58 protein-coding genes and 1 pseudogene (1 of these 59 running past the window's edge) are annotated in these 53,369 nt (G+C 74.6%); 30 read left to right on the plus strand and 29 right to left on the minus strand.

Annotated features, from left to right (window positions below):
* Positions 1–45: 45 nt before the first annotated feature.
* A complete protein-coding gene (locus tag ACTMTB_RS21355; protein ID WP_154938322.1) occupies positions 46–633 on the minus strand; it encodes a general stress protein in 588 nt (195 codons plus the stop codon).
* Between the two features lie 108 nt (positions 634–741).
* Here ACTMTB_RS21355 and ACTMTB_RS21360 point away from each other — a divergent pair, with 108 nt between their 5' ends.
* Genes ACTMTB_RS21360 through ACTMTB_RS21370 form a run of 3 tightly spaced genes read left to right on the plus strand, consistent with a single transcriptional unit; the run spans position 742 to position 3,917 of the window.
* Positions 742–2,589, plus strand: a complete 1,848-nt coding sequence (locus ACTMTB_RS21360) for a glycoside hydrolase family 15 protein (RefSeq protein ID WP_441148045.1) — start codon at positions 742–744, stop codon at positions 2,587–2,589.
* A complete protein-coding gene (locus ACTMTB_RS21365; RefSeq protein WP_280837238.1) occupies positions 2,589–3,368 on the plus strand; it encodes a glucose 1-dehydrogenase in 780 nt (259 codons plus the stop codon). The genes ACTMTB_RS21360 and ACTMTB_RS21365 overlap by 1 nt, the downstream gene beginning before the upstream one ends.
* Before the next feature lie 48 nt (positions 3,369–3,416).
* Entirely contained in the window at positions 3,417–3,917 is a 501-nt protein-coding gene (locus tag ACTMTB_RS21370) for a metallophosphoesterase family protein (RefSeq protein WP_441148046.1), read from the plus strand.
* 3 nt (positions 3,918–3,920) lie between these two features.
* Here the strand turns inward: ACTMTB_RS21370 and ACTMTB_RS21375 are convergent, their stop codons facing one another.
* Complete coding sequence (locus ACTMTB_RS21375) at positions 3,921–4,136, minus strand: DUF3072 domain-containing protein (protein ID WP_210777358.1); 216 nt, start codon at positions 4,134–4,136, stop codon at positions 3,921–3,923.
* Positions 4,137–4,235: 99 nt separating this feature from the next.
* On the opposite strand from ACTMTB_RS21375, the gene ACTMTB_RS21380 reads away from it, so the two are divergent.
* Both ACTMTB_RS21380 and ACTMTB_RS21385 read left to right on the plus strand, forming a co-directional pair.
* The gene (locus tag ACTMTB_RS21380; protein ID WP_441148134.1) at positions 4,236–5,183 is read left to right on the plus strand and encodes an NAD(P)/FAD-dependent oxidoreductase; all 948 of its coding nucleotides are present in this window, start codon (positions 4,236–4,238) and stop codon (positions 5,181–5,183) included.
* 99 nt (positions 5,184–5,282) lie between these two features.
* On the plus strand, positions 5,283–6,275 hold the full coding sequence (locus ACTMTB_RS21385) for an anti-sigma factor RsbA family regulatory protein (RefSeq protein WP_441148047.1): 993 nt from the start codon (positions 5,283–5,285) through the stop codon (positions 6,273–6,275).
* On the opposite strand, the gene ACTMTB_RS21390 is transcribed toward ACTMTB_RS21385, so the two are convergent.
* The 5 genes and pseudogenes from ACTMTB_RS21390 to ACTMTB_RS21410 all read right to left on the minus strand — a co-directional run bounded on the left by ACTMTB_RS21390 (position 6,234) and on the right by ACTMTB_RS21410 (position 12,105).
* Positions 6,234–7,520 carry a cation:proton antiporter gene (locus ACTMTB_RS21390; RefSeq protein ID WP_280837235.1) on the minus strand — a complete coding sequence of 429 codons (1,287 nt, stop codon included), beginning with the start codon at positions 7,518–7,520 and terminating at the stop codon, positions 6,234–6,236. The genes ACTMTB_RS21385 and ACTMTB_RS21390 overlap by 42 nt on opposite strands.
* A gap of 69 nt (positions 7,521–7,589) precedes the next feature.
* Positions 7,590–8,303, minus strand: a complete 714-nt coding sequence (locus ACTMTB_RS21395) for an HAD family hydrolase (RefSeq protein WP_441148048.1) — start codon at positions 8,301–8,303, stop codon at positions 7,590–7,592.
* Positions 8,300–9,706, minus strand: a complete 1,407-nt coding sequence (gene tnpB, locus ACTMTB_RS21400) for an IS607 family element RNA-guided endonuclease TnpB (RefSeq protein ID WP_441148135.1) — start codon at positions 9,704–9,706, stop codon at positions 8,300–8,302. The genes ACTMTB_RS21395 and tnpB overlap by 4 nt, the downstream gene beginning before the upstream one ends.
* 2 nt (positions 9,707–9,708) lie before the next feature.
* A pseudogene (locus tag ACTMTB_RS21405) lies at positions 9,709–9,885 on the minus strand (IS607 family transposase); the annotation flags it as partial.
* 93 nt (positions 9,886–9,978) lie between these two features.
* The gene (locus ACTMTB_RS21410; protein ID WP_441148049.1) at positions 9,979–12,105 is read right to left on the minus strand and encodes an ATP-binding SpoIIE family protein phosphatase; all 2,127 of its coding nucleotides are present in this window, start codon (positions 12,103–12,105) and stop codon (positions 9,979–9,981) included.
* 202 nt (positions 12,106–12,307) lie between these two features.
* Between ACTMTB_RS21410 and ACTMTB_RS21415 the strand changes: the two genes are divergently transcribed.
* Positions 12,308–13,183, plus strand: coding sequence for a mechanosensitive ion channel family protein (locus tag ACTMTB_RS21415; RefSeq protein WP_350796623.1), 876 nt, complete (start codon positions 12,308–12,310; stop codon positions 13,181–13,183).
* Between the two features lie 68 nt (positions 13,184–13,251).
* On the opposite strand, the gene ACTMTB_RS21420 is transcribed toward ACTMTB_RS21415, so the two are convergent.
* Positions 13,252–13,620, minus strand: a complete 369-nt coding sequence (locus ACTMTB_RS21420; RefSeq protein WP_280837231.1) for a DUF6401 family natural product biosynthesis protein — start codon at positions 13,618–13,620, stop codon at positions 13,252–13,254.
* A gap of 165 nt (positions 13,621–13,785) precedes the next feature.
* Between ACTMTB_RS21420 and ACTMTB_RS21425 the strand changes: the two genes are divergently transcribed.
* Positions 13,786–14,247: a hypothetical protein gene (locus tag ACTMTB_RS21425; protein WP_441148050.1), complete on the plus strand. Its 462-nt coding sequence runs from the start codon at positions 13,786–13,788 to the stop codon at positions 14,245–14,247.
* A gap of 142 nt (positions 14,248–14,389) precedes the next feature.
* Here the strand turns inward: ACTMTB_RS21425 and ACTMTB_RS21430 are convergent, their stop codons facing one another.
* Entirely contained in the window at positions 14,390–14,599 is a 210-nt protein-coding gene (locus ACTMTB_RS21430; RefSeq protein ID WP_280837228.1) for a hypothetical protein, read from the minus strand.
* Between the two features lie 162 nt (positions 14,600–14,761).
* Between ACTMTB_RS21430 and ACTMTB_RS21435 the strand changes: the two genes are divergently transcribed.
* Entirely contained in the window at positions 14,762–15,601 is an 840-nt protein-coding gene (locus ACTMTB_RS21435; protein WP_441148051.1) for an MFS transporter, read from the plus strand.
* Between the two features lie 94 nt (positions 15,602–15,695).
* Here ACTMTB_RS21435 and ACTMTB_RS21440 read toward each other — a convergent pair whose 3' ends face one another.
* The 4 genes from ACTMTB_RS21440 to ACTMTB_RS21455 all read right to left on the minus strand — a co-directional run bounded on the left by ACTMTB_RS21440 (position 15,696) and on the right by ACTMTB_RS21455 (position 18,069).
* On the minus strand, positions 15,696–15,956 hold the full coding sequence (locus ACTMTB_RS21440; RefSeq protein ID WP_441148052.1) for a hypothetical protein: 261 nt from the start codon (positions 15,954–15,956) through the stop codon (positions 15,696–15,698).
* 140 nt (positions 15,957–16,096) lie between these two features.
* Positions 16,097–16,558 carry an SRPBCC family protein gene (locus tag ACTMTB_RS21445; RefSeq protein ID WP_154938296.1) on the minus strand — a complete coding sequence of 154 codons (462 nt, stop codon included), beginning with the start codon at positions 16,556–16,558 and terminating at the stop codon, positions 16,097–16,099.
* A 52-nt stretch (positions 16,559–16,610) separates the two neighbouring features.
* Positions 16,611–17,027, minus strand: coding sequence for a DUF2795 domain-containing protein (locus ACTMTB_RS21450; RefSeq protein WP_210777383.1), 417 nt, complete (start codon positions 17,025–17,027; stop codon positions 16,611–16,613).
* Positions 17,028–17,085: 58 nt separating this feature from the next.
* On the minus strand, positions 17,086–18,069 hold the full coding sequence (locus tag ACTMTB_RS21455; RefSeq protein WP_441148053.1) for a YihY/virulence factor BrkB family protein: 984 nt from the start codon (positions 18,067–18,069) through the stop codon (positions 17,086–17,088).
* Between the two features lie 146 nt (positions 18,070–18,215).
* Here ACTMTB_RS21455 and ACTMTB_RS21460 point away from each other — a divergent pair, with 146 nt between their 5' ends.
* Complete coding sequence (locus ACTMTB_RS21460; RefSeq protein WP_441148054.1) at positions 18,216–18,638, plus strand: ChaB family protein; 423 nt, start codon at positions 18,216–18,218, stop codon at positions 18,636–18,638.
* A 60-nt stretch (positions 18,639–18,698) separates the two neighbouring features.
* On the opposite strand, the gene ACTMTB_RS21465 is transcribed toward ACTMTB_RS21460, so the two are convergent.
* Entirely contained in the window at positions 18,699–20,132 is a 1,434-nt protein-coding gene (locus ACTMTB_RS21465; RefSeq protein WP_441148055.1) for an aldehyde dehydrogenase family protein, read from the minus strand.
* A gap of 72 nt (positions 20,133–20,204) precedes the next feature.
* Here ACTMTB_RS21465 and ACTMTB_RS21470 point away from each other — a divergent pair, with 72 nt between their 5' ends.
* Positions 20,205–21,809 carry a phytoene desaturase family protein gene (locus ACTMTB_RS21470; RefSeq protein ID WP_441148056.1) on the plus strand — a complete coding sequence of 535 codons (1,605 nt, stop codon included), beginning with the start codon at positions 20,205–20,207 and terminating at the stop codon, positions 21,807–21,809.
* Positions 21,810–21,941: 132 nt separating this feature from the next.
* On the opposite strand, the gene ACTMTB_RS21475 is transcribed toward ACTMTB_RS21470, so the two are convergent.
* Positions 21,942–22,709 carry a polyprenol monophosphomannose synthase gene (locus ACTMTB_RS21475; RefSeq protein WP_441148057.1) on the minus strand — a complete coding sequence of 256 codons (768 nt, stop codon included), beginning with the start codon at positions 22,707–22,709 and terminating at the stop codon, positions 21,942–21,944.
* A gap of 82 nt (positions 22,710–22,791) precedes the next feature.
* Positions 22,792–23,232: an SRPBCC family protein gene (locus ACTMTB_RS21480; protein ID WP_441148058.1), complete on the minus strand. Its 441-nt coding sequence runs from the start codon at positions 23,230–23,232 to the stop codon at positions 22,792–22,794.
* 208 nt (positions 23,233–23,440) lie between these two features.
* On the opposite strand from ACTMTB_RS21480, the gene ACTMTB_RS21485 reads away from it, so the two are divergent.
* From ACTMTB_RS21485 to ACTMTB_RS21520, 8 genes are read left to right on the plus strand one after another with little or no spacing between them, the layout of a single operon-like run.
* Complete coding sequence (locus ACTMTB_RS21485; protein WP_441148059.1) at positions 23,441–25,141, plus strand: HAD-IIIA family hydrolase; 1,701 nt, start codon at positions 23,441–23,443, stop codon at positions 25,139–25,141.
* On the plus strand, positions 25,138–26,112 hold the full coding sequence (locus tag ACTMTB_RS21490; protein ID WP_441148060.1) for a glycosyltransferase: 975 nt from the start codon (positions 25,138–25,140) through the stop codon (positions 26,110–26,112). The genes ACTMTB_RS21485 and ACTMTB_RS21490 overlap by 4 nt, the downstream gene beginning before the upstream one ends.
* Positions 26,097–27,314, plus strand: coding sequence for a glycosyltransferase (locus ACTMTB_RS21495; protein WP_441148061.1), 1,218 nt, complete (start codon positions 26,097–26,099; stop codon positions 27,312–27,314). Before ACTMTB_RS21490 ends, ACTMTB_RS21495 begins: the two co-directional genes overlap by 16 nt.
* Positions 27,314–28,006: a D-sedoheptulose-7-phosphate isomerase gene (locus ACTMTB_RS21500; RefSeq protein WP_441148062.1), complete on the plus strand. Its 693-nt coding sequence runs from the start codon at positions 27,314–27,316 to the stop codon at positions 28,004–28,006. Before ACTMTB_RS21495 ends, ACTMTB_RS21500 begins: the two co-directional genes overlap by 1 nt.
* An 11-nt stretch (positions 28,007–28,017) precedes the next feature.
* Positions 28,018–29,514: a PfkB family carbohydrate kinase gene (locus ACTMTB_RS21505; protein ID WP_441148063.1), complete on the plus strand. Its 1,497-nt coding sequence runs from the start codon at positions 28,018–28,020 to the stop codon at positions 29,512–29,514.
* The gene (locus tag ACTMTB_RS21510) at positions 29,511–30,209 is read left to right on the plus strand and encodes an SDR family oxidoreductase (protein ID WP_441148064.1); all 699 of its coding nucleotides are present in this window, start codon (positions 29,511–29,513) and stop codon (positions 30,207–30,209) included. The genes ACTMTB_RS21505 and ACTMTB_RS21510 overlap by 4 nt, the downstream gene beginning before the upstream one ends.
* Positions 30,206–31,147, plus strand: a complete 942-nt coding sequence (locus ACTMTB_RS21515; protein ID WP_441148065.1) for a glycosyltransferase family 9 protein — start codon at positions 30,206–30,208, stop codon at positions 31,145–31,147. The genes ACTMTB_RS21510 and ACTMTB_RS21515 overlap by 4 nt, the downstream gene beginning before the upstream one ends.
* On the plus strand, positions 31,131–32,114 hold the full coding sequence (locus ACTMTB_RS21520) for a DNA topoisomerase IB (RefSeq protein ID WP_441148066.1): 984 nt from the start codon (positions 31,131–31,133) through the stop codon (positions 32,112–32,114). Before ACTMTB_RS21515 ends, ACTMTB_RS21520 begins: the two co-directional genes overlap by 17 nt.
* A gap of 175 nt (positions 32,115–32,289) precedes the next feature.
* On the opposite strand, the gene ACTMTB_RS21525 is transcribed toward ACTMTB_RS21520, so the two are convergent.
* The 5 genes from ACTMTB_RS21525 to ACTMTB_RS21545 form a co-directional block, all read right to left on the minus strand.
* Positions 32,290–33,339: a helix-turn-helix domain-containing protein gene (locus tag ACTMTB_RS21525; protein WP_441148067.1), complete on the minus strand. Its 1,050-nt coding sequence runs from the start codon at positions 33,337–33,339 to the stop codon at positions 32,290–32,292.
* Between the two features lie 109 nt (positions 33,340–33,448).
* Positions 33,449–33,952 (minus strand): hypothetical protein, encoded by a 504-nt coding sequence (locus ACTMTB_RS21530; RefSeq protein WP_441148068.1) that lies wholly within the window; start codon positions 33,950–33,952, stop codon positions 33,449–33,451.
* Between the two features lie 50 nt (positions 33,953–34,002).
* A complete protein-coding gene (locus tag ACTMTB_RS21535; RefSeq protein WP_441148069.1) occupies positions 34,003–35,634 on the minus strand; it encodes a RecQ family ATP-dependent DNA helicase in 1,632 nt (543 codons plus the stop codon).
* A 263-nt stretch (positions 35,635–35,897) separates the two neighbouring features.
* Positions 35,898–36,848, minus strand: a complete 951-nt coding sequence (locus ACTMTB_RS21540; protein ID WP_441148070.1) for a TIGR03557 family F420-dependent LLM class oxidoreductase — start codon at positions 36,846–36,848, stop codon at positions 35,898–35,900.
* Between the two features lie 78 nt (positions 36,849–36,926).
* Positions 36,927–37,052 carry a hypothetical protein gene (locus tag ACTMTB_RS21545; RefSeq protein ID WP_255541416.1) on the minus strand — a complete coding sequence of 42 codons (126 nt, stop codon included), beginning with the start codon at positions 37,050–37,052 and terminating at the stop codon, positions 36,927–36,929.
* A 141-nt stretch (positions 37,053–37,193) separates the two neighbouring features.
* Here ACTMTB_RS21545 and ACTMTB_RS21550 point away from each other — a divergent pair, with 141 nt between their 5' ends.
* Positions 37,194–38,678: a glycoside hydrolase family 3 protein gene (locus ACTMTB_RS21550; protein ID WP_441148071.1), complete on the plus strand. Its 1,485-nt coding sequence runs from the start codon at positions 37,194–37,196 to the stop codon at positions 38,676–38,678.
* Between the two features lie 60 nt (positions 38,679–38,738).
* Here the strand turns inward: ACTMTB_RS21550 and ACTMTB_RS21555 are convergent, their stop codons facing one another.
* Positions 38,739–39,026, minus strand: a complete 288-nt coding sequence (locus ACTMTB_RS21555) for a GNAT family N-acetyltransferase (protein WP_441148072.1) — start codon at positions 39,024–39,026, stop codon at positions 38,739–38,741.
* Positions 39,023–40,249 (minus strand): cysteine desulfurase-like protein, encoded by a 1,227-nt coding sequence (locus ACTMTB_RS21560; RefSeq protein ID WP_441148073.1) that lies wholly within the window; start codon positions 40,247–40,249, stop codon positions 39,023–39,025. Before ACTMTB_RS21560 ends, ACTMTB_RS21555 begins: the two co-directional genes overlap by 4 nt.
* Positions 40,250–40,333: 84 nt before the next feature.
* Here ACTMTB_RS21560 and ACTMTB_RS21565 point away from each other — a divergent pair, with 84 nt between their 5' ends.
* The 7 genes from ACTMTB_RS21565 to ACTMTB_RS21595 all read left to right on the plus strand — a co-directional run bounded on the left by ACTMTB_RS21565 (position 40,334) and on the right by ACTMTB_RS21595 (position 44,565).
* Positions 40,334–40,699, plus strand: coding sequence for a hypothetical protein (locus tag ACTMTB_RS21565; protein WP_441148074.1), 366 nt, complete (start codon positions 40,334–40,336; stop codon positions 40,697–40,699).
* Positions 40,700–40,760: 61 nt separating this feature from the next.
* Positions 40,761–41,582: a DUF1206 domain-containing protein gene (locus tag ACTMTB_RS21570; RefSeq protein ID WP_441148075.1), complete on the plus strand. Its 822-nt coding sequence runs from the start codon at positions 40,761–40,763 to the stop codon at positions 41,580–41,582.
* A gap of 68 nt (positions 41,583–41,650) precedes the next feature.
* Positions 41,651–42,847, plus strand: a complete 1,197-nt coding sequence (locus tag ACTMTB_RS21575; protein WP_441148076.1) for a mechanosensitive ion channel family protein — start codon at positions 41,651–41,653, stop codon at positions 42,845–42,847.
* A gap of 184 nt (positions 42,848–43,031) precedes the next feature.
* The gene (locus ACTMTB_RS21580; RefSeq protein WP_357616012.1) at positions 43,032–43,466 is read left to right on the plus strand and encodes a phage holin family protein; all 435 of its coding nucleotides are present in this window, start codon (positions 43,032–43,034) and stop codon (positions 43,464–43,466) included.
* Complete coding sequence (locus tag ACTMTB_RS21585) at positions 43,463–43,804, plus strand: DUF3618 domain-containing protein (protein WP_441148077.1); 342 nt, start codon at positions 43,463–43,465, stop codon at positions 43,802–43,804. The genes ACTMTB_RS21580 and ACTMTB_RS21585 overlap by 4 nt, the downstream gene beginning before the upstream one ends.
* Positions 43,801–44,073 carry a DUF4235 domain-containing protein gene (locus ACTMTB_RS21590; RefSeq protein WP_179804235.1) on the plus strand — a complete coding sequence of 91 codons (273 nt, stop codon included), beginning with the start codon at positions 43,801–43,803 and terminating at the stop codon, positions 44,071–44,073. The genes ACTMTB_RS21585 and ACTMTB_RS21590 overlap by 4 nt, the downstream gene beginning before the upstream one ends.
* Before the next feature lie 288 nt (positions 44,074–44,361).
* Positions 44,362–44,565, plus strand: a complete 204-nt coding sequence (locus tag ACTMTB_RS21595) for a cold-shock protein (RefSeq protein WP_007075740.1) — start codon at positions 44,362–44,364, stop codon at positions 44,563–44,565.
* 149 nt (positions 44,566–44,714) lie between these two features.
* Here ACTMTB_RS21595 and ACTMTB_RS21600 read toward each other — a convergent pair whose 3' ends face one another.
* Positions 44,715–44,909, minus strand: coding sequence for a hypothetical protein (locus ACTMTB_RS21600; protein ID WP_441148078.1), 195 nt, complete (start codon positions 44,907–44,909; stop codon positions 44,715–44,717).
* 88 nt (positions 44,910–44,997) lie between these two features.
* Entirely contained in the window at positions 44,998–45,981 is a 984-nt protein-coding gene (locus ACTMTB_RS21605) for an aldo/keto reductase (protein WP_441148079.1), read from the minus strand.
* Positions 45,982–46,066: 85 nt separating this feature from the next.
* On the opposite strand from ACTMTB_RS21605, the gene ACTMTB_RS21610 reads away from it, so the two are divergent.
* Positions 46,067–46,861, plus strand: coding sequence for a trans-aconitate 2-methyltransferase (locus ACTMTB_RS21610; protein WP_441148080.1), 795 nt, complete (start codon positions 46,067–46,069; stop codon positions 46,859–46,861).
* Positions 46,858–47,883 (plus strand): adenosine deaminase, encoded by a 1,026-nt coding sequence (locus ACTMTB_RS21615; protein WP_441148081.1) that lies wholly within the window; start codon positions 46,858–46,860, stop codon positions 47,881–47,883. The genes ACTMTB_RS21610 and ACTMTB_RS21615 overlap by 4 nt, the downstream gene beginning before the upstream one ends.
* A gap of 81 nt (positions 47,884–47,964) precedes the next feature.
* Here the strand turns inward: ACTMTB_RS21615 and ACTMTB_RS21620 are convergent, their stop codons facing one another.
* The 3 genes from ACTMTB_RS21620 to ACTMTB_RS21630 all read right to left on the minus strand — a co-directional run bounded on the left by ACTMTB_RS21620 (position 47,965) and on the right by ACTMTB_RS21630 (position 50,565).
* Positions 47,965–48,159, minus strand: coding sequence for a hypothetical protein (locus tag ACTMTB_RS21620; RefSeq protein WP_441148082.1), 195 nt, complete (start codon positions 48,157–48,159; stop codon positions 47,965–47,967).
* Between the two features lie 283 nt (positions 48,160–48,442).
* Positions 48,443–49,846: a HAMP domain-containing sensor histidine kinase gene (locus tag ACTMTB_RS21625; RefSeq protein WP_441148083.1), complete on the minus strand. Its 1,404-nt coding sequence runs from the start codon at positions 49,844–49,846 to the stop codon at positions 48,443–48,445.
* 29 nt (positions 49,847–49,875) lie between these two features.
* Positions 49,876–50,565, minus strand: coding sequence for a response regulator transcription factor (locus tag ACTMTB_RS21630; protein ID WP_357616037.1), 690 nt, complete (start codon positions 50,563–50,565; stop codon positions 49,876–49,878).
* A gap of 73 nt (positions 50,566–50,638) precedes the next feature.
* On the opposite strand from ACTMTB_RS21630, the gene ACTMTB_RS21635 reads away from it, so the two are divergent.
* Complete coding sequence (locus tag ACTMTB_RS21635) at positions 50,639–51,556, plus strand: ADP-ribosylglycohydrolase family protein (protein WP_441148084.1); 918 nt, start codon at positions 50,639–50,641, stop codon at positions 51,554–51,556.
* 2 nt (positions 51,557–51,558) lie between these two features.
* On the opposite strand, the gene ACTMTB_RS21640 is transcribed toward ACTMTB_RS21635, so the two are convergent.
* Positions 51,559–52,419: a DUF1775 domain-containing protein gene (locus ACTMTB_RS21640; RefSeq protein WP_441148085.1), complete on the minus strand. Its 861-nt coding sequence runs from the start codon at positions 52,417–52,419 to the stop codon at positions 51,559–51,561.
* 210 nt (positions 52,420–52,629) lie between these two features.
* Between ACTMTB_RS21640 and thrS the strand changes: the two genes are divergently transcribed.
* Positions 52,630–53,369, plus strand: the beginning of a protein-coding gene (gene thrS, locus ACTMTB_RS21645) for a threonine--tRNA ligase (protein WP_441148086.1). 1,267 nt of this gene lie beyond the right edge of the window; only the first 740 of its 2,007 coding nucleotides appear in the window; the start codon lies at positions 52,630–52,632; the stop codon falls past the right edge of the window.

The following is a 53,369-nucleotide window of genomic DNA, read 5'->3' on the forward strand; positions in this document are numbered from 1 at the left end:
CGCGACGCCCCGGCGCGCGATGCGCCGGGGCGTCGGGGTACGTGCTCAGCGGGCCGTCGCGCCGGTCGGGGTGAGGTGCATCCGTCCCAGCAGCTGACGCGCCTGGTCGGCGAGGTTCGCGTCCACGGTGACCGCGTACTGGCCGGCGCGCAGCGAACTGGCCGAGGTGAAGTCGCGCTGACCGCCGGACATGGCGTGCGCGACCGCGCCGAAGACGGCACCCCAGATCGCGCCGATGACCAGCCCGACCAGGATCACCGCCAGCCAGTTGCCGACCGTGAAGATGCCGAACAGCAGCCCGATGAAGAGCCCGAACCAGGCTCCGGTGCCCGCGCCGAGCAACGCGGCCCGCCCGGTCGTCAACCGGCCGAGCACGGTCTCCACCAGGGTCAGGTTCGTCCCCACGATCGCGGTGTGTTCCACCGGGAACCGGTTGTCGGCCAGGTAGTCCACCACCCGCTGTGCGGACGGATAGTCCGGGTACGAGCCGATCGTCACGGTGGGCGGCCCGGTCTGCGGGCCGTGCCCGTCACCGCTGGGCGCGGCCGGCCGGCCGGCCGGACCGGACGGGAGGTTCTCGTCGCCCGGCATCCCGGGACGCCAGGCCGCGGTCGGGTTCGAGGGTCTGGTCATCGCTGCCTCCTTCGTCGGCCACCCGTCTTCCCGACGGTCCCCACCGGTAACGCCCAACCGCCGCCGACGTCGAGGAATGCTGCTTCGCCGGCCCGGGTAGGCACCGGCGTGCAGAGCGGACGGATCAGTGAGCACGGGTTCCTGGCCGACGGCAGCAGCGCCGTGCTGGTGGATCGTGCCGGCTCGGTGAACTGGTGGTGCCCCGCCCGGTTCGACGCGCCGTCGGCGTTCGGGCGGCTGCTCGACGACCGGGCGGGGCACTGGTCGATCCAGCCCGAGGGCGGGTACACCAGCGAACGCTCCTACCTGGACGACACGCTGGTGCTGCGTACCGTCTTCACCACCACGACCGGCGCGGTGGCCGTCACCGACGCCCTGGCGCTGGAGCCCGGGGCGCGCGGGCACGACATCGGCCGGCGCTCCCCGCGGGTGCTCGCCCGGGTGGTCGAGGGACTCGCCGGCGAGGTGCCAATGCTGGTGGACTACCAGCCCCGGTTCGAGTACGGGAGGGTCAGCGCCTATCTGACGAACTCCGATGGGGTGATCGACGCGGCCGGCGGCGGCTGCCGACTGCGACTGCGCGCCGACGTCGCGCTGGACTGCGGAGAGGACGGGGCCACCGCCCGGATCACCGTCCGCGCCGGCGAGACCTACCGCTTCACCCTCGGGCACGCCCCGGCCTACGGCGACGCGCAGCCGGCCACGCCCGACGCCGACCAGGTGGTCGCCGATGCCGTCGCCGGCTGGCGGTCCTGGGCGGCTCTGCACGACGACTACCAGGGCCGCTACCGCGACGCGGTGCGGCGCAGCGCGATGGTGGTGCAGGGCATGACCTACGGGCCCAGCGGAGCGGTGGTGGCCGCGGCGACCACGTCGCTGCCCGAGCAACTGGGCGGTGACCGCAACTACGACTACCGCTTCGTCTGGGTGCGCGACTTCAGCCTCACCCTTCAGGCGCTCTGGCTGGCGGCCTGCCCGGACGAGGCGAACCGGCAGTTCTCCTGGGTGGGCCGGGCGATGGGCCGGATCGGCGACGAGCCGGTGCCGATCATGTACGGCGTCGACGGCGGACGGGACCTCACCGAGCATGCCCTCGCCCACCTCTCCGGCTACGACAACAGCCGGCCGGTCCTGGTCGGCAACGACGCCTGGCGGCAGCGGCAGACCGACGTGCTCGGCGAGGTCCTCGACGCGGCCTGGCTGATGCGGTACTACCTGGACCCGATGTCGCCGGACGTCCGCCACCTGCTGCGCGCGCTGGCCGACCGGGCGGTGTCGGACTGGCGGCGGCCGGACGCCGGGATGTGGGAGGCGCGCGACGCGGAGCGGCACTACGTCTCGTCCAAGGTGCAGTGCTGGACGGCGCTGGACCGGGCGGTCCGTTTCGGCTCCCGGCTGGGTGACCCGGCGGACGTGGCCCGCTGGGCGGCGGCCCGCGACGAGGTGCGGGCGGCGGTGCTGACGCGCGGCTGGAACGAGCGGCTCGGCGCCTTCACCGGGGCCTTCGACTCCGATCAACTGGACGCCTCGGTGCTGCTCATGCCGCTGGTGGACTTCCTGCCGGCGGACGACCCGCGGATGCGCTCCACGATGGACGTGGTGGAGCGGCGGCTGTCCCGCGACGGCCTGCTGCGCCGCTGGGACGACGACCCCGCGGGCTTCGTCATCTGCTCGTTCTGGCTGGTCGGCTGCCTGGCCAAGGCGGGGGAGCGGGACCGGGCGGGCCGGGTGTTCGAACAGCTCGCCGCCCGGGTGAACGACCTCGGGCTGTACGCCGAGCAGATCGACCAGGCGACCGGGGAACACCTCGGCAACTTCCCGCAGGCGTTCTCGCACATCGGCCTGATCAACGCGGCGGGTCATCTCACCGCCGCCGACGAGCGGGCTCGCAGGGCCAGGGAAGGCGACCGACAGCCCGTGCCGGCCGGTACGGGACCCAGGGAGGGAGCACGCTGATGACCGGACGACTGTCAGGCAGGACCGCCCTGATCACCGGCTCGGACTCGGGTATCGGGCAGGCCACGGCGATCGAGTTCGGCCGCGAGGGCGCCGACGTGGTGGTGCACTACCTGCACGACCACGCCGGGGCCAACCACACCCGGGCCGAGGTGGAGAAGGCCGGCCAGCGGGCCATGGTGGTGCAGGGCGACATCAGCGTCGAGCACCAGGTTGAGGCGATGTTCGACGAGGCCCTCGCCGAGTTCGGCACCCTGGACGTCCTGATGAACAACGCCGGCGTGGACGCTTCCGGCATCCCCGTCGCCGACCTGGACACCGAGACCTGGGACCGGGCCATCCGGATCAACGTCTACGGGACGTTCTTCTGCTCCCGCCGGTTCGTGCGGCACCGCCGCGACCAGGGCGGGCAGGGAAAGATCATCAACATCACCTCGATCCACCAGGAGGTGGCCCGGGCCGGCGGCGCGGACTACGACACCAGCAAGGGCGCGATGTTGGAGTTCGCCAAGAGCCTCGCCCTGGAGGTGGCGCCGATGCGGATGAACGTCAACAACATCGGACCTGGGATGGTGCTCACCCCGTTCAACCAGCGGGCCATCGACGATCCGCAGTACCTGGAGGAACAGGTGCAGTCCATCCCGTGGAAGCGCGCCGCCCAGCCCGGCGAGATCGCCAAGCTGGCCGTCTTCCTCGCCAGCGACGACGCCGACTACGTCACCGGGTCGACGTACTTCATGGACGGCGGCCTGATGCAGAACCAGGGCCAGGGCGCCTGAGCGCGCCGGGTGCCCACCCGCACCCGATGCCTGGCGGAGAATGGCGGGATGCGCCTGGTCATCCTCGCCGACACCCACGTACCGAAGCGGGCGCGTGACCTGCCCGCGCCCGTCTGGTCGGCGGTGGCGGCCGCCGACGTGGTGGTGCACGCCGGTGACTGGGTCGACGTGGCGCTGCTCGACGCGATGAGCGCCCGGGCCCGCCGGCTCGTCGGCGTGTACGGCAACAACGACGGCCCGGAGCTGCGGGCCCGACTGCCCGAGGTGGCCCGGGTCGAGCTGGACGGCCTGCGGGTGGCGGTGGTGCACGAGACCGGGCCGAAGACCCGGCGCGAGGAGCGCTGCGCGGCCCGCTTCCCCGACCGGGACCTGCTGATCTTCGGCCACTCGCACATCCCGTGGGACAGCGTCGCGCCGGGCGGGCTGCGGCTGCTCAACCCCGGCTCGCCCACCGACCGGCGGTCCCAGCCGTACGCCACCTATCTGACGGCGCGGGTGGCGGCGGGGCGGCTCGGCGAGGTCGAGCTGCACCGCCTGCCCCCGCGCTGAGGGTCACCGGCCCCGGCCGGTCTCCTCCTGCAACTCGTCGATCCGCCGGGACGCCTCGGCCTTGGTCAGGTCGTCCGGCACCTCCTCGCCGGCCTCCCGGGCCAGCGTGTGCAGGTACGACTCCTGGGCGGCGGTCGGCGGCTCCTCGCCGGTCACCCACTCGTCCGGGTCCTTGATCGCGCCCCGCGGATCGGGCTGCTGCCTGTTGCGGTCGGCCATGATGTCCACCTTTCTTCGAACAGGTGTACCCCTACCCGCGGTGTGGTCCTTCATGCCGCCCGCCGCCGACGCACATACGATCACCCGGTGAACTCGGGCGTGATCGTGGTGGGGGCCGGCATCGCCGGCGTGGCGTGCGCGACGGAGCTGGTCCGGGCGGGCGTCGACGTGCAGATCCGGGAACGGGGCCGGGTGGCGGGCGGGCGGCTGGCCAGCCGCCGCTTCGACGGCCGCCCCGCCGACACCGGCGCCGCGTACCTCACCGTCGACGACCCCGACTTCGCCGAGGTCGTGCGGGGGTGGCGGGCCGCCGGGCTGGTCCGGGAGTGGACCGACACCTTCGTGGCGTACGGCCCGGACGGCCGGCGCGAGGTGACCGGTCCGACCCGCTGGGCCGCCCCGCGCGGCCTGCGCTCACTGGTCGAGGAACTGGCCCGCGACCTGCCGGTGAACGTGGATCGGCTGGTCATGACGGTGCAGCCGGGCCCGACGGTGGACGGAGCCGGGTGCGCCGCGGTGGCGCTGTGCATGCCCGGCCCCCAGGCGGCGCTGCTGCTCGACCCGGAGCTGGCCGCCGTGACGCGTGCCGCGCTTCAGCAGCGCTGGGCGCCGACGCTCACCGCGGTGCTGCGCTTCCCGAGCCGCCGCTGGCCCGACTTCCGGGGCGCCTTCGTCAACGACCACCCGCTGCTGGCGCTGGTCTGCGATGACGGCGACCGGCGCGGCGACGGCGCCCCGGTGCTCGTCGCGCACACCACGCCGGAGTTCGCCGCCGGCCACCTGGCCCAGCCCACCGCCGCCGGGCCGGCCGTCGAGGAGGCGGTCCGCGACCTGCTCGGGCTGCCCGAGCCGGCCGAGCTGGTGCACGTGCACCGCTGGACGTACGCCCGCCCGACCGCCGGCGGGGACGGGACGTACCACCTCGACGACGACGGGGTCGGGCTGGCCGGCGACGCGTTCGGTCGGCCCCGGGTGCAGAGCGCGTGGCGTTCCGGGCGGGACCTGGGGCGCGCCCTGGCCGAGCGGGTGCTCGCCGTGCGTGGCTGACCGGTACCGGTGCGCGCACCGCCGCCGGGCGGGGGCGTATCGTCGCCTCGGGGGAGGTGTGCGCGACGTGGACGGGGATTCCGGACGGCGGGGGACGGCGTGACCGGCCGGGGCCTGCGGCACGACGCGCTGCTCTACGCCGACGACCACGACTACCTCGACGCCATCACCGCCTTCGTGGCGGCCGGCCGGGCCGCCGACGAGCCGGTCCTGGTCGCCGTCCCCGCGTACCGGCTCGCCCAGGTCGGGACCGCTCTCGGCGCGGTCGCCGGGGTGACCCTCGCCGACATGAGCACCATCGGGCGCAACCCGGCGGCGATCATCCCCACCGCCCTGCGCGACTTCGTGCACCGGTTCCCCGGCCGCCGGCTGCGGATCGTGGGGGAGTCGCTCTGGCCGGGCCGCCGGTCCGCGGCGTACCGGCACTGCGTCGAGCACGAAGCCATGATCAATCTGGCGCTCCGGAGGTACCCGCTGAGCGCGCTCTGCCTCTTCGACCGCTTCCGGCTGCCCGCCGACGCCCTCGCCGACGTGGGGCGGACCCACCCCGTCGTGCGCAGCGGGGCGCTGGCCCGGCCCAGCGCCGGCTACCAGCAGCCCGAGACGGTGCTGGCCGGCTGCGCCGAGGCGCTGCCCCCGGCCCCGGGCGACGCGGCGACGCTGCGGGTCGAGGCGGCCGGCCTGGCCGCGCTGCGGGCCGCCGTCGCCGCCACCGCCGTCGCCGCCGGACTGCCCGCCGACCGCGTCGACGATTTGCGGATCGCCGTCACCGAGCTGGCCGCCAACGCGATCACCCACGCCGGCGGGCCGGCCACGGCCCGCTGGTGGGTGGCAGCACCGGACGAGCTGGTCTGCGAGATCAGCAGTCACGGCACGCTGACCGACCCGTTCGCCGGCCGGATCCCGGCCCCGGCGTCGGCCGAGCGGGGACGCGGGCTGCTGCTCGTGCAGCAGCTCTGCGACCTGGTCGACATCCGCACCGTCGACGGTGGCACCACCGTCCGGGTGCACCTGGACCTGCCGGCGCCGGTCGCGGTGCCCGCCCCGCGGTCAGCCCCGGACGCCGCCGAGTGCGGGCTCGCCCCGCTCTGACGGCTCCTTCGTGCGCTCGCCCGCCCGGTCGAGCAGCTGCATGACCGGGGTCGCGGCGATCCCGTGCACCACCACGGACACCACCACCACCAGCCCGACGGTCGCCCAGATCAGGTCGGCCTGGGGAAAGTCGGTCCTGCTGGTGGCGTACGCCAGGTAGTAGAACGACCCGACGCCACGGATGCCGAACAGCGAGATCACCCAGTGCTCGGCCGGTCGGCCGGGCGCGCCGCGCAGCGACAGCCAGGCCACCAGCGGCCGGACCACGAAGAGCAGGGCCAGTCCGACCGCCGCCGCCGGCCAGGTCAGCGGGGCCAGCAGGCCGTCGATCACCGCGCCGCCGAAGAGCAGCAGCAACAGCACCGTCAGCAGCCGCTCGACCTGCTCGGCGAAGTCGTGCAGCACCGAGTGGAACTCGTGGGTACGCTCGGCCGCCCGGATCGCCCGCGCGGCCACGAAGACGGCCAGGAAGCCGTACCCGCCGATCACCTCCACCAGCCCGTACGCCAGGAAGGTGGCGGCCAGGGCGAGGAAGCCCTCGGCGTGCCGAGCCAGCCGCAGCTCGCTGGGGGCGCGGAAGAACAGCTTGCCGAGCAGCCAGCCGACGAGCAACCCGCCGCCGACGCCGACGACGAGCTTGTAGAGCACGTCGACGGTGAACCAGTCGGCGAGCCAGTCCGCCGGGGCGAGGCTGGTGGTGGCGATGGCGATGGCGGCGTACACGAACGGGAAGGCCAGCCCGTCGTTCAGGCCGGCCTCTGAGGTGAGGGCGAAGCGGACCTCGTCCTCGGAGTCCTCCACATCGGTGGGCTCGCCCACCTGCACGTCGGCGGCGAGCACCGGGTCGGTCGGGGCCAGCGCCGCCCCCAGCAGCAGCGCGGCGGCCGGCACCAGGCCGGCCCACCACCAGCCGAGCAGCGTCACCGCCGCGATGCACACCGGCATCGCGATCGCCAGCAGCCGCCAGGTGGACGACCACCGCCGCCAGCTCAACGGCCGGTCGATCTTGAGACCGGCGCCCATCAGGGCGACGATCACCCCGACCTCGGTCAGGTGGGTGGTCAGCTCCGGATGGGCCAGCGGGTCCGGTGACGGCAGCCCGGTGGGCAGCAGGAAGACCAGCATGCCCAGCCCGAGGAACGCGATCGGCATGGACAGCGGGCGGCGCTCCAGCACCCGGGGCAGGATCCCGGCCAGCAGGGCGCCCACGCCCACCAGCGCGAACGCGACATCGACCGGTTCCACGCCCACCACCTCTCGCACCTCGCCCGCGCCCGCGCGCGAGGTGGGGACTGTGCCCCGTGCTCCGGGGAGCTAAGCCTCGGTGTCCGGCTTGTCCCGCGGTGACGTCCGCCTCGGTGTGACGAGGGGGGAGTCGGCCAACGCGGCCAGCAGTGCCGCCGGGTCGTCGTAGACGGCGACCGCGCCCGCCCCGGCCAGCTCACCCCGGCTGGTGCCGCCGCAGGTCAGCCCGATGCAGGGGATGTCGAGCCTGGCGGCGGCGGCGACGTCCCAGACCGAGTCGCCGACGAAGACCACCCGCCGGGCGTCCAGGCCGGCCTGCTCCAGGGCGGCCACCAGGATGTCCGGCGCCGGCTTGCTCTGCTGCGCGTCGGCGGACGAGGTGACGGTGTCGACCGCGTCGTCGGCGTCCAGCGCGGCGCGCAACGCGCCGACCTCGTGCTCGGCGGCGGAGGTGGCGAGCACCACCCGCAGGCCCCGGGCGGCACAGGCGCGCAGCAGCTCCGCCGCGCCGGGCAGCGGGGCGAGGCGCTCCCAGTACTCGGCGAAGAGGCTGTCGTGCGCGTCGCGCAGCTTGCCGTCGGCGGCCCGATCCCGTTCCGGGCCGAGCAGGTGGTCCAGGAGCTTGTCCGAGCCCATCCCGATGGACCGGTGGATCAGCGACATCGGCACCCGGTGCTCGGCCTGCCGCAGCGCCTCCCACCAGCTCACCGTGTGCAGGTAGGTGGTGTCGACCAGCGTGCCGTCGACGTCGAAGAGGACGCCGGAGGGACTCTCTGCGCTCATGGGCGTCCTCCTACCGTTACCGTTCCGTGGGCTTTGCTGAGTACACGGTTGGTAGTCCCGCCTTGCGGTGGGACGGTCCCGGTCTGACCCGCTTTCGCGGTGCCGGGTAGACGCTTCGCAGCCACCAGCCCCGCAAGCAAGGTCTTACGGTCGGCTCCACGTCCGTTTGACGACTCCCGGCCACTCCGGGCGTCGGCAACCTCGCGCGCCAGGGCGGTGAGGTTGAGCGCGGCGTTCAAGTCTCGGTCGAGGATGAGGCCGCAGGCGGTGCAGGCGTAGGTTCGCTCGGACAGGGCCAGCTTGGTTTTCACCGCGCCGCAGCCCGAACACGTCTTGGAGGATGGATACCAGCGGTCGGCAGTGACCAGCCGACCTCCATTCCATTCGGTCTTGTAGGCGAGCTGCCGTCGCAGTTCGCCGAAGCCGGCATCGGCGATGTGCCGGGCCAGACGGCGGTTGCGCAGCATCCCGGCGACGTTGAGGTCTTCGACAACGACGGTGCCGTGCTCCCGTGTCAGTCGGGTGGTGAACTGGTGCAGGCCGTTACGCCGCAGGTTCGCCACGCGGGCGTTAGTACGGGCGAGCGCATCCTGGGCACGTACCCACCGCTTTGATCCTGCTCGGTGCACCCGTCGGTCGGGGGTTACGCAGCGGGTCACCGCGCGGGCGAGGCGCCGCATCCGCCGCGACGCGGCCACGAGGTGGTGCGGGTTGGGGATCTGCTCGCCGGTGGACAGCACCGCGAGGTGCTTCACGCCGAGGTCTACGCCGACTACCGAGCCAGCCCGGGCGGGGATGCAGGTGGCACGCTGCACCTCGCAGGTCAACGACACGAACCAGCGCCTGCCCTCGCGTCGCAGCGTCGCGGACAGGATCCGCGCGCTGCCTGCCTCCACCCGCCGAGCCAGCTTACGAGCCGACTCGTGCAAGCGCAGCGCACCCAGCCGGGGAAGGGTGATATGCCGCCGGTCGGCCTCGACGCGGATTACGCCGGTGGTAAATCGAACAGTCGGCGCACTGCGGCGGCGCGACTTTAACCGGGGAAAGCCAACGAGGCGCCCCTTGCGCGCGCCCTTACGTGAGTCGCCCCAGTTCTTCAACGCTCGAGCCAGGGCGTCGAGTCCGGTGTTGAACGCCTCCTTGGAGCATTCCCGCCACCACGGCGCAACCTCATCCTTGCTGGCGTTCCACGCCTTGCGCAGGGCTGGCAGCGTCCACCCGATCGCCGGGGTGAGCAGTTCATCGGGCACGCCGTAGAAGCGTTCGGCGGCGCGCTGGTCCATCACCGCTTTCACCCGGGCGAGGGCCCAATTGTGCGCCACCCGGGCCGCCCCGGCGTGCGCCAGCACCGCGCGTTCCTGCCGTGGAGTCAGGTCGAGCGCGTAGCGGTACGCCTGCATCATCTTCACGGCGGCTCGCCCGACTCGGCGGCGGCGTTGATCGCCCGCCACGCGCGGCTGGTCGGTGCACTGTCGCCGTGCAGGCGAGCGCACAGCGAGGTGAGGATCTCCGTCACGTCGCGCACCAGGTCGTCGTCGACCCCGGACGGATCCACGACCAGCAGCCGTCGACCCTGCGCCAGATTCACGCAAGACACCATAGCGCTCCAGGTGACACCAAAGGGCTCGACAAGCTCGCTCCTGGCACCCCGTTCGGGCGGCCCTGACGCCCGTGCTCACCCCGCCGGGATGAGGATCTCGAACCAGACCGTCGAACCACGGACCGTGGGGTCGGTGCCCCAGGCGTCGGAGAGCTGCTCGATCAGGCCGAGGCCCCGGCCCCGGCTGCTCAACGTGTCGGTCTGCGCCCGGGTCACGGTGCCCCGGGTGCCCGAGTCGGCGACCGACACCAGCAGCCGCTCCGGGCTCAGGTCGATCTCCACCCGGGCGGCCGTGCCGGCGTGCAGCAGCGCGTTGGTGGTCAGCTCGCTGGTGCACAGCACCGCCGCGCCGATCACCGCCTCCGGCACCCGCCAGTCGGTCAGCTGCGCGGTCAGCCAGTGCCGCACCCGGCTCGGCGCGGTCGGCTCGGCCGGCATCTCCATGCTCGCCGAGCGGCTCGGCTTCCGCGCGTGCTCCACCGCCAGCACCGCGACGTCGTCCTCGGTCGCCCCCTCCACCGCTCCGGTGGCCACCGCGCAGAGCGCGCGCGGGTCGCCGCTGGCCGCGTCGGCCACCGCCGTGACCAGCACGTCCAGCCCCGCGGTGAGGCTCTGCCGCCGCCGCTCGACCACCCCGTCGCTGTACAGCAGCAGGGTGTCCCCGGGCTGGAACGGCACGGTCGCGGTACGCGGCCGGCAGCCCAGCCCCAGCGGGGCGCCCGCCGGCAGCTCGACGAAGGCGGCCGTCGCCGAGCCGTCGGGGTGGCAGCGCCGGATCAGCGGCGGCGGATGCCCGGCGCTGGCCAGGGTGATCTCGCCGCGGTCGGCGTCCACCACGCCGAAGACCACGGTGACGAAGAGTTCCTGGGTGCCGGTCTCGGTGCCGAGGCTGGCCACCAGCCGGTCCAGCCCGGTGAGCACGGCGTCCGGGCGCGGGTCGGCCAGCGCCAGGGCGCGCAGCGCCGCCCGTACCTGGCCCATCCGGGCCGCCGCCTGCACGTCGTGGCCGGCGACGTCGCCGAGGACCACGCCCAGGTCGCCGGTGGGCAGCACGAAGGCGTCGTAGAAGTCACCGCCGGCGGCGTTGCCGTCGACGCCCGGGTCGTAGCGGGCGGCGATGCGCAGCCGGGGCAGCGCCGGCAGCCGCTCCGGCAGCATGCTGCGTTGCAGCAGCTGGGCGGTGCCGTGCTGGGTCTCGAACCGGCGGGCCCGCTCGGCCGCCTGGCCGACCAGTTCCGCGGAGGCGGCCAGCAACGCCCGCTCCGCCGCAGACCAGCCGTGCGGCGTCCGGTAGCCGACGGCGAGGCCGCCGCGGATCACCGAGGAGCGCAGCGGCAGCGCGGCCAGCGAGCGGATCTTCTGGTCGTGCCGGTCGATCGCGCTCGCCCGCAGCGGTTCACCGTCGCCGACGAAGTACGGCACGCCGCTGCGCGCGGTCACCACCACCGGGAAGGGGGAGTCCGCGGCGGTGGGCCGCCACAGCGGAGGCAGCCGCTCGTCGGCCTCGTCGAGCAGTTCGCCCCGGATCCGCCGGACCATCCGCCAGCCGGGGCCGTCGTCGACGGCGAAGGTCACCCGGTCGGCGTCGAAGGAGTGCAGCGCGTAGCGCAGGGTCACCCGGGCCACGTCGTCGAGGGTGAGCGTGCCGGAGAGCGCGGCGGCGAAGTCGCTGAGGCTCTGCAACTGCTGGGTGAGCTGGGTGGTCTGCGCCGCCACGGTGAACACGCCGACGATCCGGCCGGTGCTGTCGCGTACCGGCGAGTGGCCGCGGGTGAAGACGGCGTGGTCGCCGGTGGCGGCCAGGTGCCGGTCGACCGGCAGCATCGACTCCCGCTGGAGGAAGGACTCGCCCCGCCGGTAGGCCCGTTCGATCACGTCGCCCACCCCGGGGGTGTGCCAGAGGTCCGCGAAGACCTCGCCGGCGGGCCGGCCGAGGGCGTCCGGGTGCCGGTCCCCGATCAGCTCGGAGTAGCCCTGGTTGTAGAGCAGCACGAACTCGTCGCCGTAGTAGAGCGCCATCGGCACCGGCGAGGAGAGGATCACGTCGACCAGGGCGCGGACCGCCGGGTCCCACCGCTGCGGCGGCCCGAGCGGGGTGCCCGCCCAGGGGTGGGCGAGCACGGTCGCCGTCACCTGCGAGACCGGGGCCGGTCCGGGGGCGGCGGGTGGTGGCGTGGGGACTCGCCCGACCGTGCCTGGCATGTCACGCAGCCTAGCCGGAGCGTCGCGCAGAGGTTTGGATCATGCCTCCCGACCGTGCCGGACGGCCCCGGGCGCGGTGATGTTAGGGCAGGTCAGGAGGTCTTTCGGGGGATATGTCGGGAAATTGATCCTGGGTGTCGCGGCGTGCACCCTGAGCGACCGGGTATCCGGCCGGCGCAGTCCATGCGACAGGAGGGACATCATGCCGGAAACCCTTGCGGTCAGGCAGGCCGACATCGGCGACGCCGTGGCCGACATGTGGAGGTCGGTGCTGCTCTTCATCCCGAGGGCGATCGCGTTCATCGCGATCCTCGTGGTGGGCTGGATCATCGCCCGAGCGGTACTCAAAATCGTGGACAAGGTACTGGAACGGGTGGGGTTCGACCGGGCGGTCGAACGGGGTGGCATCAAACGGGCACTGGAACGCACGAAGTACGACGCCAGTGACATCCTGGCCAAGCTCGCGTACTACGCGGTCCTGCTGTTCACCCTGCAGTTCGCCTTCGGGGTGTGGGGACCCAACGCGATCAGTGACCTGATCCGGGGCGTCGTGGCCTGGCTGCCGCGCGCGTTCGTGGCGATCGTCATCGTGGTCGTGGCGGCCGCGATCGCCAACGCCGTCCGGGACCTGGTCACCGGCGCGCTGGGCGGCCTCTCGTACGGCCGGATCCTCGGCGACCTGACGGCGGTCTTCATCCTGGCGCTCGGCATCATCGCCGCGCTGAACCAGGTGGGCGTCGCCACCACGGTGACCACGCCGGTGCTGATCGCGGTGCTCGCCACGGTGGCCGGCATCCTGATCGTCGGCGTCGGCGGTGGTCTGGTGAAGCCGATGCAGAGCCGCTGGGACCGATGGCTGGACCGGATGGCCGAGGAGTCGCGGGCGATCCAGGTGCACCGCCAGGCCCAGGCGGCCGGGCGGGGCGACATGAGCCGTCAGATGGCCGATCGGGGCGCCGAGCGCGTTCAGCCGATGGCGAGCGCCGAGGAGGCCAGGGCGGCGGCCGGGGGCCGGGGTACGTACCAGTCCGGCAACGTGGGCGAGGAGACCCAGCAGTTCCGCCGTCCGGGGACCTGAGTCGGAGGCGTACCGGTGGAGGGGGTCCGTGCGTGGCGCGGACGCCCCTCCGTCGTCTCCGGAGTGGGTCAGGCCGCTTCGAGGTGGCGCGGGTCGAGCGTGCGGGCCAGCGCGCAGACCGCCAGCAGGCGGATGCGCAGCCAGTCCGGCTCGGTCCAGTCGATCGTGCCGGTGGGCAGGGTCAGGCCGTGCTCCAGCGCGGCCGCCCGCAGCCCGTCGGCGTAGCCGACCAGCGCCGCCGGGGTCAGCCGCCGCCGGTCGCCGTCGAGGCTGTCGCGTACCGCGGCCGCGTGCTGGTCGACCATCGCGAGCAGGCCGGGGTTGGCGGCCGCCGCGGCGAGGCCGGAGACGCCGACCGAGGCGCTGAGCAGGGCGAGGGCGGACCGCGCCGCGCTCGCGGCGGTCCGGGTCGCGACCTGGGAGTACGGCAGACGCATGGGGACCGAGGGTAGTCACCCGGCGGCCCGGGCGGCCTCGGCCGCTCGGCCGGTCCCGGGTCCTCTTCCGGTCGGCCGCCCTCCTCCGCCGGGATTGACCCGGCGGAGCGTGGGCAGAAGGAGAACCGCGCGCGAATGGGCGCAGCCGGCACCTTGGAGGGACGGATGGGACAGCACGACGACGGCCCGGACCAGCAGCACCGCCGGCCGGACGGCGTGACCGACGAGACGGTGGCCGCGCTGGGCAAGCTCAGCGAGGCGCTGGAGACGGTGGAGCGGGCGCGCGGGCACCTCTACTCGCTGCACCAGTTGATCGGGCACGCCGACCTGATGCTCGACGACGCGGTCGCGCAGTTGCGGGCCGCCGGCCACGAGGACCTCGCGGAGCGGGTCCGCACCGAGCTGCTCGGCCGCAACGTGATCGCCGGTCGGTGGACGTTCCAGATCGTCGAGGACTTCGACGACAACTACTACGCGGTCTTCCGCGAGCTGGACCGCGCCGCCCGGGACCAGCTGGTGGACGGCCGCCGCCATCTCTACGAGGCGGAGATGAAGGAGCGGCGGCGGACCCGGGGCCGACCCGGGCACGAGGCCCGCCCCGCCGAGCCCGGCTCACCCCGGGACTGACGCGAACAGCACCGTCCCACCGCGTACGCCCTGCACCGGGTCGGCCCGGCCAGGCCGTCGACCGGCCCGCAGCGCAACGTCCCCGACCCGACCCCGTGACCCCGGCTGCGCGGGTGTCGCGGGGCCGCCCGTCAGGTGGGTGTCAGTCGGACGGCGCGTCGGCCGGCCGGCGACGGCTGGTGTCGTCGGCGATGATGACGGTCGCCACCATGAGCGCGACGCAGAGGCTGAACAGCCAGGAGTCGTCGGCGACCAGCTTGGCCGAGACCGGGGCCTGGAGCGCGGCGAGCAGAAAGCCGAGCCAGGCCAGACGCCGCTGACGTGGGGTGAGGAAGCCGGAGCCCTGTTGCATCCCGAAAGTCTGACGCGGCGCCCCCCGGTTGCCGTCACCCGATCGGCCGATTCTGGATGGGCTGTCCGCATTCCTGCCCGTCCGGGCGTTGCTTTTTGCCGGTTCGGGGGAAGTCGTCGCCGGCCGGAAGCGTTCTCGGCGGGTACGGCAGGATGGCCCCCCGTGTCCGTCACCCCGCCCCGCGCCTCCCTGCTCCTGCTCGCCTACCTCGCCTTCGTCAGCCTCGGCCTGCCCGACGGGCTGATCGGGGTCGACTGGCCGTCGATCCGCGCCGACTTCGGGGTACCGACGGAGGCAGTCGGGCTGGTGCTCACCGCGGGCACCGTCGGCTATCTGACCTCCAGCGTGCTCGCCGGCTTCACCCTGGCCCGACTCGGCGTCGGTCGGCTGCTGGCCGGCAGCACGGTACTGGCCAGCCTGGCGCTCACCGGGTACGCCTCGACGCCGGAGCTGGCCCTGATGATCGGTTGTGCGCTGGTCCTCGGGCTCGGTTCGGGCGCCGTCGACTCCGGGCTCAACGCACTGTTCCACGCGCAGCACGGAGGGAATCCCCGTCCTTCAGGGCAGGGAGAACGTCAATGGGGGAGCCTCTTCGCTTGGGGGCGGGTCGTGCAGGGCGTGGCCGCCGAGCGCCTCGGCGTCGGTCGGGTGCTGCGGGGCAGCCTGCTCGGCATGACGGCCGGCGCCCTGCTGATCGCGCTGCCCGCTCCGGCCTGGGTGGCCCTGGCCGGCCTGGTCCTGGTGGGCTTCGCCGCCGCGCCGGTCTACCCGCTGCTCACCCTCGCCACCCCGGAGCGGGTCGGCGCGGCGCACGCGGACCGCGCCATCGGCGTCCAGATCGGGACCGCCGGGCTCGGCGCGGCGCTGATCCCCGGCGGGCTCGGGGTGCTGTTCGGGCACACCTCGGTGGCGTTGCTGGGGCCGGCACTGACCGTGCCGGCGGTGCTGCTGCTGCTCCTGCACGCCCTCGCCGGGCGCAGACCGGGGGCCGCCACGGGGTGAGCCGACCAGCCGCAGCACCGGGACAGGCTCGCGCGGCCCGGCAGTGCCTTCGACCCCCGGGGCACCGACGTCGTCCCGCCCGGGGCCCCGCCGGTCACATCGTGTCGGGGCCGGTCCGGCCGGTGGTGGAGGGGCGGTACGCCCGCTCGGAGTCGGTCATCTCGCGCCGCTCGGCTTCCCCGGCACCCCGGTCCGCCGCTTCCGGCCCGTGACCGAAGGCGGCCTCCTCGCCGGCGTCGTTGCCGGTGACGTCGTCGCTCTGCCCGTCGAGCGTGGAGCGGGCGATCGCCCGGTCCAGCTCCCTCAGCGGGATCTTCTGCTCGTCTCGCCACACGCTGTCGTCGTTCTCCGTCATTCCTTGGCGGTACCCGGGGCTGATGATCGCAAACGGCCGCGCCCACTCGTCGGGCCCGGCGACGGCACCCGGAACCGGACACGGCGATGGCCGCCGGATTCTCCGGCGGCCATCGGACGGGTGAGGTGCGGGGGAGAGGATCACGGCTGCGGGCGGTCGACCTTGCCCCGCCAGGCGCCGGTCTCCTGACCGCGGCGCTCGATGAACTGCTTGAACCGCTCCAGGTCGCCCTTGGCACGCCGGTCCACCACACCCAGCTTGTCGCCGGCCTTCTCCACCACGCCGTGCGGCTCGAAGTCCATCTGGAGGGTGACCCGCGTCCTGCCCTCGTCGAGCCGGTGGAAGGTGACCACGCCGGCCTGCTGGGTGCCGCCGGTCGACTTCCAGGCCACCCGCTCGTCGGGGAGCTGCTCGGTGATCTCGGCGTCGAACTCACGCTTGACCCCGGCAATCTCGACGGTCCAGTGGGTCATCGTGTCCGTCAGCTGCCGGACCTCCTGCACCCCCTCCATGAAGTGGGGGAACTCCTCGAACTGGGTCCACTGGTCGTACGCGGTGCGGATCGGGACGGAGACGTCCACGTGCTCGGTAACGCCGCTCATGAAGATTCCTCCTCTGGCCGCCGGTGTTCGTCCGGATCGTGGGCCGATCCGGTCACCAGCGGGTCGTCTCGTTCTTGTGACCGAGTGCGGCCCACACCTCGGAAACGGTGCGGTACCGCGTACCGTCGGGCAGCCGCTCCAGATCCTCGATGAGGTCGGCGGGCGCCTGGTTCTCGCGGGCGTTGGCGATCAGCGTCTCGCGGTCGCCCGGCAGGGCACTCATCGTGATGAACCGCCCGAGCCGGCTGCGGTCCTCGACGTCCCGAGAGCTCATCCCCTTCGGGGCGCCGCTGCGCAGCTCACCCGCCGGCGCCGTGGTGGTACCCGGCTGATCCTCGCCGGCCGGCTCGGCTTCGCGGAACTCCTCGGCGCGCGAGCCCCCGGTGCCCGGGCCCTGGACCAGGCCGGCGACCTCCTGGCTCATCTGCTCGTCGAGCCTCGGTCCGTGCTTGCTGCTGCCACGTTCCAGTTCCATGCCTTGGTGCTACCCCTGGCGGCCCCCGGGAAACGCCGAACCCGGCACGCGGTCACGAATCGGCGGGGGCCTTCGGAAGCAGGACCGGCTCGCCCGGATCCTCCGCCCCCGCCTGGAGCACCCGGCCCCGTTGCAGCTCGGCGTTGATCTGCACGCCGAACATCAGCGCACAGTTGGACAGGTAGAGCCAGACCAGGAAGGCGATGACCGCGCCCAGGCTGCCGTACGTCACGTCGTAGGAGCCGAAGTTCGCGACGTACAGGCCGAAACCGGCGGAGGCGACGATCCAGGAGAGCAGGGCCACCGCCCCGCCGGGGGTCAGCCAGCGGAACCTCGGCTGCCGGACGTTCGGGGCGATCCAGAACAGCAGGGACAGCAGCGTCATCATCACCAGCGCCAGCACCGGCCACTTGGCCACGCTCCACACCGTGCGGGCCAACCCGCCGGCGCCGAGCAGGTCGCCCACCGCGTCGGTCACCGGCCCGCTGACGATCAGGCCGAGCGCCACCACGGCGAGCAGGACCAGCGACACGGCCGCCAGGCCGATCTGCATCGGGCGCAACCGGTAGAACGGCCGCCCCTCCTCGACCCCGTAGATCGCGTTGGAGGCCCGGGTGAACGCGCCGATGAACCCGGACGCCGACCAGAGCGCGCCGAGCAGACCGAAGCTGAGCAGCACCTCCGCCCCGCTCTGCTGGTCGACCACGGTGCGCACCACCGACACGAAACCGTCGTTGGCGACCACCGAGCCGGCGCCGATGTCGCGGGCCAGCCCCAGCACCGTGTCGACGGTGCGCTCGCCGTCGGAGACCAGGCCGACGAGGGCGACCACCACCACGGTGGCGGGGAAGAGCGCGAGGACGCCGTAGTAGGTCAGCGCCGCCGCCCAGTCCGCGCAGTTGTCCTTGACGAAGTTGCGCCCGCTGCGCACCAGCGCCCCGCGCCAGGTGGACCAGCTCAGCTGGCGTACCCGGCGGGGGACCCGCAGGCCGTCCCGGCCACCGGCGACCGCGGTCGGCTCCGTCGTCGCTGCCATCTCCCGCTCCCGTCCCCGCCGGCGCACCCGCACCCGCTGGCCCCGCCGGTACCCGGTGCCGGAAATCGACAAACCCGGCGGGTGAGTTTGCCGATGAGGGCCCGGGGAACCGTCCATACGCAGACATCGACGCGGAGGAGGACGAGATGCCCGGGCGCGAGGTACTGCCCAGCACGCTGCGGCGCTCCCCGGACAAGGCGAAGCGCACCTGGGAGAAGACGCACGACTCGGCGGTGGAGACGTACGGCGAGGGCGAGCGGGCGCACCGCACCGCGTTCGCCGCGGTCAAGCACGAGTTCGAGAAGGTCGGCGACCACTGGGAGCCGAAGGGACGCAAGGGACCCAGCGACCGCCAGGCGCAGGGTGGCGGACCGGCCCGACGGGCTCCCACGGCGGGCGGCGTGGACGCCAACGCCAAGAAGGAGCACCTGATGGAGGTGGCCAAGAAGCTGGACGTACCCGGCCGGTCCCGGATGACCAAGCCGGAACTGGTCAAGGCGATCCAGAAGGCGAACCTTCGGCAGACCACGGAGGCCCGCGAGAAGTCCAAGGCGCGCAGCGGTCGCTGAGCGGGGGGTACGACGCACGGGAGCCCGGGACCGCACGGTCCCGGGCTCCCGCGTTCCCGCTCACCAGTGGCCGCCGCCCGGGGCCTCCAGGTGCACCGTCTTCACCGTGCTGAACTCGTCGAGCAGCTCCGGGCCGTACCCGAAGCCCTGGCCGCTGCCGCGGCGCGGCTGCGCGGCGCCGCCCGGCGCCCCGCCGAACACCGCGTTCACCTTGACGGTGCCCACCGGCAGCTCCCGCCAGGCCCGCTGCGCGTGGCTCATCGAGGCGGTGAGCACCGTGCCGGCCAGCCCGTACGGGGAGTCGGCGGCGCAGCGCAACGCCTCGCTGAACGAGTCCACCACCACCACGGGCGCCACCGGCCCGAACGTCTCCTCGCGGACCAGCGTCATCTCGTGCCGGCAACCGGTGACCACCGTCGCCGGGTAGAACGCCCCCGGCCCCTCCGGCAGCACACCCCCGGTGCGCAACGTCGCCCCCTCGGCCACCGCCGCGGTCACCTGGCCGTGCACGTGGTCGCGGTGCCGCCGGTCCACCAGCGGGCCGAGCTCGGTCTCCGGGTCCCGGCCCGGGCCGACCCGCAGTGCCTCCGCCCGGTCGACCAGCGCGTCGACGAAGTCCTCGGCCACGTCCCGGTGCACGTAGATCCGCTCGACGGCGACGCAGATCTGGCCGGCGTTGGCGAACGAACCGATCGCCGCCTGCCCGGCCGCCCAGACCGGGTCCAGCCCGGCGTCGACGATCAGCGGGTCGCTGCCGCCGTTCTCCAGCAGCGCCTTCGCGCCTGTCCGGGCGCAGGCCGCCGCGATGGCCCGGCCGGTGGTGGTGGAGCCCACGTGGGCCACCACGTCCACCTCCTGCGCGGCCAGCGCCGCGCCCACCTCGCCACCGCCGGTCAGCAGGGACAGCACCCCGGCCGGCAGCGCGCCGTCGAGGACCCGGGCCAGCAGCCACCCGGTGGCCGGGGTCCGTTCGCTCGGCTTGTACAGCACCACGTTGCCGGTCACCAGGGCCGCGCCGAGCAGCCCGCAGGAGACCGCCACCGGATCGTTCCACGGGGTGATCGCGGCGACCACCCCGCGCGGCTCCGGCGCCATGAAGTCGATGGCGTGCGTGCCGCCGTGCAGCGTCCGCCCGCCCCGCACCGGCCCCAGCTCGGCGTACTGTCGCAGCGTGCCGATGCCCGCCTCCACGCCGCCCCGGGCGTCGGCGAGTGGCTTGCCCATCTCCGCCGTCGTCGCCTCGGCCAGTTCGTCCGCCGCCGCGGCCAGCGCGTCCGCGGCCCGGTGCAGCGCCGCCGCCCGCTCCGCCGGGGCCGTCGCCGCCCACTCCGCCGCCGCGCCCCGGGCCGCCTCGACCGCCTTGGCCACCTCGTCCGCCGTCGCCACCGGTACGGTGCTGACCGGCGTGCCGTCGGCGGGATCGTGCACGACCAGTTCACCGCCCGCACCGCCCGCGCCCCACACTCCACCGATGAGCTGTTCAACCCTGTACATGCGGCAGTGGATGCCCCGGTCCCGGCAAGGCAAACGCGTTTCGCCCGGTTGCTGGCCGGGTAGGCGGATCGGATGACCGGGACCGGCATCGAGACCGCGGACGCCGTCGTCATCGGCGCCGGGCACAACGGACTGGTGGCCGCCAACCTGCTCGCCGACGCCGGTTGGGACGTGCTGGTCCTGGAGGCCACCGGCGCCCCCGGCGGGGCGGTCCGGTCCGCCGAGGTGACCGCCCCCGGCTACCTGAGCGACCTCTACAGCTCCTTCTACCCCCTCGGCTACGCCTCGCCGGTGCTGCGCCGGCTCGGCCTCGACGCGTACGGGCTGGCCTGGACGCACGCGCCCGACGTGCTGGCGCACGTGCTGCCGGACGGCCGGGCGGCGGTGCTCAACCGCGACCCCGACCGCAGCGCCGCGTCGATGGAGGCGTTCGCGCCGGGCGACGGGCAGCGCTGGCTCGACACGTACGACGACTGGCGGACGATCTCCCGTCCCCTGGTGAACGCGCTGTTCACCCCCTTCCCGCCGGTCCGCGACGGGCTGGAGCTGCTGGGCCGGCTGCGCACCGCCGGGGCGCTGCGGCTGGCCCGCCGGCTGGTGCTGCCGAGCCGGCAGTTCGGCCACGAGGTGTTCCGGGGCGAGGGCGCGCCCGCGCTGATGGCCAGCTGCGCCCTGCACACCGACCTGTCGCCCGACGACGCCGGCTCCGGCATCTACGGCTGGCTGCTCGCCATGCTCGGCCAGGAGGTCGGCTGGCCGGTGCCGGTGGGCGGCGCGCAGCGGATCACCGACGCGCTGGTGGCGCGGCTGATCGCCAAGGGCGGCCGGATCACCTACTCCGCCCGGGTGGACCGGGTGCTCGTCGCCCGGGGCCGGGCGATGGGCGTACGGACCGAGGGCGGCGCCACCTGGCGGGCCCGTCGGGCGGTGCTGGCCGACGTGCCGGCGCCGGCGCTCTACCTGGACCTGGTCGGCGCGGCCCGGCTGCCGCCCCGGCTGGTCGAGGACCTCGACCACTTCCGCTGGGACGGGTCGACGGTGAAGGTCGACTGGGCGCTGGACGGGCCGATGCCGTGGACCAACCCGCAGGTCGCCGGGGCGGGCACCGTGCACCTGGCCACGGACGTCGACGGGCTCACCCGCTACGCGGCGGACCTGGCCTGCGGGCAGCTGCCGGAGGACCCGTTCCTGCTGGTCGGGCAGATGACCACCGCCGACGCGAGCCGGTCACCGGCCGGCACGGAGTCGCTCTGGTCGTACACCCACCTGCCGTTCCGACGGGACTGGCGGGCCGAGGACGTGGCCGCGCACGTGGACCGGATGGAGGCGGTGCTGGAGCGCTACGCCCCCGGCTTCAAGGCCCTGGTCCGGGGCCGCTTCGTGGCCGGCCCGGCCGATCTGGAGGAGCGCAACCCGAGCCTGGTCGGCGGCTCGGTGGGCGGCGGCACGGCCGCCGCGTACCAGCAGCTCTTCCTGCGTCCGGTGCCCGGGCTCGGCCGGCCGGACACCCCGGTCGACCGGCTCTACCTGGCCAGCGCCTCGGCCAACCCGGGTGGCGGGGTGCACGGCGCGCCGGGCGCGAACGCGGCGCAGGCGGCGCTGAGCCGCAACCGCACCCTCACCGGCGGCCTGTACGCCCGGGCGATCGGCGCCGCCCACCGCGCGGTCTACCGCTGACCCGGCGCGGCTGCCCCTGCCGGAGACAAGCGACCTGCCCGAGCGGCATTCGCATGCCCCTCGGACAGGTCGCTCACGACGGTGTCCGCCGCACCCGTCACGCCGCGTGACGATGCGGGTGCGACGGGTGGGTCAGCGCTCCAGGTTGCGGTGCCGGGTACGCAGCTTGAACGGCATCAGCGCGCTCTCCACCTTGGTGGCGGTGGTCATCTTCGAGTCGCCGTCGCGGCGCTCCTCGAAGCGGATCGGCACCTCCAGGATGGTGTGCCCCAGCTTGGTGGCCAGGTAGTGCATCTCGACCTGGAAGCTGTACCCGTTGGACTGCACCCGCTCCAGGCCGATGTCGCGCAGCGCGTCCGCCCGCCAGATCTTGAAGCCGGCGGTGAGGTCACGGATCCGCACCCGCAGCAGGGTGTGCACGTAGAGGTTCGCCCAGCCGCTGAGCGCGCGGCGGTAGAGCGGCCAGTTCTCGTCCAGCTCGCCACCGGGCACGTACCGGGAGCCGATCACCACGCCGGCCTGGGTGGAGAGCAGCGCGCCGAGCATGCCCGGCAGCGCCTCCGGCGGGTGGGACAGGTCGGCGTCCATCTGCGCCACGTAGTCGGCCCCGCCGTCGAGCGCCCGGCCGATCCCGTCGACGTACGCTCGGCCCAGGCCCTCCTTGCCGGCCCGGTGCACGACCTGGATCCGGTCGGGGTGCTCGATGGCCAGCTTGTCGGCCACCTCGCCGGTGCCGTCCGGGGAGTTGTCGTCCGCCACCAGCATCTTGAGGCCGGGCAGCGGCAGGGCGAGGAGCCGCTCGACCAGCGCCGGGAGGTTGCCCGCCTCGTTGTAGGTGGGGACCACGACGGTCAGGCGTGCTTCCCGCCACGGCGAGGGCAGCTCCACGGGTTCGATCATGACGGACATCCTCTGGTTGCCGACGGTTTTCCCCCAAAGGGTAGCCAGTGCCCCGTCGGGCCCCGTCGAGGCTCCCCGCCCCTCAGCTCTCCGCGGCCTCGTCCGCCTTCTGGCGGGTGGCGATGTCGGAGAGCCGCCGCAGGGTCTCCTTGTTGCGCTGGTGCAGGACCAGGTCGTTGAGCTTGTTGCGGATCCAGCGCAGCGGCCCGGCGGCGAAGTCCTCGCCGATCCGCACCCGGGTGGCGTCGGTGCCGACCGGTTCGAGGGTGAACACCACGATCGCCTCACCGGCCGGCCAGAGCCCGGCCTTGATGACCATCTTGTGCGGCGGCTCGCAGGCCAGCACGGTCGAGGAGTCATGCAACGAGAGCGGCCACGGCCCGGCCTTGTGGTGCAGTTGGCTGCCCACCCGCGGCCAGGTGTCGTCGACGTCCCGCACGTGCACGGTCCCGACCACCCAGTCGCTGTACGTCCACCCGTCCGCCAGCACGTCGAACACCCGCTGCGGGGGCGCGTCGATCACTTTCTCCACAATCGCCACTGACGTCCAGTACCCCGACGACGACCGGGGCTAACCGGCGGGGCGGACCGGGCGTTAGCTTCTCCGGGGCGACGGGTAAGGCCGGGTCGGCGAGCCCCGCGCGGCCGGGACGGCGACGAGCCGTACCGCCCGGTAGATGATGTTTACTCCCCGGGGCTCCGGGAACCCGCCGCCCGTGCGACGGGACCAGATGGAGCCGGATCAGCGCAGGTCAGGCCGGGTCGACCCGGCCGTCGACCGGGCCGTGATCCGGCCGGTCCTGTTCGACGCGGTGCTGCTGGACCGGGACGGCACCCTGGTCGAGGACGTGCCGTACAACGGTGACCCGGAGAAGGTGCGGCCGATGCCGGGCGCGCGGGCGGCGCTGGACCGGTTGCGCGCGGCCGGCCTGCGCCTCGGCGTGGTGACCAACCAGTCCGGGCTGGCGAAGGGGTTGTTCACCGCCGCGCAGATGCGGGCGGTGCACGCCCGGATCGAGGCCCTGCTCGGCCCGTTCGACACCTGGCAGGTCTGCCCGCACGACGACGGCGACGGCTGCGCCTGCCGCAAACCCGCCCCCGGCCTGGTCCACCGGGCCGCCGCCGCGCTGGGCACCACGCCCGCCCGGTGCGTGCTGGTCGGCGACATCGGCCGGGACATGACCGCCGCGCTCGCCGCCGGCGCCACCGGCCTGCTGGTCCCCACCCCGGTCACCCGGCCCGAGGAGGTGGCCGCCGCCCCGCACGTCGCCCGCGACCTGCCGGCGGCCATCGAGGAGATCCTGCGGCGGCAGGCCGCGCTGCGCCCGAGCGCGCCCCGCCGGGCCGGCACCGTGCTGGTCGTCCGCAGCGATTCCGCCGGCGACGTGCTGGTCACCGGCCCGGCCGTCCGCGCCGTCGCCGCCGGCGCCGACCGGGTCGTCCTGCTGCACGGGCCCCGCGGTCGGCACGCCGCCGCCCTGCTGCCCGGCGTCGACGAACTCGTCGAATGGCCGCTGCCCTGGATCGACGGCGACCCCGCCCCGGTCGACCCGGACGACATCCGCCGGCTCACCGACCGCCTCGCCGGGGTGCGCGCCGACGAGGCGGTGGTCTTCACCTCCTTCCACCAGTCACCGCTCCCGCTCGCGCTGCTGCTGCGGATGGCCGGCGTGCCCCGGGTCAGCGCGATCAGCGACGACTACCCGGGCGCGCTGCTCGACGTCCGGCACCGGGTGCCCGACGGGCTGCCCGAGCCCGAGCGGGCGCTCTCGCTGGCCGCGGCCGCCGGCTTCCCGCTCCCGGCCGCCGACGACCCGGCGCTGCGCATCCGCACCGACGGCCTGCCGCCCACGCCGGCCCGCCTCGGCCGGCCCGGCTACGTGGTGCTGCACCCCGGCTCGGCGGTGCAGACCCGGGCCTGCCCGCCCGAGCTGGCCGCCCGGATCGTCCGGGTGCTCACCGCGGCCGGCCACCGGGTGGCGGTCACCGGCGGCCCGGACGAGACGGAGCTGACCGCCCGGGTGGCCGGCGACACCGGCGTCGACCTGGGCGGGCGGACCGGTCTGGCGGAGCTCGCCGCCGTGCTGGCCGACGCCGGCGCGCTGGTGGTCGGCAACACCGGCCCGGCGCACCTGGCCGCCGCGCTGGGCGTGCCGGTGGTGAGCCTCTTCGCCCCCACCGTCCCGTTCGGACAGTGGGGGCCGTACCGGGTGCCGGCGGTACGCCTCGGCGACGCCGCCGCGCCCTGCCGGGGCACCCGGGCCACCCGCTGCCCGGTGCCCGGCCACCCCTGCCTGTCCGCCGTCGAGCCGGACCACGTCCTGGCGGCGGTACGCCTGCTCGGGGTACCCGCCGACGCGCCCCCGCCGGGCGCGGCGCCGGCCACCGTCGGCATCGATCCGGTGATCGCCGGCGGCGGGAGCGCCCGATGAACATCCTGGTGTGGCACGTGCACGGCTCCTGGACCACCTCGTTCGTGCACGGCAAGCACCGCTACCTGGTGCCGGTCACCCCCGACCGCGGCCCGTACGGGCTGGGTCGGGCCCGCACCTATCCCTGGCCGGACAGCGCGGTGGAGGTCACGCCGCAGCAGCTGCGCCGGGAGGAGGTCGACGTGGTGCTGCTGCAACGGCCCGAGGAGATGGACCTGGCCTGCGACTGGCTGGGCCGGCGGGCCGGCCGGGACCTGCCGGCGATCTACGTCGAGCACAACACCCCCAAGGGCGACGTGCCCAACACCCGCCACCCGATGGCTGACCGGGACGACCTGCTGCTCACCCACGTCACCCACTTCAACGAGCTGTTCTGGGACAACGGCGGCACCCGCACCGCCGTGGTCGAGCACGGGGTGGTCCCGCCGGCGGTGCAGTGGACCGGCGAGCTGGACCGGCTCGCCGTCGTCATCAACGAGCCGGTACGCCGCTGGCGGGTCACCGGCACCGACCTGCTGTCCCGCTTCGCCGAGATCGCCCCGCTGGACGTGTTCGGCATGAAGGTCGCCGGGCTCGCGGAACACCTCGGCCTCCCGGCCGACCGGCTGGCCAGCCACGACGACGTGCCGCAGCACCGGATGCACGCCGAGCTGGCCCGGCGGCGGGCGTACCTGCACCTGTGCCGGTGGACGTCGCTGGGGCTGAGCCTGATCGAGGCCATGACGATGGGCATGCCGGTCGTCGCGCTGGCCACCACCGAGGCCGTCGAGGCCGTGCCGCCCGGGGCCGGCGCCCTTTCCACCCGGGTGGACGCGCTGCTGGAGGCCGCGGGGCGGTTCGTCACGCAACCCGCCGAGGCCCGCCGCGCCGGCGCCGAGGCGCGCACCGCCGCCCGGGCCCGCTACGGCCTGGACCGTTTCCTCGCCGACTGGGACCGCCTGCTGGAGGAGGAAGTATGCGCATCGCGATGATCTCCGAGCACGCCAGCCCGCTCGCCGTCCTGGGCGGTGAGGATGCCGGTGGGCAGAACACCCACGTCGCGGAGCTCTCCGCCGCGCTGGCGGCCGCCGGGCACGACGTCCGGGTCTACACCCGACGCGACGCGGTCGACCTGCCGGTCACCGTCCGCGCCCCGCACGGGTACGACGTGGTGCACGTGCCGGCCGGCCCGGCCGAGCCGTTGGCCAAGGACGCGCTGCTGCCGCACATGAAGGAGTTCAGCGGCTGGCTGGTGGAACGGTGGCGCGGCGGCGACTGGGTGCCCGAGGTGATCCACGCGCACTTCTGGATGAGCGGGCTCGCCGCGCTGGCCGCCAGCCGGCAGACCGGGGTGCCGGTGGTGCAGACGTACCACGCGCTCGGCACGGTCAAGCGGCGCTACCAGGGCGTGCAGGACACCAGCCCGGCGCGGCGGATCGCGTACGAGCGGGAGCTGGGCCGCGCGGTCGACCGGGTGGTCGCGCAGTGCCAGGACGAGGTGGGCGAGCTGGTCCGCCTCGGCGTCCCGCGCTCGCGGATGACCGTCGTGCCGTCCGGGGTCAACCTCGCCAGCTTCGCCCCGCTCGGCCCGGCCGTCGAGCGGGAGCCCGACCGGCCCCGGATCCTCACCGTCGGGCGGCTGGTGGAACGCAAGGGCTTCCAGACCGTCATCCGGGCGATGGCCCTGGTGCCCGACGCCGAGTGCGTGGTGGTGGGCGGCCCGCCGGCCGGCCTGCTGGAGACCGACCCGTACGCCCGCCGGCTGCGCGCCCTCGCCACCACCTGCGGGGTGGCCGACCGGGTCAGGCTGGTCGGCGCGGTGCCCCGGGAGGAGATGGGGCGCTGGTACCGCTCCGCCGACGTGCTGGTCGCCGCCCCCTGGTACGAGCCGTTCGGGCTCACCCCGCTGGAGGCGATGGCCTGCGGCGTGCCCGTGGTCGGCACCGCCGTGGGCGGGATCAAGGACACCGTGGTCGACGGGGTGACCGGGGACCTGGTCCCGGCCCGGGACCCCCGGGCCCTGGGCACGGCGATCCAGCGCCTGCTCGACGACCGGATCCGCCGCTTCGGGTACGCCACCGCGGCGCTGCAACGGGCCCGGCGCAGCTACTCCTGGTCGACCACCGCCGAGCGGCTGGCCGAGCTGTACGGCGAGGTGGCCGCCGTGCGCCGGCCGACCCGGGTGGTCGCCTGATGACCACGGCCACCGAAGGGCTGCTGGACGCGCACCTCACCCTGCTGGCCGAGGCGCTGCTGCCGTTCCGGTCCGCGGAGCAGCAGCTCGCCCGCTGGGGCACCGAGCTGGCCGCCACGCTGGCCGGCGGGGGCCGGCTGCTGGTCGCCGGCAACGGCGGCAGCGCGGCCGAGGCCCAGCACCTCACCGCCGAGCTGGTCGGCAAGCTCCGCGACGACCGGCAGCCGCTGTCGGCCATCGCGCTGCACGCGGAGACCTCCGCGATGACCGCGATCGGCAACGACTACGGCTACGACGAGGTCTTCGCCCGCCAGGTCCGCGCGCACGGCCGGGAGAACGACATCCTGCTGCTGATGTCCACCAGCGGGGCCAGCGCCAACCTGCTGGCCGCCGCCCGCGCCGGCCGGGAGGTCGGGCTGCGCTGCTGGGCGTTCACCGGCCCGGCGCCCAACCCGCTCGCCGACGCCTGCCACGAGACGCTCGCCATCGCCTCGCCCGAGAGCCAGGTGGTGCAGGAGCTGCACCTGGTCTCCACCCACGTGCTCTGCGAGTACGTCGACCGGGCCCTGCCGGCCGCGCTGGCGGTGACCGGGACGGCCGGCCCCGCCCCCGTCGAACGGCCCACCGCGCCGGTGCGCGCCGGCGTCGAGGTGGTGCTCGACGGCGGCGACCGGCGGGTGGAGGCGGGATGAGGAGGCCGGCCGTGCGGGGACCCCTGGTGGTCATCGGCGACACCCTGCTGGACCGCGACGTCGAGGGCGTGGTGAACCGGCTCTGCCCCGACTCGCCCGTACCGGTGCTCGACGAGACGACGTACGCCGACCGCCCTGGCGGCGCCGGCCTGGCCGCGGTCTTCGCCGCCGCCCAGGGCGCCGGCGAGGTGGCGTTGGTGACGGCGCTCGCCGACGACGCCGGCGGCGCCCGGCTCAGCTGCCTGCTCAGCGCCGCCGGCGTGCAGGTGTACGCGCTGCCGCTGCCCGGCGCCACCGCCGAGAAGATCCGGCTGCGGGCCCGCGGCCGGGTGCTGCTGCGCCACGACCGGGGTGGGTCGGCCGCCGACCCCGGGCCGCCGAGCGAGGCGGTGCTCCGGCTGATCGCCGAGGCGTCCGCCGTGCTGGTCAGCGACTACGGCCGGGGCGTCGCCCGGCAGCCCGCGCTGCGCGCGGCGCTCGCCGCGACCCGCGCGCCGGTGGTCTGGGACCCGCACCCGCGCGGACCGGCGGCGGTGCCCGGGGTCACCCTGGCCACCCCGAACGAGGCGGAGGTACGCGACCTGACCGAGGTCCCGCCGGGCTCGTCCCGGCTGGCCACCGCCTCCCGGGGCGCGCAGGGGCTGCGCGAGCGGTGGCGGGCCGGCGCGGTGGCGGTGACCCTGGGCGGCGACGGCGCGCTGCTCTGCCACGCCGGCGCCACCCCGCTGGTGGTCGCCGCCCCGGTCAACGCCGAGGGGGACACCTGCGGGGCCGGGGACCGGTTCGCCTCGGCGGCCAGCCTCGCGCTGGCCCGGGGCGCGCTGGTCTCCGAGGCGGTGCAGGAGGCGGTGGCGGAGGCGTCGGCGTACGTGGCCGGCGGGGGAGTGGCGGCCGCGCTGCCGCCCGAGGTCCGCGCCGCCGCGCCGGCGCCACTGGGCGGCGGCGGGGAGCGGATCGGGGCCGCCGCGGCGGGTGCGGTGGTGGCCGAGGTACGCGCCGACGGCGGCACCGTGGTCGCCACCGGCGGCTGCTTCGACCTGCTGCACGCCGGGCACGTGGCGACCCTGCAGGCCGCCCGGCAGCTCGGCGACTGCCTGATCGTCTGCCTCAACTCCGACGCCAGCGTCGCCGGGCTGAAGGGGCCGGACCGCCCGGTCGTGCCGCAGGGCGACCGTAGCCGGCTGCTCGCGGCGCTGAGCTGCGTCGACGCGGTGCTGGTCTTCGACGAGTCCACCCCGGACGCGGTGCTGAGCTGGCTGCGCCCGGACATCTGGGTCAAGGGTGGCGACTACGCCACCGGCGGCGGCGACCCGGCGAGCCTGCCGGAGGCCGAGGCGCTGCGCCGCTGGGGCGGGCACTCGGTGGTGGTGCCGTACCTGGACGGACGCTCCACCACCGACATGATCGCGGCGGCCCGCGGTGAGCGCCCCGGGGCGTACCGTGTCGCACCCACCGGCGCCGTCAGGGCCGCCGGTGCGCAGCGTCCGACGGCGGAGGGAGCGCGATGAGCAGTGTACCGGGTGCCGGCCCGATCGTCCTGGTCACCGGCGGATCGAGCGGGCTCGGCGCGGCGGTGGTCACCGCGGTGGCCCGGGCCGGCGGGCGGCCGCTGGTGCTGGACCGGCAGCGCCCCGGTGACGGGGTGCCCTGGGTCGAGTGCGACCTGGCCGACACCCGGGCCGCCGAGGAGGCCACCCGGCAGCTGGCGGAGCGTTCCGGCGGCCTCGACGCGGTGGTCACCGCCGCCGGCACCGACGTGCCCGGCAAGCTCGCCGACGTGCCCCGGGAGACCTGGGAACGGATCGTCGCGGTCGACCTGCTCGCCACGGTGGCGGTGGTCCGCGCGGCGCTGCCGTACCTGGAGGCGTCCCGGGGCGGGATCGTCACGGTGGCCTCCACCCTCGGGGTGAAGGCGGTCAGCGACGCCACCGCGTACTGCGCGGCGAAGTTCGGGGTGGTCGGCTTCACCCGGGCGCTCGCCGCCGAACTCGCCGGCCGGGTGAACGTGACGCTGCTGATTCCCGGCGGGATGCGCACCGCCTTCTTCGACGCGCGTGACCCGCAGTACCGGCCCGGCCCGGAGGCCAAGCTCAACGACCCGGCCGACACCGCCGCCGCGGTGATGTTCGCCCTCTCCCAGCCGCCCGGCTGCGCGGTACGCGAGATGGTGGTCTGCGCCGAGCAGGAGACCTCGTACCCGTGATCCTCGTGCTCCGCGCCCTCGGCGTGGGCGACCTGGCCACGGCGGTGCCGGCGCTGCGCGCGTTGCGGGCCGCGTACCCCGACCGGGAGCTGGCGCTGGCGGCGCCGGCCTGGCTCGGGCCGCTGGTCGACCTGGTCGGCGGCGTCGACCGGCTGGTGCCCACCGACGGCCTCGGCTCCCCGCCGTGGCCGCCCCCGCCGGTCGCGGTCAACCTGCACGGGCGCGGGCCCGACTCGCACCGGATGCTGGCCGGCGCGGGCCGGCTGCTGGCGTTCCGCTGCCCCGAGGCCGGCCACCCGGACGGCCCGCGGTGGCGTCCCGGGGAGCACGAGGTGCACCGCTGGTGCCGCCTGCTGGCCTGGTACGGCATCCCCGCCGACCCCGGCGACCTCGCCCTACGCCGGCCGGCGGCGGACCGGACACCGACCGGGGTCACGGTCGTCCACCCGGGCAGCAAGATCCCCGAGAAGCGCTGGCCGGCAGCGCGCTTCGCCGCGCTGGCCCGGACCCTCGCCGAGCGCGGCCACCGGGTGGTGGTGACCGGCTCGGCCGACGAGCGGGAGCTGGCGCGCCAGGTGGCCGCCGGGGCGAATCTGCCCGACCCCGCCGTCCTGGCCGGCCGGACCGACCTGGGCGAGCTGGCCGCGCTGGTCGCCCACGCCCGCCTGGTGGTCAGCGGCGACACCGGGGTCGGCCACCTCGCCACCGCCTACGCCACCCCGTCCGTGCTGCTCTTCGGCCCGGTCCCGCCGGGCGAGTGGGGCCCGCCGCCGGACCGGCCCCGGCACCGGGCGCTGTGGAGCGGCGCCCGGGATTGGCCGGACCGGCCCGGGGTAGGAAGCCACCCGACGTTGGCGGCCCTGCCCGTGGACCGGGTGCTGGCCGCCGTGAACGAGGCCGAAGAGGCGGTGCGGGTCTCCGGTGCGATTGCGGCGTAGTGATCCGGGCCGGGCGGGGTACGGGCGCCGCCGGGCCGGCAAGGGCTGGGTGTTCCTCGACCCCCGGGGCGAGCCGGTCCGCGACCCCGAGGAACTGTCCCGGCTGCGCGAGCTGGTCATCCCGCCCGCCTGGCAGGACGTCTGGATCTCGCCGTACCCGAACGGGCACATCCAGGCGACCGGCGTCGACGCGGCCGGCCGCAAGCAGTACCTCTACCACCCGGAGTGGCGGCGCAAGCGCGACGAGGCGAAGTTCGACCACGTGCTGGAGGTCGCCCACCGGTTGCCGGTGCTGCGCGCGCGGATCGCCGACGACCTGGGCCGGCAGGGCCTGAACCGGGACCGGGTGCTGGCCACCGTCGCCCGGCTGCTGGACATGGGGATGTTCCGGGTCGGCAACGACCAGTACGCGGTCGGCGAGGACGCCACCTTCGGGGTCTCCACCCTGCGCCCCGAGCACGCCCGCTCCCGGGGCGGGTGCGTGGTCTTCGAGTTCCCCGCCAAGGGCGGCATCGAGCAGGTCCGCCGGATCGAGGACGCGGAGCTGTGCCAGGTGCTGACCAACCTGCGCCGGCGGCGGCGGACGGAGGACCGCCTCTTCGGCTACTGGGACGGGCGGCAGTGGCGCGACGTGCGCAGCGACGAGGTCAACGAGTACCTGCGCGACGCCAGCGGCGGCGAGATGACCGCCAAGGACTTCCGCACCTGGCACGCGACGGTGCTCGCGGCGACGGAACTGGCCACCGTGGGCGTGCAGCGGTCCGCCACCGCCCGGAAGAAGGCGGTCGCCGGGGTGATGAAGGAGGTCGCCGAGCTGCTGGGCAACACCCCCACGGTGGCCCGGACGTCCTACGTGGATCCCCGGGTGGTCGACCTCTACCACGACGGGGTGGTGGCGCCGGTCCGGCCGGACACCCCGAAGCCCGAGGCCGAGCGGACGGTCCTGGAGTTGCTGGAGGAGGCCTGACCGGCCCCGTCGTCGGTCCTGGGGGGAAGAGCGACGGGGCCGGAGTCGGTGTGGCCGGGTGGCGGGCCGTCCGCGCGGCAACCGGGGCGGCCGCCCGTGACAAGGAGGTCACGGGCGCCACCACGGTCCCCCGTTATCGGTGGCCGGCACGGGCCTGCCGACCGCCGATCCGGGTTCAGTATGTCGACGTCGAGTTGACGACGGATGCCGCGTCGTTGACGATCCGTGCCTGTTCCCGCCGGGCCGCGCGGTACCCCTGCGGGGTCTCGCCGTAGGCGGCGCGGAAGGCACGGCTGAAGACCGCCTTGTCACCGAAGCCCCAGCGGGCGGCGACGGCCTGGATCGCCCGGTGCGCCTGCGCCGGGTCGGCGAGGTCGCGGCGGCACCGGTCCAGGCGCAGGTCGCGCACGTACGACGCCACCGTGGTCTCCTCCGTCTCGAAGAGCCGGTGCAGGGTCCGGACGGAGACGTGGTGCGCGTCGGCGATCCTCTGCGGGCTCAGCGTGGCATCGCCCAGGTGACGCTGGATGTAGCCGCGCACCTGCGCGAGCAGCGCCCGACGGCGTACCTCGCGGGGCACCGCGTCCTCGGCGACCAGGTGTCGGCCGAGCATGGTGACGATCAGGTCGAGCGCGGTCGTGCCGAGCCGGTCGGCGTCCGCCGCGTGATACTGCTCCGGATGAGCGGTGATCTGCACCAGGTACTGGGCCAGCAGGGCGCCCACCCCCTCGGTGCCGGACATCCGGCCGGCGAGCAGCGGAGCGAGCCGGTCGGGGGGCAGCGGCAGCGCGCCGTACGGGATCAAAGCCACCACGGAGCTGGCGTGCTGCTGTCCGCCCTGCGCACCCTCGTGACTGACCTGGTGGGGACGCGACCCGTCGTAGAAGGTGAACTCGCGCGGCCCGAGCACGCTCTGCCGGCCGGCCTGCCCGGACGAGCCGGTGCCGGTGGTGGTCAGGGCGAGCAGGAAGTAGTCCACCTCGGTCTGCCGGGCCAGCTTGGCGGTCCGTACGGCGTCCAGCGAGGGGTAGCGGTAGTTCACCAGCTGGATCGGGCCGAGGGGGATGATCTCGGCGCGGGCGGTGAAGTCGTCGGCGTGCGCGGACCGCATCCGCAGTGGCGACGCGGTGCGGGCGACGAGGTCCAGCCACATGCCGAACCGCTCGCGCGGCGGCAGCGCCTCCGTGTCGATGACGTTCCGGTCCAGCATCTTTCCCGCCTCCATGGTTCCGCGTGTGTCCGGCCCATTGTCGATGACGGCCCTGCCGGCGAAAGAGCGCGGAGACGACGGATCCGCGCGACCGGGTGGGCGCGCGGATCCGCGGCGGTGCCGGTCAGTCGTTGAGCACGTGCGAGAGCCGGTCGCGGAAGCGCCGCTCCGAGTCGCTGACCTGGTCGCCGCCGAGGCCGAGGAGGCCGCCGGTGGGGGCGGCGCCGACCACCTGCTCGGCGATCTCCACCAGCCAGTGCTTGTACGCCCCGGCCTCGCCCTCGTCCACCCGGGCGGCCAGCAGCGCCGACGCCTGACCGGCGCGGGCCAGCACGTCGTCGATCAGGGCATGCGGGTCCGCCGGCTCGATGACCGGCAGTTCCTCGCCGGCCTCCGGGTCGCCCACCCGAGACACGATCTCCCCGGCGACCGCCGCGACCAGCGGGTTGGCCGACTCGCGGCCGGCGGAGATGGTTTCCAGCCCGGCGGCGTTCTCCGCGCGGGTGCGCCGGCTGCCGTCGTGCTCCGCGGCGCTGGCCGCGGTCAGGACCGCCTGCGGCAGGCCGACCAGCAGCCCCCACTCCTCGTCGGAGAACCCGAACCCGGTGTACGCCGGCTGTTCGATCACGACTGAGCCCCTCTCGTTTCGTTGCGTCTGTGCCCGGTGCCCCGGTCAGGCTAGTCCCGCGTCAGCAGGCCCTGCTCCGACACCACGGGCACGGAGAGCGTCTTGTAGCCGACCTCGTCGAAGAGCACCGTCATCCGGTCCTCCTCGTAGTTGAGCACCAGTCCGGTCCCCCAGTCCGGGTGGCGGACCTGGCTGTGCACCGGGAACGGCCCGACCGCGCCGTCGTCGGCGGTGCTGGTGCCGGCGTGGCAGTTGTCGCAGTGCCCGCAGACCTCCGACATCTGCTCACCGAAGTACGCCAGCAGCGTCTGGCCCCGGCAGGCGGTGGTTTCGGCGAAGGCGCGCATCATGTCGGTGCGGGACCGGGTCACGGTCTGCTGCCGCTCCGCCTCGGCCAGGGCCGCCGCGGCGGCGTCCACCGGCCTGGGGGAGTAGCGGGGCGCGCCGATCCTCTGCCTGGCCCGCGGCTCGGCGGCGCCGATCTGCTCCAGCAGCGACAGGTACTGGCCGAGCTTGCGCGCACCGAGTCCGGTCACCTCGCGCAGCTCCTTCTTGGTCCGGGCCTCCTTGCGCAGCAGCGCGGCCAGGTCGCGCAGCTCGGTGGAGTCCGGCAGGCCGCCGCTGAAGTAGCGTTGCAGCCCGACGTCCTCGGCCTGCCAGAGCAGCAGCACTCGGGCCGGCGCGCCGTCCCGGCCGGCGCGGCCGATCTCCTGGAAGTAGCTGTCCGGCGAGTCCGGCAGCGCCATGTGCACCACCCAGGCGATGTTCGGCTTGTCGATGCCCATGCCGAACGCCGACGTCGCCACCATGATCGGCACCTGGTCGGCGAGGAACGCCTCGTGCAGCTCGTGCCGGGCACCGGTGGGCATTCCGCCGTGGTAGTACTGCGACGGGAAGCCGGCGTCGGTCAACCGCTGGGCCAGCTCCTCGGCGGCCCGCCGGGTCGGCACGTAGATGATGCCGGGGCGTTGGTCGTCGCGCAGCAGCGCCACCAGTCGCCGCCACCGGTAGTCGTCGGTGGGGCAGTGCGCCACCTCCAGGAAGAGGTTGGGCCGGTCCAGCCCGGAGACCACCACCTCCGGGTCGCGCAGCCGCAGCCGGGCGATGATGTCGTCGCGTACCGGGGGTGAGGCGGTGGCGGTCAGGGCCACCACCGGCGGCCGGCCGATGCCCTCGATCAGGTGGCCCAGCGCCAGGTAGTCGGGGCGGAAGTCGTGCCCCCAGGCGGAGATGCAGTGCGCCTCGTCGATCGCCACCAGCGCCGGCTTCAGCGCCCTGACCTCGGCCATCCGGTCGGGGTTGCTGAGCTGCTCCGGGGTGATGAAGAGGAACTCGGCGCGGCCGTCGCGGATCTCCTCGATCGCCTGGGCCTGTTGGGCCGGGGACTCGTCGGAGCTGATCCGTACCGCCCGCAGCTCCGGGCGCTGCCGTTCGTTGAGGGCGGCGATCTGGTCCTGCTGCAACGCCAGCAGCGGGGAGATCACCACCGTCGGTCCGGGGATCAGGCTGGCCGGGATCTGGTAGATCGCCGACTTGCCGGCGCCGGTGGGCAGGACCACCAGGGCGTCGCGTCGCTTCATCACCGCGCGCATGGCGGCGAGTTGGTTGGGCCGCAGCGCGGTCCAGCCGAAGAGGCTCCGCGCCGCGCGGCGCAACGTCGTCGAGTGCATGGACAGCTTCATCGAGGGCCGGAGGTACCCGAGGAGATCAGCGCCGAAACCGTCGACAGCGGCCGATCGGTCGGGAGAGCCGTAACGCCGCGCGGGCCACCCGCCGGGACACCGCGCAGCAGGCTCCGGCGCTGCCCGGCGGGCTGCTGCGCAGCCCCGTCCCGTCCTGAGCGTGATACCTGACGGGTATCACGCTCGTCGGGGTGTCGGGCCGGGCGCCGGGCACCGTCCGTGGGCGCGACGAGCCGCGAAACGCCGCTGGCCAGGCCAGGCTGTCAGCGCAGGCGGGGCAGCACCTCGCGCTGGTAGAGGTCGAACAGGGCCTGGGTGTGCGGGCCGGTGTTGGCCACGTAGACCTCGTCGAAGCCGGCCTTGGCGTACTTGTCGATCATCTCCAGGTGCGCGTCGGCGCTGTTGCCGCAGACGAACGACTCCTTCATCATCTCCGGCTTGACCAGTTGGGTGGCCTGCTCGAAGTGGCGCGGGGAGGGGAGCACCTGGGACAGCTCGCCCGGCACCCCGGCGTTCGGCCACTTCTCGTACGCCAGCCGCGCGCCCTCCTCCTCGCTGTCGGCGTACGCCGCCTTGAAGCCGGCCTGGCACGGCTTGTCGCCGCCGCCGCTCTCCCGGAACCGGCGGACCATGTCGGCGTCCGGCATGACGCTGACGTAGCCGTCGCCGATCCGGGCGGCCAGGTCGATCGCCTTGGGACCGAAGCCGGAGACGTAGACCGGTGGGGGCGCGTCGGGCAGGGTGTAGATCCGGGCGTGCTCGACGGTGTAGTGCTTGCCGTGGTGGTTGACGAATCCGCCCTGCCACAGCTCGCGCATCACCTCGACCGCCTCCTCCAGCATCTCCAGCCGGACGTCGGTCTGCGGCCAGGCGTCGCCGAGGATGTGCTCGTTGAGCGCCTCGCCGGAGCCGACGCCGAGCACGAAGCGCCCGGAGTGCAGAACGGCGCTGGTGGCCGCGGCCTGGGCCAGCACCGCCGGGTGGATGCGGACGGTCGGGCAGGTCACCGCGGTGGTGACGGGCAGCGAGCAGACCTGGCTGAGCGCGCCGATGGTCGACCAGACAAAGGGGCTCTGCCCCTGCGCGTCCACCCACGGGTGGTAGTGGTCCGAGATCCACAGCGCCTCGAAGCCGGCCCGTTCGGCGCCGCGCGCCTGCTCCAGCAGCTCCGCCGGGGTGGACTCCTCACTGGACAGGAAGTAACCGATCTTCATCTTTCCCCCTCGCCGTCGCCCGACGCCGGTCGCGCCGGGCCGACCAGGGGATGCCCTACCCCGGACTCGGGGGATCAGTCAGCGGCGGCCGAACATGGCCCGGATGGCGGCGAGCAGCAGCAGGCCGCCGACCACCACGCCGAGCAGGCGCACGCCGGGGACGTCGGCCGGCGAGGTGGCGTCGGCGAGCGGCAACAGATCCATTCCCGCACTGTCGCACGCCGCCCCGGAGGGCGCCAGACGGTAACAGTAAGGTTTATTGACTATTTCCTGGCCCGGTGTGACCATGGCAGCACCGCGACGGCGACCGGCCGTCGGACGACCACACGGGGGTACGGGGGCCGCATGAGCGAGCGCAACCTGGCGGGCCTGGCGGCCGCCGTCCTACAGCCCGGTTTCGTCGGCACCACCCCGCCCGAGTGGGTCTGCCGCTGGCTCGGCGAGGGGCTCGGCTCGGTGGTCCTGTTCGCCCGCAACGTCGTCGACCCCGGGCAGCTCGCCGCGCTCACCGCGACCCTGCGCGCCGAACGCCCGGACGTGCTGGTGGCCATCGACGAGGAGGCCGGCGACGTCACCCGGATCGAGTCGGCGCTGGGCAGCTCCCGCCCGGGCAACTTCGCCCTCGGCGCGGTCGACGACCCGGCGCTGACCGAGGAGGTGGCCCGGGACCTCGGCGCCGACCTCGCCGCGCTCGGCATCACCCTCAACTACGCCCCGGACGCCGACGTCAACAACAACCCGGCCAACCCGGTGATCGGCGTCCGGTCCTTCGGCGCCGACCCCCAGTTGGTCGCCCGGCACACCGCCGCCTGGGTACGCGGCCTCCAGTCCGCCGGCGTCGCCGCCTGCGCCAAGCACTTCCCCGGCCACGGCGACACCCGGGTCGACTCGCACCACGACCTGCCCCGCATCGGCGCCAGCCGAGCCCGCCTCGACGCCGGCGAGCTGGTCCCGTTCCGGGCCGCCGTGGCGGCCGGGGTGCAGGCCGTGATGACCGGGCACCTGCTCGTGCCCGCCCTCGACGAGGAACTGCCCGCCACCCTCAGCCCCCGCATCCTCGGCGACCTGCTCCGCGAGGAGCTGGGCTTCTCCGGCGTGGTGATCACCGACGCGGTGGAGATGCGGGCGGTCACCGACCGGTACGGCTTCGCCGGTGCCGCCGTGCGCGCCCTGGCCGCCGGGGCCGACGCGGTCTGCGTCGGCGGGGAACGGGCCGATGAGGACGCCGCCCGCCACCTGCGCGACGCCATCGTCGCCGCCGTCATGGCCGGGGAGCTGCCCGAGGAACGGCTCGCCGAGGCGGCCAAGCGGGTCGGTCAGCTCGCCGCCTGGACGGTGGCCGCCCGCGCCGACCGTCCCGCGTGGGCCGTGCCGGCCCACGACGGTTCGCCGGTCGGCCTGGCCGCCGCGCGCCGGGCGCTGCGGGTCAGCGGCGCCACCGCCGCCCTGCCGCTGGTCGCCCCCGCCCACGTGGTGGAGTTCGCCCCGCCGCGCAACATCGCCATCGGCCCGGAGACCCCCTGGGGCATCGCCGCCCCGCTGGCCGCGCTGCGGCCCGGCACCACCACCGCCCGGTTCGCCGAGTTCGAGGTGCCGGCGGACCCGACGGCCGCGGCCGGCGGCCGACCGGTCGTGCTGGTCGTCCGCGACCTGCACCGGCACGACTGGATGCGGTCCGCCGTCGAGCGGGCCCTCGCCGCCCGGCCGGACGCGGTCGTGGTCGAGCTGGGCGTGCCCGAGCTGGTCGTCGGCCGGGTGCACGTGGCCACCCACGGCGCCACCCGGGCCGGCGCGCTGGCCGCCGCGGAGCTGCTCGCCGGCCCCCGCTGACCACTCCGCCCCGCCGCACCGCGCGACGATCATCGCCGCGGTGCGGCGGGTCGGTGCCGGTCAGGCCGGCTCGAAGACCAGGTCGGCGTACTCGGGGTGCCGCTCGATGTACGCCCGCACGAACGGGCACTGCGGCACCAACCGGCCGCCCTGCTCGCGCACCTGCTCCAGGGTGGCCCGGACCAGCGCGGCGCCGACCCCCATGTCCTGGAACTCCGGGCGCACCTCGGTGTGGGTGAAGATCCGCACCTCGCCGCGCGGCAGGTACGCCGTGAAGCCGGCCAGCGCGTCGTCGACGAGGATCTCGAAGCGGTGCTTGGCGGGGTTCTCCTCGACCAGGAAGCTCACCCGCCCATTGTCTCCCGCCGCCGGGCCAGGGTGTGCAGTTCGCTGAGCAACCGGTCCACCTCGTCGGCCGTGTTGTAGTGGTAGACGCTGGCCCGGACCGCGCCGCCGGTCTCCCCCAGCCCCATCGCCCGGAAGTACTCGTAGGCGTAGTAGTCGCCGGAGGAGAGGCAGAGCCGCGCCTCGCCCAGCGCCGCCGCCAGCCCGGCCGGCGACCAGCCGGCGAGCCGGAACGACACCGTCGGGCAGCGCCGGGCGGCGGCCCCGTACACGGTCACCGCGGGGTTGTCGGCCAGCCCGGCCAGCAGCCGGTCGAAGAGCGTCTCCTCGTACGCCTGGGCGGCGGCCAGTCCGGCCCGGACCCGCTCCCGCCGGTCGCCGGTGGCGGTCGGGTCCAGCCCGGCCAGGTGGTCGACCGCGGCGGCCACCCCGGCCAGCAGCGGGAAGCTCGGGGTGCCCGCCTCGAACCGGTCGGGCACCGCGTCGGAGGAGGGGACCAGCTTGGCCGGGCGCAGCGACTCCCAGCGGGCCGGGTCGGCCACCATCGCGGCCAGGTGCGGGCCGGACCACTTGTAGGCGCTGGTGACCAGGAAGTCCGCGCCGGTCGAGGCGAGATCGGTCGGACCGTGTGGCACGGAGTGCACCCCGTCGACGCAGACCAGAGCCCCGGCCGCGTGCGCGGTCTTGGCGATCGCCGCCACGTCCGGCATCGTGCCGACGGCGTTGCTGCCGGCGGTCACCGCGACCAGCCGGGTCCGCTCGCCGACCAGCTCGGCGTACTGGCCGGCGGGCAGCTCGCCGGTGGCCGGGTCGAACTCCGCCCAGCGCACGGTCGCGCCGGCCACCCGGGCCGCCTGCACCCAGGGCCGCACGTTCGCGTCGTGGTCGAGCCGGGAGACCACCACCTCGTCGCCGGGGCGCCAGGTCTCGCCCAGGGTCCGGGCCAGCGTGTACGTCAGCGCGGTCGCGCTCGGCCCGAGCACCACCCCGCGCGGCGCCGCGCCGAGCAGGTCGGCCACCGCGGCGCGGGCGGCGTCGACCAGCTCCAGCGACCGGCGGCCGGGCGCGAAGGCGGGGGTGCGGTTGCCGAGCGCGGTGCCCATCGCCCCGCTGACCGCGTCGATCACCGACTGCGGGGTCTGGGTGCCGCCGGCACCGTCGAAGTGGGCGAAACCCTCGGTCAGGGCGGGGTAGGCGGCCCGGGTCCGGGCGATGTCGAACGGCATGACCGGACCCTAACGCGCGGCACCGGGGCGCCTGATGATCACGCGGCGGTGCCGATCTCGCCGCCGTCTCGTACCCTTGGTCGCGTGACGACGCGACCCGCTACCTCCCCGCTCACCCCCACCCGCCGCGTTGCCGGCCTGCTCGCCGGCCTGGCCCTCGGCGTGGCCGTGCTGGCCGGCTGCAGCTCCGAGGGGGCCGACACCGACTGCGGCCTGGACGCCTGCACAGTCACCTTCGACCGGGGCGTCGACGCCAAGGCGAACGTCCTCGGCGTCGAGGCGAAGCTGATCGGGGCCCAGGGCGACCAGGTCACCGTCGAGGTCGCCGGCGAGCAGCTCTCCCTCACCGTCGGCCAGCAGGCCACCGAGGTGGGCGGCTTCGCGGTCACCCTGGACAGCGTCACCGACCAGCAGGTCAAGATCCGGGTGGCGCGCAACACCAGCAGCTGACGGCGTCTCCGGCGGCGAGGCGCCACGTTTGTGGATCTTCCCATTCGGAGATTGTGGCGCCATGTCACTCACCCGGAACGCCGAAGCCACCGCCGCCCGCACCGCGGACAGCCGCTGGCTGGAACTCCTCGCCCGGGCCGGCTTCATCGGCTACGGGGTCGTGCACCTGCTGTTCGCCTGGCTCGCCCTGCAGATCGCCTTCGGCAAGCCCGGTGAGAACGGCGACCAGTCCGGTGCGCTGCGGACCATCGCCGCCCAGCCGCTGGGCAGGACGCTGGTCGTCCTGATCGCGATCGGCCTGCTGGCCATGGCCATCTGGCAGGGCCTGGAAGCAGCCGTCGGGCACCGCGTCGAGCAGGGCAGGGAGCGCGTCTGGGAGCGGCTCGCCTCCGCCGGCCGGACGCTCGTCTACCTCTACTTCGCCTGGACCGCCTTCAAGGTCTTCAAGGACGCCGGCTCCAACAGCGCCGACCAGCAGGAGGCGCTCACCGGCAAGCTGATGACCTCCGGCGGCGGCCGGCTGGTGGTCGGCCTGGCCGGGCTGGTGCTCGCCGCGATCGGCGTCGGTCTGGTGATCTACGGGCTGGTCAAGCGCTTCGAGAAGCACCTCAAGACCGGCGAGATGAGCCCGAAGACCCACACCGTGGCCCGCCGGCTCGGCATCGCCGGCTACGTCGCCAAGGGCGTCGCGTACGGCATCGCCGGCGTGCTGATCGTCGTCGCCGCGCTGAAGTACGACCCGGAGAAGGCCCGCGGCCTGGACGCCGCGCTGCACACCCTGCGCGACCAGTCCTACGGCCAGGCGCTGCTGGTGCTGGTCGCCCTCGGCATCGCCGCCTTCGGCACGTTCTGCTTGTTCCAGTCCCGGTACCGCAAGGTCTGAGCTGGCCGATTCCGGAACCACCGGGCACCATAGGGCCTTTGCCCGAAGCCCGGCCGGAGGGAGAGAGCGTGCAGGAGTACCTGGAGACGATCGCCGCCGCGGCTGCCGCGGCGGCGATCGCCCTGTTGCTGGTCGAGGTGGTGCACCGGGTGATCCGGCGGTTCGGCCGGGGCTCGCTGCTGATGACCGAGCTCACCGAGCACGCGCACCGCCCGTTCCAGGTGGCCGGCACCGTCCTCGCCGTCCAGTTCGCGGTCCGGTTCACCACCGGGTACGCCGTCGGCACGCCCTGGCGGCAGGTGGTGCTGCACGCACTGGTGCTGGCCGTGGTCGCCGCCGTGGCCTGGCTGGTCGCCGCGCTGCTGGTCGCGATCGAGGACACCGCCCTGGCCCGGTTCCGGGTGGACGTGCCGAACAACCGGCACGCCCGCCGGGTCCGCACCCAGGTGGTGCTGCTGCGCCGGCTGACCATCGCGGTGATCGTGGTGCTGACGGTCGGCGTGATGCTGATGACCTTCCCCGCCGTACGCGGCATCGGCGCCGGCGTGCTGACCTCCGCCGGTGTGGTGGGTGTGGTCGCCGCGCTGGCCGCCCAGAGCCTGCTCGGCAACGTCATCGCCGGCCTCCAGCTCGCCTTCAGCGACGCGGTACGCCTCGACGACGTGGTCGTGGTCGAGGGGGAGTGGGGCCGGATCGAGGAGCTGACCCTGAGCTACGTGGTGGTGCAGATCTGGGACGACCGCCGGCTGATCCTGCCCACCTCGTACTTCACCAGTAAGCCGTTCCAGAACTGGACCCGCACCGAGGCCGCCGTCCTCGGCACCGCCGAGTTCGAGGTGGACTGGGCGGTCCCGGTGCAGGCGATGCGGGAGGAACTGCGCCGCCTGGTGGAGAGCACCGAGCTGTGGGACGGCCGGGTCTGCGTGCTCCAGGTGACCGACGCGACCGGCGGCACGATCACCGTCCGGGCGCTGGTCAGCGCCGCCGACGCGGGCAGCCTCTGGGACCTGCGCTGCCTGGTCCGCGAGCACCTGGTCGGCTGGATCCGGGACCACCGCCCCACGGCCCTGCCCCGGACCCGCACCGAGATCGGCGACGCCGCCGGCGCCCTGCCCTGGCAGTGGGCGCAGCCCCGCCGGCCGGTGCGCCGGCTCCAGGAGCCGGAGGTGCCCGACGACGCCCGCGTCTTCGGCGGCAGCCACGACGGCGACGCCCGCAGCGAGGCCTTCGTCGGCCCCGAGGAGCACGCCGACTCCCGCCGCTGAACCACCCTCGACCGCACCCGCCGACCGGCCCGCGCGCCGTCGGCGGGTGCTTCGTCGTACCGGCTTCCGCGTTTCGCCGGACGGTGCGGGTCCACCTGCGGTCAGATGTGGTTGGTCACTGCGCGCAGGATTGACGGGCGGCGACTCCGGGCATACAGCGCGGTGATGATGAAAGGAGGACAGCATGGCTGACGTCGCGAACCAACAGACGTCCCGGACCGGGAGCGAGCCGTCCACCGCCGAACTGGTGCAGCGGGCCACCGAGCAGGTCTCCCGCCTCGTACGGGACGAGTTGGCGCTGGCCCGGGCGGAGTTGACCCGGAAGGGCAAGCACGCCGGGATCGGAATCGGTCTCTTCGGCGGGGGTGGGGCGCTGGCCTTCTACGGGCTGGGCGCGCTGGTCGTCACCGCGGTGCTGCTGCTGGACCTGGTCATGCCGGCGTGGCTGGCCGCCCTGATCGTGGCGGTGTTGCTCTTCCTGGTCGCCGGGGTGCTCGCCCTGGTGGGCAAGAAGCAGGTCAGCCAGGCGGTCCCCCCGGTGCCGGCGTCGACGGTGCAGAGCCTCCGGGCGGACGTGGACGTCGTCACCGCCGCGGTGAAGGACAGGGGACGGGCATGACGGGCAACGGGACCGGCGACGCCGAGGCGCTCCGCGAGGAGATCAGGCGTACCCGGGTGGAGCTGGGCGAGACGATGGAGTTGTTGGCCGCCAGGGCCGACGTGAAGGCCCGGCTGCGGGAGTCCGCCGGCCAGGCGAAGGAGCGGATGCGCGAGCAGGCCGCGCAGACCGTCGCCCGGGTGCGCGGGCAGGCGGCGCAGAAGGCGGACGTGGCGCGGACACAGGCGTCGGAGAAGGGTGCGGTGGTCCGGCGTAATCCGATGCCGTGGGCGACGGTGGCGGCCGGTGCCGTGGCGGCGGTGGTCGTGCTGCTGATCGTCCGGGGGAGGCGCAGATGAGCAGGGGCATCGGCAGGACCGCGTACAAGCCCGTCGGGGTGCTGCTCGGGCTGGCCGCCGGTACGGTCGCCGGGGCGATCTTCCGGCAGGTCTGGACGATGACGGCCGGCGACGGCGAGGCCCCCAGCGCGACCGACGAGGACCGCGGCTGGGGCGAGATCCTGGCCGCGGCGGCGTTGCAGGGCGCCATCTTCGCGGTGGTCCGGGCGGCGGTGGACCGCGGCGGCGCGGTCGGCGTACGACGGCTGACCGGCCGCTGGCCGGACTGAATCCGAGCGGGTCGAAGGCCCCCCACCGCATCGACGGGTGGGGGGCCTTTCGCACGGCCGCCGGCACCCGCCCAGCGATCTTCGGCATCCGTCAGGTCACATGTCGGAGAATTTCGTCCGCTAGGCAGTGCAGAGTTTTTGCGTACGTGGTTAAGCTGGCCCGGCTGTTGCGAGATGGCGTGGGTTGGGAGAAGTCTCCGTCGTGGGGGCCGCCTCAGGCGCCGCTGCTCGAAAACGGCCAATCGGCCGCACGGCGTGCTCGGCCGCCAGTTTTAGAAGGAGATACACATGGCGCAGGGAACCGTGAAGTGGTTCAACGCTGACAAGGGCTTCGGCTTCATCACCGTCGACGGCGGGGGTGCTGACGTGTTCGTCCACTTCTCGGCCATCCAGACCAGCGGCTACCGCACGCTGGAGGAGAACCAGCGGGTGGAGTTCGAGATCGCCCAGGGTCAGAAGGGTCCGCAGGCCGAGCAGGTCCGCCCCATCTGAGTAGTGCCGGTCGGCAGCCGCCGGCCCGGGTGATCCGGCCCCCCGGATCGACGAGAAGCCCCGTGTCCTGCAGGGACGCGGGGCTTTCCGCGTATCCGGGCCCGGCGCCGGCCCACCGCGCGCCCGTCGGGCGCCTACTGCGCGTTCGGTCAGGTGCGGCGGCGGGCCTTCAGGCCCCGCCAGAGCACCACGAGTCCGATCAGGATCACCACCGGGCCGACCACCGCCCAGATCCGGTGGTCGGTCATCACGCTGCCGCCGACGTACCCGAGGCCCTGCACCGTCCACACCGCTCCGGCCACCACGGCCAGCAGCCCGAGGGCGAGCGTCAGCCAGCCCCTCATCGGTTCCTCCTCACCCGCGCCGGTGGTCCCGGCCTCCGGTCAGCATGCGGCCCGTCCGGCCGGTACGCGAGCACCGCCCCGGCGCGGCTCACCACCGGTCGTGCACCCGGGCACGGACCAGCTCGTCGTAGACCGCCCGGACCGTGTCCCGCTCGGCAGCGGTCAGCGGCGGCAGGTGGGCCGCGGCGGCGTTGCCCCGCGCCTGCGCGGCGTCCCGCGCGCCGGGGATGACCACGGTGACGCCCGGCTGGTTGATGATCCAGCGCAGCGCGAACTGGGCCATCGTGCGGTCCGGGCCGACCAGCGGGGCGAGCCGCCGCACGACCGCCAGGCCGAGGTCGTAGTCGACGCCGGAGAAGGTCTCGCCGACGTCGAAGCTCTCCCCGTGCCGGTTGTAGCTGCGGTGGTCGTCGGCGGCGAAGGTGGTGTGTTCGTCGTACCGGCCGGAGAGCAGGCCGCTGGCCAGCGGCACCCGGGCGATGATGCCCACCCCGGCCGCGGCGGCGGCCGGCAGCACCCGCTCCAGGGGCTTGAGCCGGACCGCGTTGAGGATGACCTGCACGCTGGCGACGCCGGGCCGGGCGATGGCGGTGAGCGCCTGGTCGCAGGTCTCCACGCTGACCCCGTACCCGGCGACGCGCTTCTCGGCGACGAGCGTGTCGAGGGCGTCGAAGACCCGGTCGTCGGCGAAGACGGCGGTGGGCGGGCAGTGCAGCTGGACCAGGTCCAGGGTGTCCGTGCCGAGGTTGGCCCGGGACCGGTCGGTCCAGGCCCGGAAGTTGTCCAGGGTGTAGGCCTCGGGCGTCTGCTCCACCCGGCGGCCCATCTTGGTGGCCACGATAAGGCCGTGCCCGGGCCGCTCGCGCAGGAACCGCCCGATCAGCTGCTCGCTGCGCCCGTCGCCGTAGACGTCGGCGGTGTCGAGGAAGGTCACTCCGGCGTCCACGGCGGCGGCGAGCACGGCCAGGGCGTCGCTCTCGGTGACCCGACCCCAGTCCGCGCCGAGCTGCCAGGCGCCGAGGCCGACCACACCCACCTGCCGGCCGAGCCGGTCGAAGCTGCGCTGTTCCATCGGAGGAAGCCTAGTGATCGCCTTGCCGGACCGCAGTGCGGGCCGTAGGGTCATTGCAAGACGTACGTACGGTTTGGAGGCGGCGATGTGGGATCCGACGACCTACCTGCGCTACGGCGACGAACGGTCCCGCCCGTTCCACGACCTCGTCGCCCGCGTCCCGGCCGACCGGCCGCGCGCCGTGGTCGACCTCGGTTGCGGGCCCGGCACCCTGACCGCCACCCTCGCCGCCCGCTGGCCGGCCGCCGTGATCCGCGGCCTCGACTCGTCCCCGGAGATGATCGACCGGGCCGCCGACCTGGCCGCCCCGGTCGAGTTCACCGTCGGTGACGTCCGGGACTGGCGCCCCGCACCCGACGTCGACGTGGTGGTCTGCAACGCCGTGCTCCAGTGGGTGCCGGAGCACCGGGAGCTGCTCGCCCGCTGGGCCCGCGAGCTGCCCGCCGGCGCCTGGCTGGCGTTCCAGGTCCCGGGCAACTTCGACGCCCCCTCGCACCGGACGCTGCGCGAGGTCGCCCGCCGGGACCGCTGGGCCGCCACGCTGGCGCCGCTGCTGCGCGAGACCCCGGTCGACGACGCCGTCGGGTACGCCGCGTCGTTGGCCGCCGCCGGCTGCGCGGTCGACGCCTGGGAGACTGTCTACGTGCACCTGCTGCCGGCCGACCCCGCCGCCGACCACCCGGTGCTGGCCTGGATGGAGGGGACCGCGCTGCGACCGGTCCGGGCCGCGCTGGACGCCGCCGGCTGGGCGGACTTCCGGGCCGAGCTGGGGGTACGCCTGGCCGAGGCGTACCCGGTGCGGCAGGGGCAGGTGTACTTCCCGTTCCGCCGGATCTTCACCGTCGCCCGTACCGGCGCCCGCGCAGAGGAGAATCTGTGACCGACCTGCCCACCTTCATCGCCGGACTGCCCAAGGTGGAGCTGCACGTGCACCACGTCGGCTCCGCCTCGCCCCGCATCGTCGCCGAGCTGGCGGCCCGGCACGAGGGCCGCAGCCCGGTCCCGGCGGACCCGGCCGCGCTGGTCGACTACTTCGCGTTCCGCGACTTCGCCCACTTCATCGAGGTGTACCTCAGCGTCGTGGACCTGATCCGCGACCCGGAGGACGTCTGGATCCTCACCCACGAGGTGGCCCGCGAGCTGGCCCGCCAGCAGGTCCGGTACGCCGAGCTGACCATCACCCCGTACTCGCACGTGCGCCGGGGCATCCCCGCCCCGGCGTTCTGTGAGGCGATCGAGGACGCCCGCAAGCGGGCCGAGGCCGACTTCGGCATCGCCCTGCGCTGGTGCTTCGACATTCCCGGCGAGGCCGGGCTGCCGGCGGCCGAGGAGACCCTGCGGATCGCGCTGGAGGAGCGGCCGGACGGGCTGATCAGCTTCGGCCTCGGCGGCCCCGAGATCGGGGTGCCCCGGCCGCAGTTCAAGCCGTACTTCGACCAGGCCCGGGCGGCCGGGCTGCGCTCGGTGCCGCACGCGGGTGAGACCACCGGCCCGCAGACGGTCTGGGACGCCCTGCGTGATCTGGGCGCCGAGCGGATCGGGCACGGCATCTCCGCCGCCGAGGACCCGGAGCTGCTGGCGTACCTGGCCGAGCACCGGATCGCGTTGGAGGTCTGCCCGACCTCCAACGTCCGTACCCGGGCCGTGGCGCGGCTGGCGGAGCACCCGCTGCGGCGGCTGGTCGACGCCGGCGTGCTGGTCAGCATCAACTCCGACGACCCGCCGATGTTCGGCACCACCCTCAACGATGAGTACGCGGTGGCCGCCGCGCTGCTCGACGTCGGACCCGAGGGGGTGGCCGCGCTGGCCCGGGACGGGGTGACCGCCTCGTTCCTCGAACCGGGCGAGAAGGCCCGGATCAGCGCCGAGATCGACGCCTGGTCGGCAACCGGGACGCGTTGAGCCTTCGGGGCGCGTCGCGCGGCCGGGCCAGGTCGGCCGGGCCGCGCCGGCGGCCGGCCAGCGCCGGTCCCCGCCGGAGCATCAGGGCGCCGAGGCGGCCAGTCCGAGAGCGGTCGGGGCAGTGGGCGCGGCCGGTGCGGCGGCGGTCGGTGTCCGGGTGGCGGGCGGGGCGCCGCCGTGCGCCAGCACCGGGTCCTGCCAGAGCGCGAGCGTGAGGGCGATGCCCGCGCCGACCACGGCGGCCCAGCGCAGCAGCCGGGTCACGGACGGGCTCATCGGGACACCTCACGACTGTCGGTGAGAGGTGGGGCGCGCGGCGGGAGCGGGTGTGGGGGGACCGTGCCCCCGCCGCGCGCTCGGGCTCCACCGGCCGGCAGTTGTCAGGGGCGACAAGACCGGTGGAGCTGATGGGTTCTCCCTGATCCTGGCAGCGTCCGGCCGCCCTGGCGCCCGCGTTAACCCGGATCTAAGGAAGACTTGCGCCACCCCACAACCAACGGGGGTCCCGCCTCGCAGCCGGGCGTCTCGGCTGCCGGAACGGCGTTGCCCGTCGTGGTGGTCAGTCGTCGGCGGGACGCTGCCGGGGCCACCGCCGCCCGCCGGTCTTCTGCTCCCGGGCCTCCCGGGCCATCCGGCCGACCAGCCCGAAGCGGTTGACCTGCCGGGGCGTCGCCTCCGGGTCGGCCAGCAACATCACCACGCTGGCCCCGCCCAGCCGGGCCCGGTCGATGCTCACCGAACCGTTGGCCTGCAGTGCCACCCGCTTGGCGATGTCCAGCCCCAGCCCGGTGGAGCCCTGGTCGCTGGTGCCCCGGCGCAGCGCCCGGTCCGGATTGGCGATGCCGGGGCCGGCGTCGTCGATCCGGATGGCCACGTAGCCGTCCCGGCGGGAGACCGCCACCTCGAACGCCGTCCCCTGCGGGGTGTAGCGGAACACGTTGCCGATCACCGCGTCCAACGCGGCGGCCAGTTCGGCGCGCGGCACCGGCGCGGGGATCCGCAGCTGGGCGCCGCTGACCCGGTGCGGCCGGTTCTGGTCGCCGGCCAGCGCCGCCCAGAACACCATCCGGTCCCGGACCACCTCGCTGACGTCGCACTCCGCCGGCCCGGCCTCGTGGGCCACCGCCTTGCGGGTGGTCTTGATCAGCACGTCGATCTCGCCCTCGAGGGTGACGATCGCCTGCCGGATGCGCCGGATCGTGCGCCGTCGGTCCAGCTCGGCCGGGGTGAACGAGCCGACGCTGGTGTCGTCGGAGTCCAGCCCCTCGGCGTCCAGCCGCAGCACCGTCAGCGGCGTCCGCAGCCGGTGCGACAGGTCCGCCACCAGCTCCCGTTCGTCGGTGCGCGAGGCGACCAGCCGGTCGGCCATCCGGTTGAACGCGTACCCGGCCTCGGCCAGCTCCCGCGGGCCGCTCGGCTCGACGCGTACGCCCAGGTCGCCGTCGCCGACGGCCAGGGCCGCCTTGACCAGCCCCCGGGTGGAGTCGACCGCGCGGGCCGCGACCCGGTCCACCACGATCACCGCGGCGCCGACCAGGGCCACGGCGACGGCGCTCAGCAGCAGCCAGGTACCGCCGGAGCCCTCGTCGAGGTCGGCCTCGGGGACGAACACCTCCACCACGGCGACCTGGCCGTCGAGCACCACCGGGTCCAGCCGCAGCACCCCGCCGGAGACGTCGGTGACCACCGACCGTTTCTGCGTGCGGGCCCGTTGCAGGTCCGCCTCGGCGGCCCGGCCGCTCGTCTCGTCCCCGCCCAGCCCGTGCACCACCGGCCGGGTCGCCGGGTCGTCCCCGGTCGCCTCCACGGCCCGCCGCACGGCCGCCGGTTCGGTGCTGACCGCCAACGCTCCGGTGACCAGCGCGCTGCGCCGGGCCGCGTCGGCCAGCGCCTCGTCGCGGACGTCGTCGCGCAGGCTCACCCCGAGCGGGATCAGGAACGCCAGCGCGACCAGCGCGCACATGCCGGCCGTGAGGTAGGCCAGCGCCAGCCTCAGTCCGGGGCCACCAGTCGGAAGCCCACCCCCCGCACGGTGCGCAGGTAGCGCGGCTTCGCCGCGGACTCGCCCATCTTTCGTCGTAGCCAGTACAGGTGAACGTCGATGGTCTGGTCCTCGCCGACCGACGGCTGCCGCCATACCTCCTCCAAGAGCTCCCGCCGGGACACTACCCGGCCGGGTCGTGCGGCGAGATACGCCAGCAGGTCGAATTCCTTGCGGGTCAGCGCCAGCGGTTCCCCGTCGAGCACCGCGCTGCGCTCGCCCACGTCCATCCGCAGGCCGCCCACCGTGTGCACCGCCGGCTGCACCGTCCGGCTGGCCCGGCCGACCCGGCGCAGCACGGTGGTGATCCGGGCGTCCAGGTGCGCGCCGGTGAACGGCTTGACCATGTAGTCGTCCGCGCCGGCCCGCAGCAGCCGGACCACCGACTGCTCGTCGTCGCGGGCGGTGGCGATGATGATCGGTACGTCGGTGATGCCGCGCAGCATCCGCAGCGCGTCCGAGCCGTCCAGGTCGGGCAGGCCGAGGTCGAGCACGACGAGGTCGGGGGTCTCGGCGGCGACCCGGCGCAGCGCGTCCAGCGCCGTGCCGACCGCGTGCACCGCGTGCCCCCGCTCGCTGAGTGAACGCAGCATTGCGCCGCGTACGACGTGGTCGTCTTCGACCAGGAGCACGGTGGCCACGTCAGCACCGTACTGCCCGTGGCAAGTTGATCGCGTTGCGGAGGGCTCGCGCACCGGGCAAGCTGGCACGACGATGACGTTCACCCTGTTTCCCGACACCCGGCTGGCCCTGGCCCGGGACAGTCTCACCGGTCTCTCCGTCGGCGACGCCCTGGGCGGGATGTTCTTCGTGCCGGGGCGGGGCGTGGCGCCCTGGCGCGACGGCCTGCCGGCCGGGCCGTGGCCGTGGAGCGACGACACCGAGATGGCCTGTTCGGTGGTCGGCTGCCTGGCCGACGCCGGCACGATCGACCGGGACGCCCTCGCCGCCGCCTTCGCCGCCCGCTACGACCCGGCCCGCCGCTACGGCGCCGGCGCCGTCGAACTGCTCGAACTGATCCGGGCCGGCACGCCGTGGCCGGTGGCCGCCGCGTCGGCGTTCGACGGGCAGGGTTCCTGCGGCAACGGCGCGGCGATGCGGGTCGGGCCGCTGGGCGCCTGGTTCGCCGACTCCACCACCCGGGCGGCGGCGCAGGCCCGCGCCTCCGCCGAGATCACCCACGCCCATCCGGAGGGGATCGCCGGCGCCGTGGCGGTGGCCGTGGCCGCCGCGCTCGCCGCCCGGGCCCGCCTGGACGGCGACCGCCCCGACCCGGCCCGGCTGCTCGCGGCGGTCGCCGCCGCGCTGGACCCGGCCGCCGAGGTGCACCGCCGGGTACGCCGCGCCGTCGGGCTGCTCGGCCGGGGGCTGCCGGAGGCCGTCGAGGCGCTCGGCAACGGCTCCCGGGTGACCGCCCAGGACACCGTGGCCTTCACCCTCTGGGTCGCCGCCACCCACCTCGACGACTATCCGGCGGCGATCCGGGCCTGCGTCGAGGCGGGCGGGGACGTCGACACCACCGCCGCGATCGTCGGCGCGATCGTCGCCGCCCACACCGGGGTCGGTACGCCGGGCGGGGTGCCCGACGGCTGGCTGGCGGCGCGGGAGCCGCTGCCGGACTGGGCGCGCTGAACTCAGCGCGACCCCACCGGCTCGCCCTTGGCCCGGTCGGTCAGCGAGCGCTCGCTCTCGGGCTGCTCGTCCGTCGACGGCTCGCCGTCGGGCTGGTCGCCCTCGACGTCGTCCGCCGGCTCGGCCCGGTGCCGTCCCCGGCTCACCGCCCAGCCGACCAGGGCGCCACCGCCGAGGCCGATCAGCAGACCGCCGCCGAGCAGCACGTCCGCGCTCGGACCGCCGTCCGCCGCGCCCGGGTCGGCCGCCGCCTCGTCCCCGCCGTCGGCCGCCGCGGCGTCCGGGCCGCCGTGGCCGTGTCCGGTCGCCGCCCCGGGGGCCGCCGGAAGCAGGGCCAGGGTCGGGGCCGGGTGGGCGCCACCGGCCGGGTCGGCCCAGCGCACCACCGTGCCGTCGGAGTACGTCTGCACCACCTCGAAGCTCATCCGGTCGGTCTGCGGCAGCGGGCCCATCGCCAGGGCGAGCCGGGCGGGGCCGGGCTGCGGCTTCCCGGCGGCCCGGGTCCAGACCACCGCGGCGGTCACCGTGGTCACCGAGGGCGCGTGGATGCCGGCCACCGGGGCGTCCAGGTCGCGGGAGGTGATCAGGGGCGCCCAGCCGTCCACCGACAACGGGTAGACCTCCCCGATCGGCGCGTCCGGGGGCAGCTTGACCTCGATCTTCTCGGTGCGCGCGCCGGGCCGCTCCTCCGGCACCACGAAGGTCAGCTCCACCGCGTCGCCCTGGGTCGCCTGCGTCGGCGTGGTCGTCACGTCCGCCGCCAGCGCCGCGCCCGGCCAGGCCAGCGCCCCGGCGACCGCGGCGGCCAGCACGAGACCCGCCCGCCGGCCGCCGTTGCGGGTGATCGCCATCTGTGCCCCCATCCGTCTCCACGCGGCCGGCTCCGGTTTCCGGCCACACCGGGTAGTTCGGATCGCGGGTCGGAAAGGTTCAATCCGCGCCGGCACGATCTGCGCGGCGGGCGGGACACGCGGGCCCATCCTTTCCCGACGACCGGGCGGAAACGGGCGACCGATAGCATCGCAGGAGCCGGAACCGGCAGCATCCGTACCGTCTGCAGTTGAGGAGTCACCGTGTCCGCACCCCGTACCCCCGTCGTGGCCGACCCCGTCGTCGTCGCCGCCGGGACGACGGCGGCCGACGCGGTGGCCGCGGCCGGGCTGCCCATGGCCGGGCCGAAGGCGATCGTGGTGGTCCGCGACCCGCAGGGCGTGCTGCGCGACCTGGACTGGAAGCCGTCCGAGGAGACCAGCGTCGAGCCGGTCACCCTCGACTCGCCGGACGGGCTCAACGTGCTGCGCCACTCGACGGCGCACGTGCTCGCCCAGGCCGTGCAGGACGTCTTCCCGGAGGCCAAGCTCGGCATCGGCCCGCCCATCGAGAACGGCTTCTACTACGACTTCGCCGTCGACAAGCCGTTCCAGCCGGACGACCTGAGCAAGCTCGAGAAGCGCATGCAGGAGATCGTCAAGTCCGGCCAGCGGTTCCGCCGTCGCCGCTTCAACAGCCTCGACGAGGCGAAGGCCGAGCTGGCCGCCGAGCCGTTCAAGCTGGAGCTGATCGACGTCAAGGGGGAGGGGCTGGACTCCTCCGAGGTGATGGAGGTGGGCGGCGGCGAGCTGACCATCTACGACAACCTCGCCGCGAACGAGGACAAGGTCTGCTGGTCCGACCTGTGCCGGGGGCCGCACCTGCCCACCACCCGGCTGATCGGCGCGTTCAAGCTGATGCGTTCGGCCGCCGCGTACTGGCGGGGGTCGGAGAAGAATCCGCAGTTGCAGCGGGTGTACGGCACCGCGTGGCCGACCCGGGA

This window comes from Micromonospora sp. L32, assembly GCF_052068055.1.
GTDB lineage: Bacteria > Actinomycetota > Actinomycetes > Mycobacteriales > Micromonosporaceae > Micromonospora > Micromonospora purpureochromogenes.

Bases quoted from the DNA above. Each gene is read 5' to 3' on its own strand.
- ACTMTB_RS21355 (WP_154938322.1), bottom strand. From the start codon at position 633: ATGACCAGACCCTCGAACCCGACCGCGGCCTGGCGTCCCGGGATGCCG.
- ACTMTB_RS21365 (WP_280837238.1), top strand. From the start codon at position 2,589: ATGACCGGACGACTGTCAGGCAGGACCGCCCTGATCACCGGCTCGGAC.
- ACTMTB_RS21370 (WP_441148046.1), top strand. From the start codon at position 3,417: ATGCGCCTGGTCATCCTCGCCGACACCCACGTACCGAAGCGGGCGCGT.
- ACTMTB_RS21375 (WP_210777358.1), bottom strand. From the start codon at position 4,136: ATGGCCGACCGCAACAGGCAGCAGCCCGATCCGCGGGGCGCGATCAAG.
- ACTMTB_RS21395 (WP_441148048.1), bottom strand. From the start codon at position 8,303: ATGAGCGCAGAGAGTCCCTCCGGCGTCCTCTTCGACGTCGACGGCACG.
- tnpB (WP_441148135.1), bottom strand. From the start codon at position 9,706: ATGATGCAGGCGTACCGCTACGCGCTCGACCTGACTCCACGGCAGGAA.
- ACTMTB_RS21410 (WP_441148049.1), bottom strand. From the start codon at position 12,105: ATGCCAGGCACGGTCGGGCGAGTCCCCACGCCACCACCCGCCGCCCCC.
- ACTMTB_RS21415 (WP_350796623.1), top strand. From the start codon at position 12,308: ATGCCGGAAACCCTTGCGGTCAGGCAGGCCGACATCGGCGACGCCGTG.
- ACTMTB_RS21420 (WP_280837231.1), bottom strand. From the start codon at position 13,620: ATGCGTCTGCCGTACTCCCAGGTCGCGACCCGGACCGCCGCGAGCGCG.
- ACTMTB_RS21425 (WP_441148050.1), top strand. From the start codon at position 13,786: ATGGGACAGCACGACGACGGCCCGGACCAGCAGCACCGCCGGCCGGAC.
- ACTMTB_RS21430 (WP_280837228.1), bottom strand. From the start codon at position 14,599: ATGCAACAGGGCTCCGGCTTCCTCACCCCACGTCAGCGGCGTCTGGCC.
- ACTMTB_RS21440 (WP_441148052.1), bottom strand. From the start codon at position 15,956: ATGACGGAGAACGACGACAGCGTGTGGCGAGACGAGCAGAAGATCCCG.
- ACTMTB_RS21445 (WP_154938296.1), bottom strand. From the start codon at position 16,558: ATGAGCGGCGTTACCGAGCACGTGGACGTCTCCGTCCCGATCCGCACC.
- ACTMTB_RS21455 (WP_441148053.1), bottom strand. From the start codon at position 18,069: ATGGCAGCGACGACGGAGCCGACCGCGGTCGCCGGTGGCCGGGACGGC.
- ACTMTB_RS21460 (WP_441148054.1), top strand. From the start codon at position 18,216: ATGCCCGGGCGCGAGGTACTGCCCAGCACGCTGCGGCGCTCCCCGGAC.
- ACTMTB_RS21465 (WP_441148055.1), bottom strand. From the start codon at position 20,132: ATGTACAGGGTTGAACAGCTCATCGGTGGAGTGTGGGGCGCGGGCGGT.
- ACTMTB_RS21470 (WP_441148056.1), top strand. From the start codon at position 20,205: ATGACCGGGACCGGCATCGAGACCGCGGACGCCGTCGTCATCGGCGCC.
- ACTMTB_RS21475 (WP_441148057.1), bottom strand. From the start codon at position 22,709: ATGATCGAACCCGTGGAGCTGCCCTCGCCGTGGCGGGAAGCACGCCTG.
- ACTMTB_RS21485 (WP_441148059.1), top strand. From the start codon at position 23,441: ATGGAGCCGGATCAGCGCAGGTCAGGCCGGGTCGACCCGGCCGTCGAC.
- ACTMTB_RS21490 (WP_441148060.1), top strand. From the start codon at position 25,138: ATGAACATCCTGGTGTGGCACGTGCACGGCTCCTGGACCACCTCGTTC.
- ACTMTB_RS21495 (WP_441148061.1), top strand. From the start codon at position 26,097: ATGCGCATCGCGATGATCTCCGAGCACGCCAGCCCGCTCGCCGTCCTG.
- ACTMTB_RS21500 (WP_441148062.1), top strand. From the start codon at position 27,314: ATGACCACGGCCACCGAAGGGCTGCTGGACGCGCACCTCACCCTGCTG.
- ACTMTB_RS21510 (WP_441148064.1), top strand. From the start codon at position 29,511: ATGAGCAGTGTACCGGGTGCCGGCCCGATCGTCCTGGTCACCGGCGGA.
- ACTMTB_RS21525 (WP_441148067.1), bottom strand. From the start codon at position 33,339: ATGGAGGCGGGAAAGATGCTGGACCGGAACGTCATCGACACGGAGGCG.
- ACTMTB_RS21535 (WP_441148069.1), bottom strand. From the start codon at position 35,634: ATGAAGCTGTCCATGCACTCGACGACGTTGCGCCGCGCGGCGCGGAGC.
- ACTMTB_RS21540 (WP_441148070.1), bottom strand. From the start codon at position 36,848: ATGAAGATCGGTTACTTCCTGTCCAGTGAGGAGTCCACCCCGGCGGAG.
- ACTMTB_RS21545 (WP_255541416.1), bottom strand. From the start codon at position 37,052: ATGGATCTGTTGCCGCTCGCCGACGCCACCTCGCCGGCCGACGTCCCC.
- ACTMTB_RS21550 (WP_441148071.1), top strand. From the start codon at position 37,194: ATGAGCGAGCGCAACCTGGCGGGCCTGGCGGCCGCCGTCCTACAGCCC.
- ACTMTB_RS21560 (WP_441148073.1), bottom strand. From the start codon at position 40,249: ATGCCGTTCGACATCGCCCGGACCCGGGCCGCCTACCCCGCCCTGACC.
- ACTMTB_RS21570 (WP_441148075.1), top strand. From the start codon at position 40,761: ATGTCACTCACCCGGAACGCCGAAGCCACCGCCGCCCGCACCGCGGAC.
- ACTMTB_RS21580 (WP_357616012.1), top strand. From the start codon at position 43,032: ATGGCTGACGTCGCGAACCAACAGACGTCCCGGACCGGGAGCGAGCCG.
- ACTMTB_RS21585 (WP_441148077.1), top strand. From the start codon at position 43,463: ATGACGGGCAACGGGACCGGCGACGCCGAGGCGCTCCGCGAGGAGATC.
- ACTMTB_RS21590 (WP_179804235.1), top strand. From the start codon at position 43,801: ATGAGCAGGGGCATCGGCAGGACCGCGTACAAGCCCGTCGGGGTGCTG.
- ACTMTB_RS21595 (WP_007075740.1), top strand. From the start codon at position 44,362: ATGGCGCAGGGAACCGTGAAGTGGTTCAACGCTGACAAGGGCTTCGGC.
- ACTMTB_RS21600 (WP_441148078.1), bottom strand. From the start codon at position 44,909: ATGAGGGGCTGGCTGACGCTCGCCCTCGGGCTGCTGGCCGTGGTGGCC.
- ACTMTB_RS21605 (WP_441148079.1), bottom strand. From the start codon at position 45,981: ATGGAACAGCGCAGCTTCGACCGGCTCGGCCGGCAGGTGGGTGTGGTC.
- ACTMTB_RS21610 (WP_441148080.1), top strand. From the start codon at position 46,067: ATGTGGGATCCGACGACCTACCTGCGCTACGGCGACGAACGGTCCCGC.
- ACTMTB_RS21620 (WP_441148082.1), bottom strand. From the start codon at position 48,159: ATGAGCCCGTCCGTGACCCGGCTGCTGCGCTGGGCCGCCGTGGTCGGC.
- ACTMTB_RS21625 (WP_441148083.1), bottom strand. From the start codon at position 49,846: ATGTGCGCGCTGGTCGCGCTGGCGTTCCTGATCCCGCTCGGGGTGAGC.
- ACTMTB_RS21635 (WP_441148084.1), top strand. From the start codon at position 50,639: ATGACGTTCACCCTGTTTCCCGACACCCGGCTGGCCCTGGCCCGGGAC.
- ACTMTB_RS21640 (WP_441148085.1), bottom strand. From the start codon at position 52,419: ATGGGGGCACAGATGGCGATCACCCGCAACGGCGGCCGGCGGGCGGGT.